Source organism: Erwinia sp. INIA01, assembly GCF_025947915.1.
GTDB lineage: Bacteria > Pseudomonadota > Gammaproteobacteria > Enterobacterales > Enterobacteriaceae > Erwinia > Erwinia coffeiphila.
In genome coordinates this window covers 115343-173013 of record NZ_JAPDNC010000003.1, presented here as the reverse complement: position 1 = coordinate 173013, position 57671 = coordinate 115343, and the positions used below count along the sequence as shown (strand labels likewise).

The following is a 57671-nucleotide window of genomic DNA, read 5'->3' as shown; positions in this document are numbered from 1 at the left end:
TGTTGCCACCGGGCATACCCTCGGTACGCAGGCGGAAAATACGGCTGTGATTGCTAAAATGCTGCGGGTGATGATGCTGGCTCCCTTCCTGGTGCTCCTCAGCTGGCAGATCCGACGTCTGCGTCCCGCCTCTGACCACGGTATTCAGAAGCCAAAGGTGAGCTTTCCGTGGTTTGCCCTGTTGTTTATCGCTGTTGCCCTGTTCAATTCTTTGCATCTGCTACCGCAAGAGATGATCGGCACCATTAATCAGTTGGATAACGTGATGCTGGCGATGGCAATGGCTGCACTGGGCGTCACCACCCGCTTTGACCATTTGAAACGTGCCGGGCTGCGGCCGCTGCTGCTGGGCCTGCTGCTGTTTATCTGGCTGATTGTGGGCGGCGGTGCGATTAACCTGCTTGCCGACCATTTGATGGCATAATCTGGCCGCGTTTCCGGTTATCATAGCCGGGAATGACCCAGGCCATTAACAGGAGAACGGCATGAAATTTATCGGTGCTCACGTCAGCGCAGCGGGCGGCGTGGATCAGGCAGTTAAACGCGCCTTTGAACTGGAAGCAACTGCCTTTGCGCTGTTCACCAAAAATCAGCGCCAGTGGCGCGCGGCACCGCTGACGGACGAGGGGATTGCCGCCTTTCGCAGCGCCTGTGAGCAATACAACTACGGCCCCGGCCAGATCCTGCCACACGACAGCTATCTGATTAACCTTGGGCATCCGGTTGAGGAAGCCCTTGAAAAATCACGCGCAGCCTTCCTTGATGAAGTCACCCGCTGCCAGCAGCTGGGTCTGACGCTGCTGAACTTCCATCCCGGCAGCCATCTTCAACAGATTAGTGAAGACGAGTGCCTGAAGCGTATCGCAGAGTCGATCAATATCGTACTCGACCAGACCGAGGGCGTTACGGCGGTGATCGAAAACACCGCTGGCCAGGGCAGTAATCTTGGCTTCCGCTTTGAGCACCTGGCGGCGATTATCGATGGCGTGGAGGATAAGTCCCGCGTCGGCGTCTGCATCGATACCTGCCACGCTTTTGCCGGCGGTTACGATCTGCGTACCGAAGAAGAGTGCGTGAAAACCTTCGAGGAGTTTGAGCGGATTGTCGGCTTCCGCTACCTGCGAGGGATGCACCTGAACGATGCGAAGAGCGAGTTTAACAGCCGCGTTGACCGCCATCACAGCCTCGGCGAGGGTAATATCGGTAAGACGGTATTTAGCTGGCTGATGAAAGATGCGCGATTTGACGGTATTCCAATGATTCTGGAAACCATCGATCCGGAAATCTGGAAGGATGAAATTGCCTGGCTGAAGTCAGAGCAGAAGTAAAAACGCAGACGTAGAAGTCAGACGTAAAAAAACGGCCCCGCAGTAGCGAGGCCGTTTTGCTATCGGGGCCAGGCGTATTACCCGGCCCGACTGGAGATTACGCTTTCGCCGTTTCCACTTCCGGGCGCTTCAGCACCGCGTAAGCCAGACCTGCCACCAGCGTACCGACGATAATCGCCATCAGGTAACCCAGTACCGGAGTGATTGCACCCGGGATCAGCAGAACAAACAGGCCGCCGTGCGGTGCCATCAGTTTGGCACCAATCGCCATGGAGATAGCGCCGGTTACCGCACCACCCACGATACAGCATGGCAGTACGCGCATTGGATCGCGGGCCGCAAACGGAATCGCACCTTCAGAGATAAAGCACAGACCCAGAACCAGCGCAGCTTTACCGCCTTCCTGCTGACCTTTGTTGAACTTTTTACGTGCAACAATCGTCGCCAGACCCATTGCCAGCGGTGGCACCATACCGGCCGCCATAATCGCCGCCATCGGTCCGTAGGTTGATGAGCTGAGCAGACCCACACCGAACGCGTAAGCCACTTTGTTCACCGGGCCACCCATATCAGTACACATCATGCCACCCAGAACCGCACCCAGCAGTACCGCGTTCGCCGTACCCATGTTAGCCAGCCAGGAAGTCAGGCCGGACATGATACCGGCAACCGGTTTGCCCACCACGTAGATCATCAGCAGACCGGTGATCAGACTGGCGACCAGCGGAATAATCAGAATCGGCTTCAGTGCTTCCATACTGGTTGGCAGCTTCACCTTCTGACTGAGGAACTTCGCCGCATAACCGGCAATGAAACCAGCAATAATACCGCCGAGGAAGCCTGCGTTGATGCTGGTGGCGATCATACCGCCAATCAGACCCGGAGTCAGACCCGGACGGTCAGCAATGGAGAAGGCGATAAAGCCTGCCAGTACCGGCACCATCAGCGCAAATGCGCTGCCGCCACCAATCTGCATCAGTGCCGCAGCCAGCGTGCCCTGCTCTTTAAACGCGGTGATACCGAACGCGAACGACAGCGCGATGCTCAGACCACCGGCAACCACCATCGGCAGCATGTAAGACACGCCGGTCAGCAGGTGACGGTAAGCCCCGGTTTTCTCTTTCTTGTCTTCACTCTGGGATGAAGCCTGACCGCCCTGCGGCTGATAAGGCTTGGCTTCCGCCACGGCTTTATCCAGCTCCTGCGCGGTTTTCTTCAGCGCCAGACCAGTAGAGGTACGATACATTGGCTTGCCGGCAAACTTGGCCAGGTCCACTTCGATGTCCGCCGCAACGATAACCAGATCGGCCGCCGCGACCTCTTCCGGAGTGATGGCATTGCCTGCACCAACGGAACCACGGGTTTCAACCTTCACCCACCAGCCGCGTTTTTTCGCTTCGGTGTCGATGGCTTCCGCCGCCATAAAGGTGTGTGCTACGCCGGTCGGGCAGGCGGTCACCGCTACAATACGTTTCGGGCCAGCGGCAGGCGCAGCCGCTTTCGCTACGGAAACCGGTGCCTGGTACGGCTGGGCATCGGTCTGCGCTTTCGCCAGCACGTCGGCAGGCTGGCGCAGCAGCTGTTCGATATCCGCCAGATAAATAGCTTTACCGTTCAGCGTGCTGTCGGCCGGAATATTTTTACCGGCAACAATGACCTGGTCTGCTTCTGCCGGGTTATCGGTCAGCGTCAGTCCGGCACTTGCCGCAGCGGCGGTAGTGATGTTTTTTGCCAGATAGCCCGTTGCCAGCCCCAGCGAAGAATCTATGATCAGCAGCGTTTTCATTATGCGTCTCCTGCTGTTAATTATGGAAAGGTTGTAGGTCGACACGCGCCATCATTGCGGCCAACTGGGTACGATCGGTAACGCCCACATTGCTCTGGCTGACGGCCATTGCCGCCACGGCGGTTGCAAGACGCAGAGTGTGCTCGCTGGATTCGCGCATCAGCAGGCCGTAGATCAGCCCGCCAACCATTGAATCACCGGCACCCACGGTGCTGACAACTTCACAGGCAGGTGGTTTTGCAATCCATTCGCCTGAAGCATTCACCCACAGCGCCCCTTCGGCACCGAGTGAGATCACCACGTGAGCGATGCCCTGCTCACGCAGCAAATGTGCTGCTTCAATCACATCTTGTAATGTCGGTAACTTACGGCCAGCCCAGATTTCCAGCTCGCGGCGGTTAGGTTTCACCAGCCACGGCGCGGCTTTCAGACCGGCAACCAGCGCCTCGCGGCTGCTGTCGAAGATGATGCACGGGCAGTGAGTGCGTAACGTGGTCATCCACTCGGTAAAGGCTTCAGGATCGACGCCCGCAGGCAGGCTGCCGCTGACGCAGACCATGTCGAACTGGCCCAGCCAGGTCAGAGAATCCGCGGTGAAGCGATCCCAGTCCTGTCCGGTGACTTCAAAACCGGAGAAGTTCAGGTCGGTAACATCGCCGCCTTTCTCGGTCAGCTTAACGTTAATGCGGGTACGGCCTTCAACCACCTGGAAGCGGTTGGCAATGCCGAGGTCGCTGAACAGATGCTGGAAGCCGTCCTGGTTTTCTTTGCCGAGGAAGCCGCCGACGGTCACGTCGATGCCCAGATCTTTCAGCACCTTAGCAACGTTAATCCCTTTACCGGCCGCGTGCAGCCCGGTGGTTTTCACCAGGTTTACTTCACCGCGTTCGATTTCTGGGGTGTAACCCACCAGATCGTAAGCCGGGTTCAGGGTAATAGTGGCAACGCGTCTGCTCATGCTGCCCCCTCGCCCAGACCGGCGGCGATGGCTTCACCAATCGCGTCCAGCGCGGCGCGCGCATCTTCACCGCTGGCGGTAAAGCGCAGGCGATGGCCTTTTTTCACGCCCAGCGCCACAACCTTCATCAGGCTGCGGCCGTTAGCCGGTTTGCCGCTGCCGTCGAGGTTGGTGACGGTTACGTCGCAGTTGAACTGCTTGATTACGCTGACCAGCGCGGTGCCCGGACGGGCATGCAGGCCATGTTCGTTACGAATGGTGAACTCTTCGGTCAGTACGTCAGCCTGTTCGGACACTTCGCTGGTCAGCAGCGCGAGGATACCCGCCGCATCGGCCTTCAGCAGACGTTCAGCTTTCTGGGCAATCAGCAGATCGCTCAGGTAGTTCAGCACGGTCAGCGGCTGGTCGTCGGCGACGGCCACGGTGATCAGCAGCGAAGCGCTTTCATCATTGACGTCGATCGGTGCAGCGGCACGGCTGACGGCCACGCCGCTACCCAGGTTACCGGTGGTGCTGTCGCTGAGCCAGATGCCCTGCCCCAGATTCAGCGGCTTCGCGCCGATGACGCTGCTCACGAAGGACGCATCAACCGCGCCAGCCTGCTGCAGACGACCGGCGTTCAGCGCCTGAAGGGTCATCAGATCGCTGGCGGCCACGTCGGTGGCAATCAGCGAGGTATCGAATTTGAACTCAGCGCCCTGCTTTTCGCCCATCAGCAGGCTGCGCAGCGTTTCCGCTGAATCGGTGGTTTTCAGCTGTTCAGCCACGCTGTCATCACTCAGGACGTGAGTCAGCTGACGCAGCAGCGCAAGGTGCTCATCTGATTTGGCGGCGATACCGATGACCACGTAGGCAGTCTGATCGTCGCCCCAGGCAATGCCCTGCGGGAACTGGAACACCTGCACGCCGGTTTTCAGGACCAGATCGCGTGTATCGGTGGTGCCGTGCGGGATGGCAATACCGTTACCCAGGTAAGTAGAGGTCTGCTGCTCACGGGCCAGCATACCGTTAACGTAGCCTTCGCCCACGTTACCGGCAGCGGTCAGCGCTGCGGCAACCTGACGAATGGCATCTTGTTTGTCGGACGCCTGCGCACCGGGCTTAATGGCGTTGAGTTCTAACTGGAACATGGTTCTCCTCGCTGCTGAATTTGAATCGTTTCAGCTAATTTGAGAAAAAAAGCGCTATCCCTGAGCAAACAACCTGCGGAGACAACGCTGAAACGTTTCAAGGATTGTGGTCGTTATTGATGTGTTGTGGCAAGTTTTACTGCAAACGGCATAGCAGATTTTTGACGGTCCGCACATTTTGTTGAGATTTGTCACAGAAAACCCCCGGCGCTATGGCTTTAGCTGAAGGGGTGCTGAAAGCAGGGGGATTTATCGGGAAAAGTGCTGAAGAGAGGTTAAGCAGAGGTTTGATGGCCTGAAGAATCCATTAGAGAACACGGGGTAAACGTCATAGTTTTGTCGAAAAGAGCCGGTAAGAAAGCCGGCTAATATCTTAGAACGGTGCGGAGTTGAGATAGATAGGAACCGAAAAGATCGAATCCCGCACCACATAAGAAGCTGGGCTCTGAAAATTATAAATGGTGCCTTTTATCGACAGATAGATCGCATCGTTCTCAACCTTCTTTAATGCGTCTTTATCCGTAGTTATCATGAAAGGCTGAATATCGCCTTCCAGGCTTGTTGCAAACTCTTTATCACTTTTCGCTGCATCATAGAGATAGAAACGGTATGAAAAGCCGGTCGTGGCACCTGCACTCGCCTCTGTGATATATAAATTAGCCAGGCTATTAATGTGTACTTTGTTGATAACCCGCTGATCGAGCGGTGAGACGTGCAGCGTTTGGTAAATCCCGACGATGACAAATATCATCAGAATAAATAGCAGATATGGTTTCTTAAAAACCCGAGCGTTTTGCATAGTCTATTCCCATTCTAATCCACGCCTGATCGTCTGGATCATCCCCATACGGTGAAGTAAGATACCAATCACCAAACGCGGGTTTACTCGTTCCTGCGCGGCTTTGCGCCCATCCAGCCGCCCTTAGCAGCACTTCTTCCGAAATTCCTGCTGCCTGACCTACTGCGCCATAGTGGAAATTACCAAAGTTAGCATACTGCCTGCCGCACTGGTTTTTGTAATCCCAAGGGCCATGCCCTCTTACCTGCTTGTAGAACCAGGCATAAGTCAGTGCTGAGGGACCGCGATGGAATCGAGCCATCATCATGTTTTTTATGATGCTGACGCCGGGCGGAGAAAACGAAGACACATCGAATGGCGGGTGAGGTGAGGCTGCTAATGTTGGGTATCTCATGCCTGAGCCCTCTCATTCCAGGCATCAGAAAAAATAATATTGCCGTCACAATGTTTCCAGGTAATTTTTTCATAACGAAGCTCTACGCACTCAAGGTGATTATGCTTCTCTTTAGCAGCGTCTTTGGTATCGTGCATCACCGGCGAAACACCAACAACCTTCACTCCTTCAAGTAAAATGTTGAAATATTCTGCTTCCTGACCAGAGTAATCGATACGATACCATTTGAACTCTGCTGATTTCAGTGTCTGGCCAGTAGCGACAGCTTTGTAGAGGTAAGGCGATGAGGAATCAAATTCCTTTTGGATGAGAACAGCAGAATGTCTTCGGGTGCCAGTGATCTTACCTGTCATTCCATCAGTGGGTATACTGAGATTATGGGAAAACCCTGTGATTTCAATGCTTCCCTCACGCCCTTGAACGTCAACAGATCCTTTTATTGCTGCACCACCGTCATCTTTAAGCCATAGATAAGCGGGTATAGCCATTTTCTTTCCCTCATGTTGTTATAAATATCCACAGGGAAAGTGTACCTGGTCGAACTTTGCAGAGTAAATTATCAAAATCAGTAAAGTTAGCGTTACTGAAACATCAGATTGCTAACGCTCCAACTCAAATTGGAAGGCTCAATTTTATCGAATGTAGATGCTAAAAAATGTTTGAAATCTGGCATTGTGCGATCACACATTCGCCTTACGAGCGGACGTGTTAAGTTCCAATTTATTGTTAAGCAAAGTGGCTCTGCCAATCTCAAAGTTGAACCTAAGGTGCCGTTGCGGCTTCCAGATTCACCAGATAGGTCATCGCGTCAAGGCTGCTGGTGCCGCACATATCCCGCGAAGGCTGTAATCCACCGCACACCTTCGGTCGCAGCGGCGAGCCAAAAATATTGCACAAATTGCGATCGTTAAGCTGAATACAGCGGGTGTTGGCCGGCTTGCCGTTGGGCATGCCCGGGATCGGACTGGAGATGGAAGGCGCAATACAGCAGGCTCCACAATCAATACGGCATTCCATCAGATAATCTCTACGCTAAGTTACAGGGCGCCACATTAGCAGAAGCCCTTTCGTTACGATACAGAATGTCGCGAATGTCAGATTATATCGTGAAGTGTGGCCTTATCCGCTGTAAACCACCGACGCTCGGGATATCCTCATGATTACAATTCCCGCTTTTTTCCGCTTAGCCATGCAGGCAGATCTTGCCTGAAAGCCCGGGCGCGAGTACCTTGTCGCGATAAATTTTCCTCTCTTCCACGTGAGATCCGTTTTATGCCAAGAGCGAATGAAATCAAAAAAGGTATGGCCATCAGCTACAACGGCAAACTGCTGTTGGTAAAAGACATTGATGTGCAAAGCCCAAGCGCACGCGGTGCGTCCACGCTGTACAAAATGCGCTTCACGGATGTACGCACCGGGCTGAAGGTTGAAGAGCGCTTCAAAGGCGATGACATCCTCGACACGATTTCCCTCAGCCGCCGCCAGGTCACCTTCTCTTATATAGACGGTGACGAATACGTCTTTATGGATGACGAAGATTACACCCCGTACAACTTCAAGCAGGATCAGATCGAAGACGAACTGCTGTTCCTGCCGGAAGGCGGCATTCCAGGTATCCAGGTGCTGACGATGGATGGCCAGATCCTGGCGCTTGAGCTGCCGCAGACCGTGGATATGGAAATTGTTGAAACCACGCCGGGTATTAAAGGTGCCTCTGCCAGCGCCCGTACTAAGCCAGCAACGATGAGCACCGGTCTGGTTATCCAGGTACCGGAATACCTCAGCAACGGTGACAAGATCCGCATTCATATTCCCGAGCGTCGTTATATGAGCCGCGCAGACTAGTTCTGCCGGACAAGGGCGATGTGCAATGACATCGCCCTTTTTGTTATGTTATAACAAAAAGAAAACGCATTAACTGGAGCAATGATGACCCGGGTAAATTTGATCACCGGCTTTCTTGGCAGCGGAAAAACCACCACGCTGCGGCATTTACTGGCGAATAAACCCGACGGTGAAAAGTGGGCGGTACTGGTCAACGAATTTGGCGAAGTAGGTATTGATGGTGCGCTGCTGGCAGAAACCGGTGCCGTGCTGAAAGAGATCCCCGGCGGCTGTATGTGCTGTGTAAACGGGCTGCCCATGCAGGTCGGACTGAATATGCTGCTGAAGCAGTCAAAACCGGATCGGCTGCTGATTGAACCTACCGGTCTGGGTCATCCGAAACAGATCCTCGATATGCTATCGGCCAGCGTGTACGAACCCTGGATCGATCTGCGCGCCACGCTCTGCCTGCTCGATCCGCGCCAGCTGCTGGATGAACGGGTGGTGGATAATGAAAACTTCCGTGACCAGCTGGCCGCTGCCGACATCATTATTGCTAATAAACAGGATCGCTGGGACGACGCCAGCCGCCAGGCGCTGCTGAACTTCCAGCAGCAGTCAGCCTCCGGCCGCACGCTGGTTACCACCCAGCACGGCGAGATTGATGCGGCGCTGCTGGACACCCCACGCCGCAATCTGCGCGAATTACCCCATCCCGCCCATCATCATCACAGCACCGCACCATCGCGGCTGTCGGCACTCAAGCCTGACGACAACATGCCGTGGCGGCGAGCGCTGAATGAGGGCCAGGGATACTATGCCTGCGGCTGGGTTTTCAACGGCGATACGGTGTTTGATACCATCGGCCTGCTGGAGTGGGCAAGGCTGGCACCGGTTTCCCGGGTGAAAGGCGTCATGCGGATTGCGGAAGGTATGGTCAGCATTAATCGTCAGGGTGCAGACTTCCATATTGAGACCCGCAGCACCGAGCCCCCGGACAGTCGCATCGAACTTATCGACGATGCGCGCGCGGATTGGAACAGTTTGCAAACTTCTTTGTTGAAACTTCGTTTACACTATCAGGGATAATCTACGCCGCGACTTAGCTAATGACACTCTGGTATTTATGACGACTAAACGCTTACTGACCATCCTTTTACTCAATGCGCTGGGGTTAATCCTCTTTTTCTCCTGGTATCTTCCCGCAGGCCACGGCCAGTGGTTTGCCATCGATAAAGGGATTTTCTACTGGTTCAACGACCGCATGGTGACCAGTAAACCCCTGCTGTGGCTGGTAGCCATCACCAACTTCCGCGCATTTGACGGTGTCTCTCTGTTGGCGATGGGTGGTCTGTATCTGCACTTCTGGCGTCGTGAAACGCCGCAGGGCCGCCGCCGAATGCTGGCCATCGGCATCACCATGCTGATTACCGCCGTGGGCCTGAACCAGCTCGGCCATCTGATCCCGGTTTCACATGCCAGCCCGACGAAATACTTCCCGGACGTGCATCATGTCTCGCAGCTGACCGGTATTCCGACTAAAGACTCGTCAGCGGACAGTTTCCCCGGCGACCACGGCATGATGCTGATTATTTTCGCCTGCTTTATGCTGCGCTATTTCAGCCACCGCGCGTTTGCCGTGGCGGTGCTGATCGTACTGGTGTTTGCAATGCCGCGCGTGATGATTGGCGCCCACTGGTTTACCGACATTGCCGTCGGCTCCCTTTCCGTGGTGCTGGTGGGAATGAGCTGGTGGCTAATGACGCCGGCCAGCGACTATCTGGTGAACTGGCTCTACCGTCATTTACCGGGTAAATATAAACCGGCCAGGTAATTCCCCTTATAAACCTGCAGTACATTCCGCATTAAGGATAAATATTTTTCTTATCTTTAATGCGGATTAGAAATCAATTAGCACGCTAACGTAGTAAATCACTCAGAACATTTCATTATGTCCAGGCAGGTGAGATCGACAAGGTAACCAACTGTCATTCTTTGAGATTATTCCTAATCTCGCAGCCGCTATGCCTTCTGTCACAAAGCTGTGCTGTCTGGCACGCTAAAACCTCCATTATTGTCCGTTCTCTAACCAAATGCGTATCTGGTTATTTCACATCAAAAAAACCTATAAAAAAGTACTTAAAACCCCTCGCCATGGGCGTTGTAATGGGGTAACCTCGTTTCCGGTTAGGCAAAATGGGTAAAATATTTCGGTCTGTTACATTTTAAAACGTGCTCGCTAACACATTTTAAAGATTCCGAAATTGTCATCTTGTGATGCGCTAATTAATCTCGTTTCGTTTCGCATTTTAACTAACGACTCTGTCGTTAAGGACTTCAAGGGATTACAAACATAATGGTCAAGTCTCAACCTATTCTGAGATATATCCTGCGGGCAATCCCCGCCGTCGCATTTGCGGCACTTTTGTCAGCATGTAGTTCGAACAGCGGGCACAATGTACAAACTGATACTCATGCAGTTAAAGACCAGAATGGTTTTTTACTTCAAGCGTCTCAGGATGAATTCGAACAGATGGTTCAGAACGTGGATATTAAATCCCGTTTAATGGATCAATACGCAGACTGGAAAGGCGTGCGTTATCGTTTAGGCGGTACCAGCAAACGTGGCATTGATTGCTCAGCCTTTGTTCAGACTACGTTTCGTGAACAGTTTGGTTTAGATCTTCCTCGTTCCACTTATGAACAGGAAGACAGCGGAAAGAGTATCCAGCGCGCGAAACTGCGCCCGGGTGATTTAGTTCTGTTCCGCGCAGGCTCTACGGGGCGTCATGTTGGTATTTATATCGGTAATGACAACTTCGTACATGCATCGACCAGCAACGGCGTGATGATTTCTAATCTCAACGAATCGTACTGGAAAAATCGCTACCGCGATGCACGACGGGTTCTGAGCCGAACTCAAAGCTGATTTCATCGTTTGAAGTCTGCGAAACACGAGAGAAAAAACGCTGCCCCGGCAGCGTTTTTTTTCGCCTGTTTTCCAGCAAAAAAACTATTGATAATCAAAAGAATATGAAGACAGAAACCCGCCGCCGTTATATCCTGCATTGCTTACACCAGAGAAGCTGTTTGTTACTAATAAATAATAAAAAACCGGCTATAACGGGAGATATCACCCCATGCCACTGCCAACAAACGTCACGCGACTGGTTCCCCAGCAGCGCAAGATAGTCTGTCTGAGTGCCGCCATTGGTTTTATTTTTTTTCTGTTGTTTATTGTTATTACCCTGAGTATCACCTGGAACCGCCATTCCGAAAGTCACAGCCGGCTGGCTGGCTACACGCAAAGCTACGTCATTAATCTGTTCGGTGAACTTCAGCAAACGCTTCAGCCTTTACAGGCCGCCGCCAGTATTGCCAGCTGCGACCAGATCCGTAATGACCTGATCCAGCGCGCCGCATTCGCACCCAATATTCGTGCCATTTTGCTGGTCAAAAACGGCGTTGCCTTTTGCTCGTCTGCCACCGGACCGATGTCACTGGCGGTAAAAAGCATTTCTCCCTTAACCGACATAGCTAAACCACTGGATGTTCGCCTGATCCCCGACACGCCAATGGTTCCGGGCAAACCCGCAATCGCCATTTGGCTGTCCGATGCCAATCACCCGTCCTACGGCGTGTTTGTCACTTTGAACGTTAACCTGACCCCTTACCTGCTGCTGACCTCCCGTCATCTGGAGATCGCCGGAATGGCGATAGCCACAAAAGATAACGCGTTAACCACCTGGAATGACGGAGTGGTTAAGCTTGCAGATTTGCCGCAGCATCCGCTGCGCACGATTTCCATTCCCGGTTACCCCATGACGCTCTATTTCTATGGGGAGACGCTTCCTGCGCGCGATGTTCATGTCATCCTTCTCGCCGGACTGTTACTCAGCATCATCGCCGCCTTTGCCTGTTTCCTTGCGCTTTTGCTGCGTCAGCGCCAGGGAAAGGAGATCCAGCTGGGTATGAAGCGTGGCGAATTTCACGTCGAGTACCAGCCGGTAATAGAAGCCAGCACCGGGCGAACTTACGGGCTTGAAGCCCTGTTGCGCTGGACACATCCGACCGAAGGCCGAATACCGCCCGACTCGTTTATCAGCTATGCCGAAGGCCAAAATCTGATCGTTCCGCTTACCCGGCATTTATTCCAGCTTGTGGCACGCGATGCGCATCAGCTGTGCCAGATTATCCCTGCCGGAACGCGTCTGGGTATTAATCTTTCCCCACTGCATTTAAGTTACCCGACTTTTCGTCAGGACGTGCTCGATTGGCTGGAAGCCATGCCGCAAAATCATTTCGAATATATTTTCGAAATTACCGAACGCGCTATGGTGGATGACAACAGCGCGGATGAAATCTTCCATTGGATCCGCCAGCAAAATATTAAAATTGCGATTGATGATTTTGGCACCGGCCACAGTGCGTTAATCTATCTGGAAAAGTTTAAATTTGATTACCTGAAGATCGATCGGGGTTTTGTTCTCAGCATTGGCACTGAAACCGTTAACTCTCCGGTACTGGACGCCGTGCTGAATCTGGCGCAGAAACTGAATCTGAATACGGTAGCCGAAGGCGTGGAAACCGCCGAGCAGGCGCTGTGGCTGATCAATGGCGGTATTACCCATATGCAGGGTTATTTATTCAGTCGGCCGCGAACAGTACCCCAGCTGGTGGATTATTTTATCGACCAGTCCGTGTCAAACGATCGCACGGTACTGGTTGGTTAGCATCAACTGTCAAAACGGGTAAAAAGGCTTAACTATCATTGCGCCCGGTTAGCTTTACTGTCAGTCTGACTTGCCTGTCTTTTTCAATAACCTTCGGGAGCCTGTTAAACCATGATTGTGCGCGTTGTTGCCCTTGCTTTATTCAGCCTGACCGCAGCCTGCGCGCAGGCTGAAAAGATTAATGAGAGCTACAGTTTTGCCCAGCTTGGTACTGCAAAATACGCCACAGGCTTCACGCATTTTGATTACACCAATCCCGCTGCGCCAAAAGGCGGCAGTATTACCCTCTCGGCAATTGGCACCTACGATAACTTTAACCGCTATGCCATGCGCGGCAGTCCCGGCGCGCGTACAGAAGCACTGTATGACAGCCTGTTCACCTCTTCCGATGATGAAGTGGGCAGTCTCTATCCGCTGATTGCCGAATACGCACGCTATCCCGACAATTATCGCTGGGTGGAAGTGAACATTAACCCGCTGGCGCGCTTCCAGGACGGCTCCGCCATTACCGCCGCCGATGTCGCCTTTAGCTTTAATATGTTTATGACTCAGGGCGTGCCGCAGTATCGGGTGTTCTACAAAGGGGTGACGGCTAAAGCGATTTCCCGACTGACGGTGCGCTTTGAACTGCCTCAGTCCGACCGCGACAAAATGCTGTCGCTGTTGTCATCACCGGTATTCCCGGAGAAATTCTGGAAAAATCGTAATCTGGGTGAGCCACTCCCCTACCCACCGCCATCGAGCGGACCCTATCGCATTACTGCCTATAAAGTCGGCCAGTCAATCACCTACTCGCGGGTAAAAGATTACTGGGCAGCAAACCTGCCGGTGAATAAGGGTCGTTTTAACTTCGACAAAATCCGCTACGACTATTATCTCGATGATAACGTGGCATTCGAGGCATTTAAGGCTGGCGCGTTTGATTTCCGGGCGGAAGGTTCGGCAAAAAAATGGGCCACGCAGTACAACGGCAATAACTTTGAACGCGGCTATATCATCAAAGATCCGGTGCCGAATACCGTCGCTACCGACACCAACTGGCTGGCCTTTAATATTCAGCGTCCGCAGTTTAGCGATCCGAAAGTGCGTGAAGCGCTGTCGCTGGTGTTTGATTTCGACTGGATGAACAAGGCGCTGTTTTATAATGCCTATAAGCGAGTCGACAGCTATTTCCAGAATACAGAGTACGCTGCACGCAACTACCCTGACGCCAGCGAACTGGAAATACTTGCCCCGCTAAAGGGGCAGTATCCACCTGAAGTCATTGATAAAATTTATCAACCGCCGACAACTGACGGCAGTGGATACGACCGGAGCAAACTGCTGCAGGCGCTCGATCTGTTAAAACAGGCCGGTTGGGAATTAAAGAACAGACAGCTGGTCAACGTTAAAACCGGCAAAGCAATGCGCTTCGAACTGCTGCTGCGTAGCGGCGGCAGCGACCAGTGGGTGCTACCGTTCCAACATAATCTGTCGCGTATCGGTATTACCATGGATGTACGCCAGGTGGACAGCTCGCAGTATCTTTCCCGCCTGCGCAGCCGTGATTTCGATATGCTGCCCTCGCCCTATGCCGCTTTTGCCACCCCCGATACCGGCCTGCAGTTTTACTGGGCCAGCAGCTATATCAATTCCAGCTACAACAGGCCGGGCGTCAATAGTCCGCTGGTCGATAATCTGATTGAACAGATTAACCAGCATCAGGGCGATAAACCGGCGCTGATCGCTCTGGGACGAGTGCTGGACCGGGTGCTGCTGTGGAACTACTACATGATCCCCATGTGGTACAGCGCCAGCGATCGTTATGCTTACTGGAATAAATTCTCGATGCCGACCACTCGCCCAACCTATTCGCTGGGCTTTGACAGCTGGTGGTACGATGTCAACAAAGCCGCACAGCTGCCGGCGCAGCGTCGTTAAGGAGCCTGACTGTGGGTGCGTATATTCTTCGTCGCTTACTGCTGATTATTCCCACCCTGTGGGCGATTATCACCATTAACTTTTTTATCGTGCAGATTGCACCAGGTGGCCCGGTCGATCAGGCCATTGCCAATATTGAGTTTGGACAGACCACCGGCCTGCCGGGTGCTGCCGGCGAAAACGCGGCCCACTCGCGAAGTTCGCTGAATGCCTCCCCCGCTGACGGTCAGTATCGCGGTTCCCGCGGTCTGGATCCTGAGGTGATTGCCGAGATCACCAAGCGCTACGGCTTTGATAAACCGCTGCACGAGCGTTACTTCACCATGCTGTGGAACTATATCCGCTTTGATTTCGGCGACAGCCTGTTCCGCAGCAGCTCTGTTATCCAGTTGATCAAAGAAAGCCTGCCGGTGTCGGTAACGCTGGGGCTATGGAGCACGCTGATTATTTATCTGGTTTCGATTCCGCTGGGCATCAAGAAGGCGGTACGCAACGGCAGCGCGTTTGATATCTGGAGCAGCACGGCGATAATCATCGGCTACGCCATTCCCTCTTTCCTGTTCGGTATCATGCTGATTGTGCTGTTTGCCGGAGGCAGCTACCTCGACTGGTTCCCACTGCGCGGACTGGTCTCACCGCAGTTCGACAGCCTGCCGTGGTATGGCAAAATCACCGACTATCTCTGGCATATCACCCTGCCGGTGCTGGCGACGGTAATCGGTGGCTTTGCGACGCTGACCATGCTGACTAAAAACTCGTTTCTTGATGAAATCCGCAAACAGTACGTCGTTACCGCCCGGGCCAAAGGGCTGGATGAGGAGAAAATTCTTTACCGCCACGTGTTCCGAAACGCCATGCTGTTAGTGATCGCCGGTTTCCCCGCCACCTTTATCAGCATGTTCTTTACCGGCTCGCTGCTGATTGAGGTGATGTTCTCGCTTAACGGCCTGGGTCTGCTGGGCTACGACGCGACCATTCAACGCGATTATCCGGTGATGTTTGGCACGCTGTACATTTTCACGCTGATCGGGTTACTGCTGAACATTATCAGCGATATCACCTACACGCTGGTCGATCCGCGTATTGATTTCGAGGGGCGCTGATGAGCCATTTAAATCCGATTAATCAGGCCCGCTGGGCGCGGTTTAAGCATAACCGCCGCGGATACTGGTCGCTGTGGATCTTCCTGGTGTTTTTCGTGCTTTGCCTCGGCTCCGAACTGCTGGCGAACGATAAGCCGCTGGTGGTGCACTATCAAGATCGGACCTATTTCCCGCTGGTGGTGAACTATACCGAAAGTGATTTTGGCGGGCCGCTGGACACCCCGGCAGATTATCAGGACCCATGGCTGAAGCAGCGGCTGGACAGCGCGGGTTGGGCTATCTGGGCTCCAATCCGCTTCGGCGATAATACAATTAACTTTGCCAGCACCCGCCCCTTCCCTTCCCCGCCCTCGCTGGAAAACTGGCTGGGCACCGATGCTAACGGTGGAGACGTGCTGGCACGCATTCTCTACGGCACGCGGATTTCCCTGATGTTTGGCCTGATGCTGACGCTGTTTTCCAGCGTGATTGGCATTATCGTCGGCGCAACCCAGGGCTATTTTGGCGGTAAAGTCGATCTGTGGGGACAGCGTATTATTGAGGTCTGGTCGGGCATGCCGACGTTATTCCTGATTATCCTGCTCTCCAGCGTGGTGCAGCCCGGCTTCTGGTGGCTGCTGGCGATTACCGTGATTTTCGGCTGGATGAGCCTGGTCGGCGTGGTTCGCGCGGAATTTCTCCGCACGCGTAACTTCGACTACATCCGCGCCGCACAGGCGATGGGGGTCAGCGACTGGCGCATTATGTCGCGGCATATGTTGCCGAATGCGATGGTCGCCACGCTGACCTTCCTGCCGTTTATTCTTTGCGGATCGATCACCACGCTGACCTCGCTGGATTTTCTTGGCTTCGGGCTGCCAATGGGTTCGCCGTCGCTGGGGGAGCTCCTGCTACAGGGTAAAAATAATCTACAGGCTCCGTGGCTGGGGCTGACCGCCTTCTTCTCGCTCGCGATCCTGCTGTCACTGTTAATTTTTATTGGTGAAGCCGTGCGCGACGCCTTTGACCCGAGCAAGGTACACTGATATGGCGCTACTTTCGATTCAGGATCTGAGCATTGCTTTTCGCCAGGGCGGCGTTGAACGGCGCGTGGTGGACGGGCTTTCGCTTTCGGTGGATGCCGGTGAAACCGTGGCGCTGGTCGGCGAGTCAGGCTCAGGTAAAAGCGTGACGGCGCTGTCGGTGATGCGGCTACTGCCTTCACCGCCGGTGGTTTACCCGCAGGGTGATATCCAGTTTGCCGGTCAGAGCGTGCTGCATGCCGATGAACGCACGCTGCGCGGCCTGCGCGGTAACCGTATAGCGATGATTTTTCAGGAACCGATGGTTTCGCTAAACCCACTGCACAACATAGAAAAGCAGCTTTATGAAGTGCTGTCACTGCATCGCGGGATGCGCCGGGAAGCCGCACGGGCCGAAATGCTCAGCTGCCTGGAACGTGTGGGCATCCGCAATGCAACCAGGCGATTAAATGATTTTCCCCACCAGCTTTCCGGCGGCGAGCGCCAGCGCGTAATGATTGCTATGGCGCTGCTGACTCAGCCCGAACTGTTAATTGCCGACGAACCCACGACCGCACTGGATGTGACGGTACAGGCGCAGATCCTCACCCTGCTGAAGGAGCTGAAGCAGGAGCTGAATATGGGCCTGCTGTTTATCACCCATAACCTGAATATTGTGCGCCAGCTTGCGGATAGCGTAACCGTGATGCGCAACGGCCAGGCTGTGGAACATAACAGCACACAGCAGCTCTTTGCCGCACCGCAGCATCCTTATACTCGCCAGCTGCTGGATGCTGAGCCAGAAGGCCGGCCGGAACCCGCGGATACTCAACAGGCACCGTTGCTGAAAGTGGATAACTTACAGGTAGCGTTCCCGATTAAAAAGGGGCTGATGCGCCGCACGGTGGGCTATCATCATGCATTAAAATCGCTGAGTTTTAGCCTGCATCCGGGTGAAACGCTCGGTCTGGTTGGGGAATCCGGCTCCGGTAAAAGCACCACCGGACTGGCGCTGCTGCGGCTGATTGCTTCCGGTGGCGATATCTGGTTTAACAACCAGCCGCTGCACCAGTGGAACCGCAAGCAGATGCTGCCGGTGCGCCGTCAGATCCAGGTGGTGTTTCAGGACCCTAACTCGGCGCTGAATCCGCGGCTTAACGTGCTGCAAATCATTGCAGAAGGGCTACAGGTTCACCACCCCGAGCTGGATGCCGGGCAGCGGGAAGCAAAGGTGATTACCGCAATGGAAGAGGTCGGCCTGGACCCCGAAACGCGCCAGCGCTATCCGGCAGAGTTTTCCGGCGGTCAGCGCCAGCGTATCGCCATCGCCCGCGCGCTAATCCTGCAACCGCAGCTGATCATTCTGGATGAACCAACCTCGTCACTGGACCGTTCGGTGCAGAAACAGATCCTCGCCCTGCTGAAACAGCTTCAGCAACAGCACCGGCTGGCCTACATCTTTATCAGCCACGATTTGCAGGTGGTGCGTTCGCTTTGTCATCAGGTCGTGGTGCTACAGCAGGGAGAAGTAGTCGAACAGGGAGAATGTGAGAAGATTTTTAATACGCCACAGCAGGAATACACTCGCCAGCTGCTGATGCTGGCCTGATCGCGAGATCGACGTGCTGCTACGGGTTTAGTTATGACGTTCTGCGGCCGGGTCAGGCTTAATCAAAACGTCTGGCGGTGGGGACAAGCTTGTTCAAATGTGGTGAGACTCAGCCTGACCTAATCGCGGCGCTCACCGGCAAAGGTTTCAGCTATACCGACGCCGAAATTCTTCAGGCGGCAGGTGGTGGTGCATTCATCCTGCCGATGAACAAACAGGCAGGGCTCGCCTTCCAGCTCCAGCACGGAACACTCCAGCTGCATATCAGCCAGTGCCAGTTTGATGTTCTGCATAATTTCCCATGCAGAATCACCGTTGTGGCTCAGCAGGCGCAGCCCGATCAAGTCGTCATCGCTGTTTAACACATTGGCAGCTTGCGGTTCTACGGTGAAGCCGACAGGCCCACCGCAGCGTCGATAACTGGCTGGCAAACGATGTACCACTGAATGTTGTAATGTATTCAACATAGTCCCCCCCAGAGTGACCTTTAAACAATTTTTTCACAATTATTTTACAAGGTAAATCATCAATTGTGGAAATAACTTTAACGTGCTGATAAACAGCATTATTTATCTCAGGCAGTTTTAATTACCTGACTTATCCACATTTTTTATAGTCTTTTTTTGAGAGGTAACTCTCATTTATTCGCTATATTTACCGCGTTACCCTCGGGATCACAACCGTTTTCGTAGCAATATTGTTACTTTTTCAGGGTTAGCATTTCACAAATAATCAACAGAACGGTGAAAATGTCCGGTACTTGATCAAATGCATCGCTGCCCGGCTACAGTCAGGCGTGCCCGGGTACGGAAGAGAAACAGCACGCAAACAGGCTGGATGAACGATTCGAAGATTGATGTCTGAAGCGGATTAACGGATGGCAGCAAAGACCCTGTACCTGAGCACCGGGGATTGGGGATTCGGTATACTACCGGGCCAAAAGCGGCCCGGCAGCAGAATCAGGCGGACTGAGCGTGACGCGGGCGCGCCGCATAAAGGAACAGAACAACCGATAGCGTAGCGCAGATAAAGATCGCTGTGACCATCGGCCACGCACTGTTAAAGGTCATGGTAGACAACAGCGCCCCGGCCAGCGCGCCCACACCAAAACGCAGCGTGCCCGCCAGGGAAGAAGCGGTTCCCGCCATATGAGGGAATTCATCCAGGATCACCGCCATCGCATTCGATGACACCATCGCTACACAGCCGATAAACATCGCCACGCCAAACACCAGCGGCAGGAAGCCGAGATCCAGCGCGCTAACCAGCAGCAGCCAAACCGCCATAGTGAACTGGACCAGCAGACCAAAGCGGAACATCGCCAGCGGACCAAAACGCCGAACACAGCGGCTGTTCAGCAGCGTCATCAGGAACAGGAACACCACGTTCAGTGCAAAGTAGTAGCCAAAATGCTGCGGCGAAATATGGTTCAGCTCGATGTAAACGAATGGCCCGGCGTTGAGAAAGGAGAACAGCCCGGCAAACGAACAGCCGCTGGCCAGCATATAGCTGAACACCCGCTTATGGCGAAACAGCGAAAGGAAATTACCCAGCGTGGTACGCAAATTAAACCGCTGTCGCTTCTCCTTCGGCAACGTCTCCTTTATCTGGGTTACCACCAGCAGCGTGGTAATAATCGCCGCCACGGAAATCGTCCAGAAAATAGCGTGCCAGCTCCAGATCAGCAGTAGCCAGCCACCGACGATCGGCGCCAGCAGCGGTGCCACGGTGGTCACCAGCATCACGAACGACATCATGCGCGAGAATTCCTCTTTCGAGTAGCTGTCGCGCATCAGGGCGCTGATCACCACGCTGCCCGCCGCCGCCGACAGGCCGTGCAGGAAACGCATATTGATCAGCTGCTCAATACTCTGCGAAAGCGCACAGGCGGCGGCAGCCACCGCAAAGATCAGCGTGCCCACCGCAATCACCGGCTTGCGGCCAAAGCTGTCCGCCAGCGGCCCATAGATAAGCTGACCAAGTGCAAAGCCAAGAATGTAGGCGTTGAGCGTCATCTGCACGCTGCCCGCCGACACGCCAAACTCGCGAGCAATCTGCGGCAGCGCAGGCAGATACATATCGATCGAAAGCGGCATCAGCATCGCCAACAGACCGAGGATCACCACCAATCCTGCGGAAGAATTCTTATCCTTTGACACTCACTGCCCCTTTGAAATTATTGTGCGCTAGCGCGCCAGCCCAACGCTGGCGACTTCTTCCTCAGTCAGCGCGCGGTACTCTCCCGGCTCCAGATCGGCATCCAGACTGATATCACCAATACGTTCGCGATGCAGCTCCACCACGCGGTTCCCCACCGCGGCGAACATCCGTTTAACCTGATGGTAACGACCTTCACTGATGGTCAGGCGCACGTGATGTTCGTCGAGCGCTTCCAGCACCGCCGGTTTGGTCAGCGTCTTCTCATTGTGCAACTGCACGCCTTCGGCAAACTGCTGCGCCGTGTCGTCGCCCAGCGGATGCTCAAGAGTCACCAGATAGGTTTTCTCGCAGTGGTGGCGAGGAGAAGTAATACGGTGTGACCACTGACCGTCATCGGTCATCAGCACCAGACCGGTGGTATCAATATCCAGCCGTCCGGCGGCATGCAGCTTATAGGCGGTCGGCTCGGCGAGGAAATAAAGCACGGTAGGATGATCGGGATCGTCGGTAGAACACACATAACCCACCGGCTTATTCAGCATGAAATAGCGCGGCCCCAGCTGCTGCTGCAGCGGATTACCGTCAAACTCCACCAGACTTTCAGGGGTCAGTTTAAACGAGCCATCGCGCACGACTTCGCCGTCAACGGTCACTCTTTTTGCTCGCAGCTCACGTGCGGCGATGGCGCGGCTGACTTCCAGCTGCTGGGATAAAAACTTATCAAGTCGCATTAACTCTGCACTGCCTGTATTTTGGAATGAAAACTGACGATTAACGTCTTGTGATGTGGCGCGAAGCGCTCATCCAGAATGGAATGCACAGTATAGCCGCAGAAGTCCCTGCATCACAGAGGGAATAGTCCTCATAACGCCCTTTCGTGGCATAATAGCCAAATATTTTTTCCGCAGTGAGTGTTCATGTCTTTTACCCTACGCCCCTATCAACAGGAAGCGGTGGATGCCACCGTCAGCTACTTTCGCCGCTCCGCCGAGCCGGCGGTCATCGTGCTGCCGACCGGCGCGGGCAAAAGCCTGGTGATTGCCGAACTGGCCCGCGTGGCGCGTGGTCGGGTACTGGTGCTGGCGCATGTCAAAGAACTGGTGGCGCAGAATCACGCGAAATATCAGGCTTATGATCTGGAGGCGGACATCTTTGCCGCCGGACTACAGCGTAAAGAGAGCCAGGCAAAAGTGGTGTTCGGCAGCGTGCAGTCGGTGGCACGAAACCTGGCGCAGTTTGACGACCGTTTTTCACTGCTGATTGTTGATGAGTGCCATCGCATCAGTGATGCCGACGACAGCCAGTATCAGCAAATCATCAACCAACTGCGTCAGCGCAATCCACAACTGCGCCTGCTTGGCCTTACCGCCACGCCTTACCGGCTGGGGAAAGGTTGGATCTATCAGTTCCACTATCACGGCATGGTGCGCGGCAGCGAGCAGGCGATGTTTCGCGACTGCATCTATGAGCTTCCGCTACGCTATATGATTAAGAACGGCTTTCTGGTACCGCCTGAGCGGCTGGACATGCCGGTGGTGCAGTATGATTTCAGCCGTCTACAGGCGCAGGAAAATGGCCTGTTCAGCGAGGCCGATCTCAACCGTGAACTGAAACAGCAGCAGCGCATCACGCCGCATATCATTCAGCAGATCGTCGAATTTGCTCAAGAGCGTCAGGGAGTGATGATCTTTGCCGCTACCGTTGAGCATGCCAGAGAAATTCTCGGCCTGCTGCCGGACAGTAAAGCCTTAATCAGCGCCGGAACGCCCGCCGCCGAACGCGACGCGTTGATTACCGCCTTCAAGGCGCGTGAGCTGCTATATATGGTCAACGTCGCGGTACTGACCACGGGCTTTGATGCGCCCCACGTCGACCTGATTGCCATTCTGCGCCCCACCGAATCGGTCAGCCTTTACCAGCAGATTGTCGGCCGCGGACTGCGCCTCAGTCCGGGGAAAAGCGACTGCCTGATCCTCGACTACGCCGGTAATCCCCACGATTTGTTCACGCCGGAAGTGGGGACGCCAAAAGGGAAAAGTGACAATAAGCCAGTGCAGGTTTTCTGCCCCGGCTGCGGTTTCGCCAACACCTTCTGGGGGAAAACCACCGCCGACGGCACGATTATTGAGCACTTTGGCCGCCGCTGCCAGGGCGTGCTGGAGGATGATGAAGGCAACCGCGAACAGTGTGACTATCGCTTTCGCTTCAAGAACTGCCCGCAGTGCAATGCCGAAAATGATATTGCCGCCCGTCGCTGCCGCGAGTGCGACACGATTCTGGTCGATCCCGACGATATGCTGAAAGCCGCGCTGAAGCTGAAGGATGCGCTGGTACTGCGCTGTGCGGCCATGGTGCTGGAGGCCGGAAGCGACGAGCACGGCGAATGGCTGAAGGTGCGCTACTTCGATGAAGAGGCCAGCGAGGTGAGCGAGCGTTTCCGGTTGAAAAGCCCGGCGCAGCGCACCGCCTTTGAGCAGCTTTTTTTACGCCCGCACCAGCGCGCACCGGGCGTGCCGCTGAACTGGAAAACGGCTGACGATATCATCAGCCTCCAGCCGCTGCTGCGCCATCCCGATTTTGTTGTCGCCCGCAAACAGCGCCATTTCTGGCAGGTGCGGGAAAAAGTCTTTGATTACCAGGGACGTTTTCGCCGGGCTAATGAGCTGCGCTGAGTTTATTACGTTGCCCACAGCGGCAAACGAGGCTATAATGCCGCCCGCTTTTGCTATGCAAAAGCTGAACAATCCGCCTGCTGCTGGGTCGCCTGTAGCAGGGACAAAAACTGAAGAGACTTTAAAATGTTCACTATCAATGCAGAAGTACGTAAAGAGCAGGGTAAGGGTGCGAGCCGCCGCCTGCGTGTAGCTAACAAATTCCCAGCTATCGTTTACGGTGGCAAAGAAGAAGCTATCGCTATCGAACTGGACCACGACTCCGTAATGAACATGCAGGCTAAGCCTGGTTTTTACGAAGAAGTGCTGACTCTGGTTGCAGATGGCAAAGAAATCAAAGTTAAAGTGCAGGCTGTTCAGCGTCACCCGTTCAAGCCAAAACTGCACCACATCGACTTCGTTCGCGCTTAATCGCTCGTTCGTTACAGATGTAAAAGAAACGCCGCATATGCGGCGTTTTTTTTATGCTGAATTCGGGCAGACCTGAAATCAGATCCGCCCTATGCGGCTACTTACCGCTGGTGCGGCGCTGCAATTGATCGCGAAGATTCGGCGGCGTGCCTTTAATGGTCAGCGTATCGGTGGTCGGGTCCCAGAAAATACGCTCGCCCAGCAGCATAGCGTCAAAATTAAGGGTTAAACCACCGCCGCTACCGGCAAACTTGGTCAGCTGACGCAGGGTGCTGCGATCGGCCGGGAAGCTATCTTCCAGCTCGTAGCCCTGCTCGGCGGTAAACGCCTGGAAGGTTTTTTCACCCAGCGGCGCCAGCTCTTCCGACAGCCCCTGAAGTTCGATCTCTTCACCCGCCTGCAGCTGCTCGTTGCAATAGCTGTAAACCTGCTGACGGTAGTTCTGCCGCTCGTTTTTATCGAGGCTGGCTTCCGCGCAATAGTCATCCACCGCCTGCAGCAGCCCACGGTTCTGCGCCTTGGTATCCAGACCCACGCTGGCACCGAGGAAGTCCATAAAGAAGTCGGCGACTTTGCGCCCTACCCGACCGCGCAGGAAGGTCAGATAACGGGTCGATTCAGGGTTAGCTTCCCACTCGGTCAAATCGACGCGCGCCACGATATCGGCATGATTAATATCCAGGAACTGCGTGCTGCTGATATCCAGCTCTTCGTTCACGCGCATACTGTTCTGGCTGCTCAGCACGGCGATCAACAGATAGTTTACCGCCAGGTAGCGGTAGTGACCAAACAGCACCACGCCACTTTCTGCAAAGGGATATTTACCCAGTTCATCGCGCAGGCGGCCGGTGGCGGCACGGCTGAAAGCCAGAAAATCATCCTCGCCTTTGCGGCAGTTGCGCAGCGCCTCGGCCAGCTCGCTCTCTTCGTTGAACAGGCCATAGGCTTTACTTTTGGCGCTGTAAACGCGGTGCAGCTCTTCCATCATGGCGGTAACCGCCGGGGTGGACGGCAGCAGCGAATCACGCAGAACCAGATCCAGCGTCTGTTCATCACGTTTGATCAACTGATGAAGGGCAATCTGGTCGATATCCAGACTCATGGTAAACTCTCCTTTTGGCACAGGCGCGTATTCAATCACCGAGTGCTATTTCGATCAACCAATCAGCAACAACATTAACCCGTTGCTGACGATAAAAATGCAGAAAAAAACGTGCTGTTACGGTAAAATGACGCCTTTTAAATCTCAGTAAAATAGACGCTATGGCACAATCATCCCGTTACAGTAACGAACGCGTGGAAAAAATCCTCGCAGAACTGGTCCAGGTACTGGAAAAAAACCAGACTCCTACCGATCTTTCCCTGATGGTTTTGGGAAATATGGTGACCAACCTGCTCAATACCAGCGTTGCACCTGCGCAGCGCCAGACTATGGCTCGTTCGTTTGCCGAAGCGCTTCAGGCGTCGGTACGCGAAGATAAAGCCCACTGATGAGACGACTCTGATCCCGTTATGGTAACAAATCGGCAGCGCTACCGTGAAAAAGTCTCCCAGATGATAAGCTGGGGGCACTGGTTCGCCCTGTTTAACATCATTTTTGCGTTCATTCTGGGTAGCCGCTACCTGTTTGTTTCCGACTGGCCAACCTCGCTGGCCGGTCGGATTTATGCGTTTAGCAGTTGGATCGGGCACTTCAGCTTTATCGTCTTCGCCGCGTATCTGCTGATCGTTTTCCCGTTGACCTTCGTGGTGATGTCGCAGCGGCTGTTACGCTTCCTGTCGGCGATTATCGCCACTGCGGGACTGACGTTGATTCTGGTCGATGGCGCGGTTTTTGAACGATTCCACCTGCACCTGAATCCCGTTGTCTGGGAACTGGTGATTAACCCCGATCAAAGCGAACTGGCGCGCGACTGGCAGCTGATGTTTATCAGCGTGCCGGTGATTTTCCTTGTGGAGATGCTGTTTGCCACCTGGAGCTGGCAAAAGCTGCGCAGCCTGAACCGCCGCAGCTTCGGCAAACCGCTGGCGGCCCTGTTTATCAGCGCCTTCTTTGCCAGTCATCTGATGTATATCTGGGCGGATGCTAACTTCTATCGCCCGATCACGATGCAGCGTTCGAACCTTCCGCTTTCCTATCCAATGACAGCGCGACGCTTCCTGGAAAAATACGGTCTGCTGGATGCGCAGGAGTATCAGCGCCGCCTGGTGCAGCAGGGGAATCCTGAAGCGCTGTCGGTCGCCTATCCGCTGAGCGATATTACCGTCAGCGATCGCGGTACACGCAACAACCTGCTGGTCATCACCGTGGACGGGCTGAATGAAGCCACCATGCCTAAAATGCTGCCGAATCTGACGCGTTTCGCCGAAAGCAATGTGCGCTTTAGCCAGCACTTCAGCTCCGGCGGCACCGATGACACCGGTCTGTTTGGGCTGTTTTATGGTATTTCCCCGAGCTATATGGACGGCGTACTCTCATCACGCATTGCTTCAACGCTGATTGGCACGCTGGGCCAGCAGGGGTATCAGTTTGGCCTGTTTGCCAGCGACGGCTTCAATTCGCCGCTGTATCGCCAGGCGCTGCTGTCTGATTTCTCTCTGCCGGAAGCACGCGAACAAAGCAACGATCAGACGACCACCCAGTGGCAAAACTGGCTGAACGGGCACAGAAACGATAGCAATCCGTGGTTCTCCTATCTGTCATTAACCACCGCAGATAACAGCGGCGGGGATAGTTCCGATAAGCAACGCCTTCGTCGGTACAGTCGGGCCGCTGCCAATGTCGATCAGCAGATACAAAGCGTGCTGGCTACGCTTGAACAGAAAGGGCTGTTAGACAAGACAGTGGTGGTCATTACCGCTCAGCACGGCGTGGTGCTGGAAGGTGATGACAATCCGGGCAATCGCGCAGCGCTACAGGTGCCGATGATCGTGCACTGGCCACAAACGCCCGCACAAACGGTGAATAAACTCACCGATCATCAGGACATTATGGCAACCCTGATGCAGCGTCTTCTGCATGTGAATACGCCGCTTGCTGACTATTCGCAGGGGGAAGACTTGTTTTCTGCGAAGCGTCGTCATAACTGGGTGGCAAGCAGTATCAGCAACCACCGCCTGGTCATCACCACCGCCGATGAGACACTGCTGCTGGATAACAACGGTAGCTATACGGCGTGGAATTCGCAGGGTGAAGAGCTGAAGAATCACAAGCCACAGCTGGCGCTGCTGCTTCAGGTGCTGACCGACGAAAAACGTTTTATCGCTAACTGACTGTATAAATATAACGCAGTCAAGATGTTAGCTACTTGCATTCGAAGGCCAGTTCAGTAAACTATGCTGCAAATATCGGCACGTAGCGCAGCTTGGTAGCGCACGGTCATGGGGTGTCCGGGGTCGGAGGTTCAAATCCTCTCGTGCCGACCAAATACCTAAAAAAAACCAGCCTCTTACGGCTGGTTTTTTTGTGCCTGAATCATGCCCTGCATCCACAGGCTAAAGACTAAGATAATTTAGCCTGTGTAATCGTTAGGTTTGATTGAAATCCACTCTATTTGTGAATGTAAAAGGCCTCTGTTAAAAGAGGCCCTATATGACACAGACCAGCACAATGACACTGACGCAGTCATCTTCTGGAAAAGAATACAAATATCCCATCGGTGATCTTGACCATACCAAACATGCTCAAAACGGTTATCACCAGATTAGAAAGCTCGCGTGGGGCAGCATAAAAGGTATTTTCAAATACCCCCGCCCCATTCAGCAAGGCCGCCACAATCAGGATGGATAGAAGTAATATTATGCCCCTGAATATTTTGCGTTTCATTTTCAAGCCTTTAAAGGATCATCACCAAGAACAACCACCATTATTATTTCCGCAGTTTGAATTTGAGTTACTCCCGTTATTATTATTTGAGCCGGAACCGCTCTCAAAACACCCGCCAGCAAGCGCACCACCAGCTAATCCTAAAGCCAAACCGCCTAGTCCACCGATGGATCCAGCAATCATTCCACCGATGATTCCATTATTACAATCCGTGACGTAGTTGCTATTCCCGTTCTGATTTCCTCCTCCAGACCCTGATTGGCTACCTCGCTTTCCAGCTCTGCCCGCAGCACTGTAATTATCATTTCTACCACCAGAACCGGTAACAGATTCCATTTTTAAAATATTTAGCTCCATCACATTTATAATCCCTTATAAGAAGTTAGCATTAAATTCAAACTGCAACCAAAGAATACATTCATATGATTTAAAATTACAAGATATTTAATAGGAAACAATCAATGAAATAAATTACTTAAATATCAACAAGATAGATTTATTATGATCTCATTAAAATCAATTACACATAAAAATAAGCTATTTTTTACAAAAATAATTGAACATCATCACAATTACCAAAACCTAATACATTCAACCTTTAAATACAATAACTAACAAATCAATGCGGCATAGGATATTATCGCATCAGGAATTAGAATTTAATATCGCACTCAGGAACATGATAATAGGTCTTTGACGAAAACGATCGGGCTACTTAATCTGTCGCTGCGATAATTGATAAAACCCGCCCGCTAAGGCGGAATGTATCAATTCGATTCACGCCGACGCCCTCTCCACCAGCGCAGGCGGCACGATAATATTCTGCGCTTCCAGATTCTGCCCACCGATGCGCAGCAGCAGACGCCGCGCCGTAGCGTGGCCAATTTCACGCGCGGAGTTGGCAATTGAGGTTAGCGGCGGTTCGGTCAGCTCGGACTCGGGGGCGTCTTCCATGCCAATCAGGGCGATTTTTTGCTGGAAGAAACTGTCAACTGCGCCGCCGCCAACTTCAGCGCCGGTCCGCAGCACGCCAAAATACGCCCCCAGCGCCACGGAAGATTTATGGCAGACGATGGCGCTGATTTTTGGATAGTGGGAGAGCAGCAGTTCCGTCGCATCCGCCGCACACTTTTGCTGATAATCGCATTCGATAATCCATTCCGTGCGGAACGGCAGGCCGTATTGCAGAAGCGTGGCGCAAAAACCGCCGAGCCGTTCGGCGCGGGTCAGTGAATTACTCAGCCCTCCGAGATAGGCGATCTGCTTGTGCCCCTGCCTTATCAGGTATTCCGTGGCCATTTTTGCCGCCAGCATATTGTCGGGGCGGACCACGTCAACGCCGTCAATGCCGCCGGAACGGGTGGCACAAATCAGCGGCACGCCCTGCTCTTCGGCCTTTTCCTTCAGGCCGCTCATTGCCCCTTCACCGCCGGCAATCACAATGCCGTCCACGCCGTGCGTCAGCAGCGTATCGAAGCAGCGCATCAGACCTTTTCCCGACGCTCCGCTTTGCAGCAGGAACAAAACTTTGCCCTGCGCTTCAAACATTTCGCTCAGACCCGCGGTCATTTCGGCGTAAAACGGCTCGCAAATGTCGCGGACAATCAGCCCGACCACGCCGGATTCGCCGCCGCGCAGCGTACTTGCCTGACGATTGCGCACAAAACCCAGCTCATCCACGGCGCGGTTAACCCGCTCTGCCGTCGCCTGAGAGATACGCCCCTTGCCGCCCAGCACCAGTGAAACGGTGGTGACAGACACACCGGCGTGGCGGGCCACGTCGATAATCGTGATCTTTTTATGGTTCATCGGACTTTATCGTTCATACCGGACTCCACGAAACGGCATCGCTCACGGCCGCCATTATACGTACCCGGAAGCAAAAAATTAGCCTGGTCAGAGAGTTATATATGATTAAGCAATTTTAGTAAAACGTTAAACCTTTTTTAAACCCCGTTATGTCTGGAATGATCGGATAGTGTGAGCTTGAACACGCATTGTTTTGGTAAAACGTTTTATCTTAGCCACCAGCAACACAAAGCCTAACAACACCATTGGGGAGCGGGTATGCCTGCACATAAAAAACAACGTTTCACACTCTGGGAGTTCTTCCAGAGTCTGGGTAAAACTTTCATGCTGCCGGTCGCGCTGCTGTCGTTTTGCGGCATTATGCTCGGCATTGGCAGTTCACTGAGCAGCCGCGATGTCATCACCCTGCTACCGGTGCTGGGCAATCCCGTTCTTCAGCTGATTTTCGTCTGGATGAGCAAGGTTGGCTCTTTCGCCTTCAGCTTCCTGCCAGTGATGTTCGCTATTGCGATTCCGCTGGGGATGGCGCGTGAAAATAAAGGCGTTGCCGCTTTCTCCGGCTTCGTCGGTTTCACCGTGCTGAATCTGGCCGTTAATTTCTATCTGACCGCCAACGGTACGCTGCCCACTACCGATCCGGCGGTGCTGAAAGCCAATAATATCCAGAGGATTTTTGGGCATTCAGTCTATCGATACCGGCATTCTGGGTGCGGTGATCGTTGGCATCATCGTCTACCGGCTGCACGAGCGCTTTAACACCATACGCCTGCCGGACGCGCTGGCGTTCTTCGGCGGTACCCGCTTCGTGCCGATTGTCACTACCGTAGTGCTGGGTCTGGTCGGTTTACTGATCCCGCTGATCTGGCCGTTCTTCGCTGCCGGGATTACCGGCCTTGGCCGCCTGATCCAGGGCGCGGGCGTATTTGGCCCGATGATTTTCGGCTCCGGCGAGCGTTTCCTGCTGCCGTTCGGCCTGCAGCACATTCTGGTGGCGCTAATCCGCTTCACCGAAGCAGGCGGAACGTTAGATGTCTGCGGCCGCGAGGTCAGCGGCGCGCTGACCATCTTCCAGGCACAGCTCTCCTGCCCGACCACCCACGGTTTTTCTGAAAGCGCAACGCAGTTCCTGTCGCAGGGTAAGATGCCGGCCTTCCTCGGCGGTCTGCCGGGTGCCGCGCTGGCCATGTACCACTGCGCCAAACCTGAAAACCGTCATAAAATTAAAGGGCTGCTGATTTCCGGCGTGGTTGCCTGCGTGGTCGGTGGCACCACCGAACCGATCGAATTCCTGTTCCTGTTCGTGGCTCCTGCGCTGTACGTGATCCACGCATTCCTGACCGGGCTGGGCTTCACCGTGATGTCGGTGCTGGGCGTGACCATCGGTAATACGGACGGCAATATCATTGACTTTGTAGTGTTCGGGATTCTGCACGGCACCGCTACCAAGTGGTATCTGGTGCCGGTTGTGGCGGCCATCTGGTTCGCGGGTTACTACGCTATCTTCCGCTTCTCAATTACCCGCTTTAATATCAAAACCCCGGGCCGCGAATCGGACAGCCTGCCGACCGCCGCCGCCGTACCGTCTTCCAGCAAATCGGGCTACAACGTGCCGGCTATTCTGAGTGCGCTGGGCGGTGCCGGTAACATCGTATCGCTGGACAACTGCATCACCCGCCTGCGCCTGTCGGTAGCGGATATGACGCTGGTGGATGATGCCACGCTGAAGGCTAACCGGGCGATTGGTGTAGTGCATCTTAATGAACACAACCTGCAGGTGGTAATTGGCCCACAGGTGCAGTCGGTGAAAGACGAGCTGGATGCTCTGATCCGTACAGCGGCCAGTCCTGCGGCAGCAGAACCACTTACCGTATAAACCCCAAGTGGGCGGCTCAGGCCGCCCTTTTCAGCTTTGTTCAGGGAGTGAAGCGCATGTCTTTTGATTTCTCCACCGTCACCGACCGTCACGGAACCTGGTGTACCCAGTGGGATTACGTCGCCGATCGCTTCGGTAGCGCCGACCTGCTGCCGTTCACCATCTCAGATATGGATTTCCCTACCGCGCCGTGCATTCTTGAGGCGCTGCAACAGCGGTTGCAGCACGGTGTGCTGGGCTACAGCCGCTGGCAGCATGATGATTTTCTCGGTGCAATTGCCCACTGGTTTCAGCAGCGCTTCAACAGCCGTATTGATAGTGAAACGGTGGTCTACGGTCCTTCTGTGATCTATATGGTGGCGCAGCTGATCCGCCTGTGGAGCCATCCGGGTGACGGCGTAGTCACTTTCACCCCGGCCTACGACGCGTTTTATAAAGTGGTAGACAGCAATCAGCGCCGCCTGCTGCCCTGCCCGCTGATCAAAGAGGGTAACGACTGGAGACTGGACGCAGCGCTGCTGGAAAACCTGCTAAGCCAGCCAGACTGCTCGATACTGCTGCTGTGCAGCCCGCACAATCCGACCGGAAAAGTCTGGACGCGTGCGGAACTTACGCTGATTGCCGGGCTGTGCGAGCGGCACGGCGTACGAACGATCAGCGATGAAATCCACATGGATATGGTCTGGGGTGACAATCGGCACACGCCGTGGAATGAAGTGGCACGAAGCGAATGGGCGCTGCTGACCTCCGGCTCCAAGAGCTTTAATATTCCTGCACTGACCGGCGCTTACGGGCTGATCGGCAGTAAAAACCATCGCGATGCCTACCTGCATCAGCTGAAGGCCTGCGATGGCCTGTCTTCTCCGGCGGTAATGGCCGTTCATGCCCACGTGGCGGCCTATCGCGCCGGTGAACCCTGGCTGGATGCACTGCGCGACTATCTGCAGGGCAATCTTCGCTACGTGGCCGACCGGCTGAATCACGCCTTCCCACAGCTGAACTGGCAGCCGCCGCAGTCGACCTACCTGGCCTGGATCGATCTACGCCCGTCAGGGATTGACGATCGTCTGCTGCAAACAGAGCTGATCGAACGGCAGAAAGTCGCGATTATGCCAGGTTATACCTACGGTGAAGAGGGCAACGGCTTCCTGCGGTTAAATGTCGGCTGCCCGAGGTCGAAAGTCGAAGCGGGAATGGATAAATTAATCGCTGGCATTGAGGCACTAATCCAGCACCGTTCGGGTTAACCGCTCAGACAGAACGGCGCGTCTGAGAGTTGAGGTGAAAGGGTAATGCCGGACATCATCAGCCGCGCCCTTCTGCTGAATTACAACACGTTGCAAAATTTTGCGGGTTATATCGCATATTGTCAGCAACCCGTTCTGGTGAAACAAAACTGTCACACAAATATCATACGCTGTGGATACACTTTTCATCGCACTGTGTAAAACAGGATGACTAACATGCCGACAGTAAAAGCGACAAACTTCAAAGATGCAGAAGAACTTCTTCACTCGGGTATCCATAAAGTAGAACTGGCCTACGACATCGGTAGCGACGATTTTTTCCGTCTCGCCAGCCACTGGTGTGACCGTGGTGCCAAAATTTCCAAGGGCAATGAACATTTCGTGGTATCGATTAAGAATCTCGCGATCCCGCCTAACCACTGATCCCGCCTGCCCGGCTTTGATCTCTGGCCACTAACCTGTTTAAATTACGCATCATCTTTCAACCGGTTAGTGGCTATGCTTTTGGTAAACCTGCCCGTTCTGCCTCCGTTTATTGTCAGTGCGATAGTTAGCCCGCTCGCCGCTTATCCCGATGTGTTACTGCTCGACGTGCAGTTTAACGAAGCGCATTTTACCCCTAAACTGTTTGATTTGCTGAATATCCCCTTCCCTGCCAGGCTGCAAAAAGCGGTGAACAAACGCCGCGCGGAGTATCTTGCCAGCCGCTACTGCCTGCAGCAGGCGTTGACCAGGATGGACGTTACGCAGTTCATTCTGCACAACGATGAAGACCGTGCTCCGCTGTGGCCGGAAGGCATACGTGGTTCGCTTTCGCACACCCATCGGCGCATCTGCGCGCTGCTGACCCGCCACAATGACGTCCTGCCGGGCATCGACTGCGAACAGATAATGACGGAAGAACACGCGTCAGAAATGGCGCATATGATCGTTAATCCTGCGGAGAAGGCACTGTTAGAACGGCTTGAACTGCCTTTTGCCTGTGCGGTGACAATCGTTTTTTCGGCGAAAGAGAGCTTATATAAGGCGATATGGCCCGAACTGCGGCGTTTTATGGATTTCAGTGCGGCAGAGGTGGTTGACTGGGATGCGCAAAACACGCGGCTCACGCTAAGGATTATCGATACGTTATCCGTTGAGTTTTATGCCGGAAGGGAGTTTACGGTAGAGGTCGAGTTACAGCCCGATACGGTATTAACCTGGGTTATCGGGCTGCAGAAAGAGTCTGCATAGCTTATTTACCGTCGCGCGGGCTGCGGTCGTTCAGCTGCGGCAAGTCGTGCAGATCCACACCATACAGTTCCACCATCGGAATCATCGCTTCAACAACCCGACAGCTATCCAGCGTTGCCATACCGGCAGGCACCTGGAAAAAGCGGGTAAAATGCAGCCATAAACCTTTCATACGTTGCTCCTCTGTGTTGTGAAAGGTTAGTAAACCTTATTTTATCGCCTCCACAAAATATCCATTTCGCACAGCCTTTGCCAGCCGCTGGTAATAGCCGCTTATCCCATTTGATGAATGATATATGCCAGATTTGTTGTTTTACTCCCCCCGCAGCTCCCTTCAATAATTGCCAGCAACTGAAGCACATTAAGGATTAATTATGGCTTATCAATTGAGCCTGCTGGATAAAAGTCCGGTAGCAGAAGGTGAAACGCCTGCCCAGGCACTGGCAAGGACATTACTGCTGGCACAAAAAGCCGAAGAGTGGGGCTTTCACCGCTTCTGGCTGGCTGAACACCACAATACGCAGGCTCTGGCCAGCCCGTCACCGGAAGTGCTGATCGCCTGGATTCTGGCCCATACCCGCCATCTGCGCGTCGGTTCCGGCGGCGTAATGCTGCAGCACTACAGCCCTTATAAAGTGGCGGAAAACTTTAACCTGCTGGCCTCTCTGGCTCCGGGCCGCGTCGATCTTGGCGTGGGCAAAGCGCCAGGCGGCCTGCCGCTGTCCACCCGCGCATTGCAGCACGGCATTAACGCCGAAGCGAAAGGCGATTTCTCCATCCAGCTGCGGGCGCTGGAAGGCTGGCTGAACGCCACCGCCAGCGACAGCCAAACCGAAGACCAGCTGCTGGCGACCCCGGTCCCGGCTCGCCCGGCTCAGCGTTTTCTGCTGGGTGCCAGCGAAGGCAGCGCGCAGCTGGCCGCCGAGCTGAACTGGCAGTTTGTTTTTGCCGCGCATCTTAACGGTAACCGCCAGGAGCTGGAGCAGACGCTGGCAACCTATCGTCGCCTGAGCGGCGGACAGTCGGCGCTGGTAGCGGTGCAGGTGATTGTGGCGGAGTCAGCGGCAGATGCCGACCTGCTTGCCGCCGATCTGCAGCACTACCGTGTTCATGTAGAAAATGGCCAGAGCGTCACCGTTGGTACGATTGCCCAGGCGGAAGCCTTTATTCGTCAGGCGAATGCTACGAATTACCGCATCGAACCGCGCGAAGCCGCGGTCATTAAAGGCACAGCCGAACAGGTTCATAACGAGCTGGAAGCGCTGCATCAGCAGTACGGCATTGAAGAGTTTGTTATTGATACGCCGGTCAGCAGCGGCGCGGCACGGGTGAAATCGCTGGAACTACTGGCCAGCCATCGCCTGGTCGCCGCCTGAGGAGCACAGCACAATGAGTCAGAATCTTGGACAACAGTTAATCGCATGGCGACGTGAACTGCATCAGTTCCCCGAGCTGTCCAATCAGGAATTTGCTACCACTGAACGCATTCAGGGCTGGCTGCGCAGCGCTGGCATCGAGCCGCAGCCTTACGGGCTGAACACCGGTGTCGTGGCCGAGATCGGTCAGGGTGACGCACTGATTGCGCTGCGTGCCGACATCGATGCACTGCCGATCGAAGAGGTGGTCCCGGTTGAATTTCGCTCACAGAATCCCGGTGTGATGCACGCCTGCGGTCACGATGTACATACCTCGGTGATCCTTGGTGCTGCACTGCTGCTGAAAGCGCGTGAGAAAACGCTGCCAGGCCGGGTACGTCTGCTGTTTCAGCCAGCGGAAGAACGCTTTGGCGGAGCGAAAACGCTGATCAAAGCCGGTGCGCTGGAAGGCGTAAGCGCGATTTTCGGCATGCATAACGCGCCGGAACTGCCGGTTGGCACTTTCGCCACGCGCGGCGGGCCGTTTTATGCCAACGTCGATCGCTTTGACTTCGAAGTCACCGGTAAAGGTGCCCACGCCGCCCGTCCGCAGGAAGGGATTGACGCGATTGTCATTGCCAGCCAGATCGTCACCGCGCTGCAAACGCTGGTCAGCCGCAGCTACAGCCCGCTGGAATCGGTGGTGGTGAGTGTGACCCGCATTGAGGGCGGCAATACCTGGAACGTGCTGCCGCAGACCGTGGTATTGGAAGGGACGGTGCGTACCCACAACGACGCCATTCGCGAATCATTACCGCAACGCTTCCAGCAGCTGATTAGCAGCATCGCCGAAGGCTTCGGTGCAACAGCGAAGCTCAACTGGCATCCGGGGCCTCCGGCGCTGGTCAATACCGAGCGCTGGGCAGAATTCAGTAAAGGGGTCGCGGCGGAAGCCGGTTACACCGTGCAACACGCCGATCTGCAAATGGGCGGGGAGGATTTCGCCTTCTACCTGCACAACACTCCTGGCACCTTCGTCAGTATCGGCAGCGCCAGCGAATTCGGCCTGCATCATCCCGGATTTAAACCGGATGAAAGCCTGATCGAACCGGCCGCCCGTTATTTCAGCCAGCTGGCGGAAGCCGCGCTGCGTGAAATTAGTTAGCCACAGCAAACTGCGTTTCCACCTGCACATTCAAATAATAAGAGTAAACATTATGCTTAAAACCTCATTACTGTCAGGACTGTTCGTTGCTACCGCCCTGTTGACCAGCGGAGCCTGGGCCGAAACCGTCACCGTGAACGGCACGGGGATCAGCGTGGAAGCCAATGCCGCGCCGATCCATGCGCCGGTAAACCCTGAAGCCGTGGCGCAGATCCCTAAGGATCACCGCTTCGCCGTGCCGGGTAAATTTACCGTGGCGGTAGCCGCGCTGAACTCCCCCCCGCTGACGTTGTTCTCCGACGACAACAAAACCCTGCAGGGTAGCGAAGTGGATATCGCCCGCCTGGTGGCTGATAGCCTGGGTCTTGAGCTTAACGTGGTGCCAACCTCCTGGGAAGACTGGCCGCTGGGCGTCAGCTCCGGCAAATACGACGCAGCGATCACCAACGTGACGGTCACCAAAGAGCGTAAGGAGAAGTTCGACTTCGCCACCTACCGTCAGGATTCACTGGGCTTTTACGTCAAGTCCACCAGCAAAATTACCTCGCTGAAAAAAGCGGAAGATATTGCCGGTCTGCGCATTATCGTTGGCTCCGGCACCAACCAGGAAGCGATCCTGCTGGCCTGGGATGAAGCCAACCAGAAAAAAGGCCTGAAGCCGTTTACCCCAATCTACGTAAAAGATGATGCCGCGCAGACGCTGGCATTGCAGTCGGGTCGCGCGGACGCCTTCTTCGGTCCAAACGTGATCGGCGCATGGAAAGCGGCGCTGACCGGCCAGACCAAACTGGTTGGCAGCGTTGACGGCGGCTGGCCGAAGGCGGCACACATCGCGGTGACGCTGAAGAAAGGTAATGGCCTGGTAACACCGGTGAATACCGCGCTGAACGGCGTGATTAAAAGCGGCGAGTACGACAAGGTACTGAACCGCTGGGGCGAAGGCATTGAACGCCTGGATCGCTCCGAGATCAACCCGCCGGGTCTGGGCGACTAAGGAGTTCGTGATGAGTCAAGCACAGTTCCGCCAGCTGTCACCGGAAGCCCCGGAGCTGGCACCGATTATCGAAGGTCTGTTTGGCGAATACAGCGCCCGCTACGGTGATTTTTTCGCCCGCGACGCGGAAGTCGAACTGACCGAATGGTATTTGCCGCCACGGGGTACGTTTGTGGTGCTGGAGCGCGATGGTGAGATTATTGCAATGGGCGCCTACAAGGCGCTCGACGCGGAAACCGCCGAGCTGAAACGCATCTGGACGCGCAGCGATCTGCGCCGCCAGGGGCTGGCACTGCAGGTGCTGGTTGAACTGGAGCGACGCGCCGAGCTGGCAGGTTACACAGGGGTGTTCCTCACCACCGGTTTCCGCCAGCCGGAAGCCGTCAGGCTCTATCTTTCCCACGGCTATCAGCCGCAGTTCGATATCACCCGTAACCCGGAAGAGTACAGCCTGCCGCCCCATGATGGCCGACTGCGCTTCCGAAAGCTGCTGAATCAGCATGTTACCGCAGGAGCCGCTCATGAAACACAATGAAACGGAAACCCTGCGCGTGGTCCCTGCCCGCTATCCGCTCAGAGTGCTGGGCGGGTTTATTGCCCTGTTTGTGCTGGCGGTCGTGATTCAGTCGGTGGCCTTTAATCCTCGCTGGGAGTGGAAGGTCTTCGCCCACTGGTTCTTCCACCCGGCGATCCTCAGCGGCCTGGGCCAGACCCTGCTGCTGACGCTGATCGCCACGGTACTCAGTATTTTCTTTGGCGGCCTGCTGGCGCTGGCCCGCCTTTCACCTTCGTGGCTGCTTTCGGGACTGGCTTTCGGCTACATCTGGCTGTTCCGCTCGCTGCCGCTGATTGTGGTGCTGATTATTCTCTACAACTTCTCTTACCTCTACGACACGCTGTCGATTGGTATTCCGTTTACTCCGCTGACCTTTGCCGAATACCAGACCATTGACGTACTTGGCCAGTTCAGCACCGCCGTAATCGGCCTGACGCTGGTGCAGTCGGCCTATACCGCTGAGATTATTCGCGGTGGCATACTCGGCGTCGATCAGGGTCAGTTTGAAGCCGCTGCCGCGCTGGGCCTGCCGGGCTCGCGCCGCACGCTGCGCATTATCCTGCCGCAGGCGCTGCGCTCGATTATCCCGACCGGCTTTAACGAAATTATCAGCCTCGCCAAAGGCACCGCGATGGTGTACGTACTGGCGATGCCGGAACTGTTCTACACCATTCAGATGGTCTACAACCGTACGCAGCAGGTTATCCCGCTGCTGATGGTGGCCGCCGTCTGGTATCTGCTGATCACCACCGTACTGTCGATTCTGCAGCATTATGTCGAGCGCTGGCTGGCCCGCAGTGCAACCCGTGAATCTTCTACTCCGCGTCCACGCTGGCGCTTACGCCGCCAGACTGCAGCGATCACCCCGCTAAGGAGCTAACGATGTCAGAAGCCCTCGATCTGCACAGCCACGCGGTGCGCGGCCATATTTCGATTACCCACGTCAGCAAAAGCTTTGGCCGCTTCAAGGCGCTGGATAACGTTTCGCTGGAGCTGCCGCCGGGTTCGGTGACGGTGATCCTCGGCCCTTCCGGCTCCGGTAAATCCACGCTGCTGCGGGCGATTAATCATCTGGAACGCGTCGACGAAGGCTTTATCCGCATTGACGGTGACTACATTGGCTATCGTCGTAAAGGTGACAAGCTGTACGAACTGAAGGAAAAAGCGATTCTCAAGCAGCGTACCGAAGTGGGTTACGTATTCCAGAACTTCAATCTGTTCCCGCATCTGACGGTGCTGGAAAACATTATTGAAGCGCCCATTGTGCATAAAAGATTAACGCGGCAGCAGGCGATAGAACGCGCCGGAGAGCTGCTGGATGCGGTGGGATTACGTCATAAGGCCGACGCCTGGCCGCGCCATCTTTCCGGTGGTCAGCAGCAGCGCATCGCGATTGCTCGTGCACTGGCGCTCGATCCACGAGTTATTCTGTTTGATGAGCCGACCTCCGCGCTGGACCCGGAGCTGGTTGGTGAAGTACTGGATACCATTAAAAAGCTCGCCCGCTCCGGCACCACGCTGGTGGTGGTCACCCATGAAATCGGCTTTGCGCGCGAGGTGGCCGATAATGTGGTGTTTATGGTTGACGGTAAAATCGTTGAACAGGGCAGCGCACAGCAGGTGCTGAACAACCCGCAGCATCCGCGCACCAGCCGCTTCCTCGCCAAAGTTCTCTAATTTCTCCCCCTCTCTGATGCATAAAAAAACGGCTTATCATAATGATAAGCCGTTGCAACCATTTGGTAAGACGACGAGAAAGTTCAGGGAAGTTAACGGCGGTACTCAACCGTTGCAATCAGCTTACCCCTGTACTAACCCGTTGACTAATAACAATAGTAGCTGAACTTATGCAAAGGTCAGCCTGCGGTATCCGTACGCTTTACCGCGTCCAGCGTGGCCATATCCCGCTCGGCCCCGGTCAGCTCAGTGAGATGCCCATGGCGCATTTCCAGCAGGCGATCGGCATGCAGGAAATAGTGATCGTCATGGCTGATAGCAAAGACGGTTTTACCCATCCCCTGTAGCCACGGCAGCAGCTCGCGATAGAAGATACGACGGAAGTGCGGGTCCTGATCCGCCGCCCACTCGTCAAGCAGCAGAATGTCGCGCTGTTCGGCGGTGGCCAGCAGCAGCGCCAGGCGCTTGCTCTGCCCTTTCGACAGTTTCAGATTCAGTATGCGGTTGCCGTCAAGCTGGATCTTATCCTGCATCTGTAGCCGCTCCAGCCACGCCTGGACCCGCTCGGGATCGGCCGGCTGGCCGCTGTCATCGATGAGTCGGTCGAACAGATGCACATCGGTAAATACCGCTGAGAACAGCTGCCGGTAATCGTCCATCGATTCGGGCTGAATCACTTTGCCGTCGAGCAGGATCTCGCCGGAAACCGGCTGATATAGCCCGGTCAGCAGCATCGCCAGCGTGGATTTTCCGCTGCCGTTACCGCCAATCAGAAACACCAGCTCGCCACGGTTGAGAACCATATTGATCGGTCCCACGCTGAATCCGCTATCGCCGTAGTGGAACACCAGGTTGCGCAGCTCCAGCGTCTGCCACGCTTTTTTACCGCGCTGCGCCGGGAATTCAGCCTGGTAGTCGGCCAGCTTAAAGGTATTGAGCTTGTTGAACGCCACCTGCGCGGTCAGCAGCGTCGGCAGCGCGCCAACGGCAGACAGCATCGGCGTACGCAGGAACAGCAGCGTCAGCGAATAGGTGGCGGCCACAGCGGTATCGGCCCAGCCCAGGCTATTGGCCAGATAGAATGCCAGCCCGATCGCGCCGAGCATCATAATATTCGACCAGTTCACGGCGCTGAGATGGTAGGTATCCGCGCGCACGATATGATGGCGATAGGTGCGGGCATCCTCACCGTAGACATCGTCAAAAATCTGCTGCGCGCGCTGGCGGTTCAGCGCCAGTTCTTTGCGGCCTTCGATAATGGTCTGGAAATCGGCATACAGGCGCTCTTCGGTGTTACGCAGCACTTCCAGATGGCGGTAAACGCGCGATACCAGCAGCCAGCCGCCGAAAATCGTGATGGCAACCCAGATGGCGGTGACCACCAGCATTTTCGGTGACAGCCAGCCCAGATAGGCCGCCGATCCCACGGTTAAAATAATCCCCTGGATCAGTTCCGGCAGGCGCACGAAGGCGATAGTGATATTGCGCACGTCGCTGGTCAGCGCCGCCAGCAGTTGGGCGTTACCAATCTGCTCGATGCGCTCGACGCGAGTATCCAGAATCCGGCGGATAAATTCACCGCGCAGGCGATAGACAAAGTGGTGACCCAACAGGGTCAGCGCCAGCTGGGACCCCAGCGTTACTGCCATCAGCAACAGCAGCAGGCCAAGGAACTGTGGCAGCACCATCAGTGAAGAGTTGAGAGTAACGATCAGTTCGCGGTTGATAAAGGCGATAAGACCAATACCCAGCGCGGCGCTGAGCAGGCTAAGCAGGATCACGCCGATAAACGGCCAGCGATACTGCTTATAAACAACGTGGAGCAACTCCATGAAAACATCCCGGCAGGTAAAAAAGCAGCTAGCAGTTTAATGAGATAGTGGGCTATATCAATACTAATTCTCATTATCACCGCATTGGCTGCGTGTTAAGCCGGGGTTAGTGCGCGCGGCGGAAGGTCAGATTAAAACGGAACGCACCGGCCTGAGGGTGAATACCGGGTTTCAGCGGCAGAATCCCGTGGTAGCGCAGCCGTGAAGGCCCGCCCCATACCACCACATCACCGTGCTCCAGCAGCACCCGCGTGGTGCCGTCACTCCGCTCAAAACCGCCAAACTGGAAGACCGCAGGCAGCCCGAGCGAAACCGAGACGATCGGCTGGCGCAGGTCGCGCTCGTCCTTATCCTGATGCAGGGTCAGCTTTGCTCCAGGCTCATAGCGGTTAAGCAGGCAGGCATCGGGATTAAAGTTAGCGAAACCGGCTTCGGCGGCACAGCTGACGGCAAGCTGGCGAAACAGCGTCGGCATAGGCGGCCAGCGGGTTCCCCCGGCGTTATCCTGCTCGCTGTACTGATAGCCGCGCGAGTCGGTGCTCCAGCCCAGATCTCCGCAGTTGGTCATCGCCACCGACATGCGGTGGCCGCCGGGCGTGATGCGATGGTGAAAGGGGTTCTGTGCCGCAATCTGCGCCACCTGTTCAAGTAGTGCATCGGCATCGCTCAGTGCTCGTCGGCGCAGGATCACCGCGCCGTCAGCCAGCGGTTCGCTCCAGGGTTCCTCTTCGGCAAACAGATCGAGCATAACGACTCCTCAGGGTTTATCACTGCCGGTATCAGACTGTATAAAGGCCTTAAACTGCGGCGACATCCAGCTGACAAAGCCGTCGCCCTGTTTATAGATCAGATAGACCGCCAGCTTATCACGCAGCGCCAGCGCTTTGGCTTTCTCCTCGCCCAGTACCATCAGCCCGGTATCCCAGCCGTCGGCCTCCAGCGCCGTGGTAGCAATCACCGTGGCGGACACCAGGCGATGCTGGATCGGCTGGCCGGTGACCGGATCGATCACGTGAGAAATACGCTTGCCGTCCAGTTCATAGTAGTTGCGATAGCTGCCGGAGGTGCTGATGCCGTGTCCCTGCAGATCGACGATGGCCTGTACCGCATTTTCACGATCGGTCGGTTTCTGAATCGCCACCTGCCAGGCTTTGCCCTGCGCATTTTGCCCACGCGTCAGCACCGCCCCGCCTACCGAAACCAGATAGTTGTTGATGCCCTCTTTTTCCATCAGCCGCGCCAGGTGGTCGGTGGCGAAACCTTCACCCACGGTTGAGAGGTCCACGTACAGTCCCGGAAGATCTTTTTGCAGATATGCCTGCCCGGCACGGTTGATCACCTGCAGGTGCTGCAATCCGGTCAGCGCGCGGGCGGCATCGATCTGCTGAATGTTCGGGGTGCTGACGGGCTGTTTGTCCGGGCCGAAGCCCCACAGATTAACCAGGGGTCCAATCGTGATATCCATCGCACCGCCGGTTTGATGACCAATTCGCAGCGCCAGGGTGACGATATCGGCCATATTGTCGCTGACCGGCTGCGGGTCGCTGCCGCGGTACTGGTTGAATCGGGAAAGGACGGAATCATTTTTCCAGGTTGAAAGCTCATGGTCATCGTTATTCAGCTGCTGTTGGATGGCGTTTTGCAACGCTTCACGGCGCGAGTTATCCACGCCCGCCAGGCTGACGCGCCAGTAGGTTCCCATCGTTTTCCCTTCCAGCACCATGGCATCCTGCTGCGCGGTGGTTTGCGGGTTGTCGCAGGCCACCAGCAAAAATGCGGCCGCCAGGCTGATAAAGTGTCGCCAGTTCGCTTTCATTTTCTTTCTAACCTTTTTGCTGCCGTTACGACGTAAGCCTGAGCTACGAGGGCTGCGCCATTTTTAAATACTGTATAAAATTTGTGGCGATGATTATCTTTGCCACAGGCGGGAATGACAAGGGAAGCCGGTGTGGTGATTCAGGGGCGGTTTAGAAATAGGGTGAGTTAACGAGGGAATGCCACACAGGTGGATTGTACCCCAGGTTGTTTGTAAGGTCAGAGGCTGGCGCTGGCGGGTTATGCCTCCGGGCGGATGGTCCTCGCGCCGCTTTGCGGTACCTTCACTTCGCTTGTCAGCCGGACGGACCAGCACAGACGCGCGTCCTGCGCGGCTGTGCCTTTCGCCTGCGTCCATGCAGGCGAATCCTGGCTTCCTCTCTGCGTTCAGCGCTGTGGATTGTCCGCCCGGAGGCATAACTCGCCTGCTTTCTGGCTTCCGCGTCGCCTGAAAATGAATCCAGGATTCCTCTCTGCGTTCAGCGCTGTGAAATGTCCGCCCGGATGCACAACTCGCCTGCTTTCTGGCTTCTGCGTTGCCTGAAAGTGAATCCAGAATTCCGCTCTGCGTTCAGCACTGTGAAATGTACGCCCGGAGACATAACTCGCCTGCTTTCTGACTTCTGCGTTGCCTGAAAAATGAATCCAGTATTCCTCTTCGCGTTCAGTGCTGCGAGTTGTCTGCCCGGAGGCACAACTCGCCTGCTTTCTGGCTTCTGCGTTGCCTGAAAAATGAATCCGGATCTCTTCTCTGAATGATGAAAGCGATGCAAAACGTTCAGAAGGCCCGACCTCTGCGGCGACCGGGCAATCCGCAGCGCTGAGGTGCAGGATTCTGGGCCGGAGAGACCCGCATGGACGCGGGTCTCAGGCGCGGCGTGGGCAGGACGCCCACTCCGGGTCGGTCCGCAAGACCAGAAGCCGGAACCGAAGGCATCATGCGCAGCATGACGCGAGGACCGCCCGGCCGCCGCAGAGGTCGGGCCTGGCTTGCTCAAGCCACAGCCACAGCCACAGCCACAGCCACAAACGATTAGCTGCTGATAACAAAAGCACAAGTGCACTTTATTGCGGAAAGGATGACGTTAAGAGAGGGTTATGCGGCTACCGATGATAAAAAAGCCGCCATCTTGAAAAGATAGCGGCTCCGTTACTTTCAACTTACAGGCATCAGGGGATATCCTTCAGCCCATCTGTAGTAGCAAGACTTAGAACTGGTAAACCAGACCAACTGCCACTACATCGTCGGTATTGATACCGGCTGCGTTGGTGAAGGCGCTGTCGTCCAGCAGATTGATCTGGTAATCAACGTAGGTGGACATGTTTTTATTGAAGTAGTAGGTGGTACCCACATCAATGTAGCGTTTCAGGTTCTGAGAACCGTAACCTTCGATCTGTTTGCCACGTGAGCTAACAAATGCCAGAGATGGGCGCAGGCCGAAATCAAACTGGTACTGTGCAACCAGTTCCCAGTTATCTGCCTGGTTTGCGTAACCGTAAGCGCTGGAGTCAATGCTGCCAAAACGGGTCGCGTTATACGCGCGAGTATACATGGCGGCCAGGTAAATGTTGTTAGCGTCATATTTCAGACCGCCTGAGTATGCGGTCGCGTGGTCGCCGTGACCCAGCGCTGCGCTGTTGTTCTGCTCGTCAGTACGGTCAGAAGAGAACATAGCGGCACCGATACCAAAGCCTTCACCGATGTCATAGGTGGTTGACAGACCCCAGCCATCACCGTTCTGGCCGAGCACGTCACGACCGTTGTTGCTTTCTTCCGGGCTGCCGTTTTTACCCTGATACTGGATAGCAAAGTTCAGGCCGTCAACCAGACCAAAGAAGTCATTGTTACGATAGGTCGCAAGGCCGCTTGAACGCTGGAAGAGGAAGTTATCCGCACCGTAGGTATCGCCACCGAACTCAGGCAGAACGTCGGTCCATGCGCCAATGTCGTACATAACACCGTAGTTACGACCGTAGTCCAGAGACCCCGCATCGCCAAATTTCAGACCCGCGAAACCGACACGCGTGTAGTTGTCAGCAGTCCCCTGAGACTCGGTGTTGTTCAGCGCAACCTGATATTCCCACTCACCATAACCGGTCAGTTGATCGGTCACCTGAGTTTCGCCCTTGAAGCCAAAGCGGAGGTAAGACTGGTCACCGTCGGTACCATTGTCATCGGAGAAGTAGTGCAGACCGTCAACTTTACCGAACAGATCCAGTTTGTTGCCGTCTTTATTGTAGATTTCAGCTGCGCCAGCAGTACCAGCTACCAGCAGAGCTGGAATCATCAGCGAAAGAACGCGAAGTTTCATGTAATTACCCTCTCATTTTATTTATCTTATTTGCCACTGCGTACTGAATGTATTAATTCAGCGTTGAAGGTCATATTAAGGAACCACAGGCAATAATCCATGAGGAAAATGATACCAAACACAATAATATGTTTCAGAACATATTACATATATTTCAAAAAGTAAATTCAAGGGAACTTTTAAACGGCATTTATTGATAAATAATATAGCATCAATAATCAAAAAATAATTAAATCTATTGAAAACAATAATTTAAAACAGTTATTTTACGCACTGAATGATAAATATCGCCATCCAGCAAAAGCTATAATAATTACGCTATCATCATTTAATTTCATTATTACCTTCATTCACCCCGAATGATTTGTGTCACCCCAAATATTTCCGCCGGGCCTTGTTGCCCGGTTTTTTTTGCTTTTAATTCCTGCGCGAACCTCCGTAAAGTTAATTTCCCCCGTAAAGTAAACGTTCTCTCTCCGTCACTCCGTCTGAAGGAAACAAATAGCCGCTACAGTTCTGCTTCTGAAAAGCGCCAGATAGCGCAGATTGGCGCATTACCGATTTAAACCACGGCCCAGGACTCCTCTGGAAAATCGCCGCTACCCGACGATTCCGATTCACAGGTGTGACCTTTCAGGTTATTAAGATTGGCTGAATGATCAGATAGCCCGGCTATCCGCTTGAACAGCGCCCCCCATGCAGCGTTGCGCTTCTTTACTCATGGCAATTGTGGTAAAAAACGGGGTTAACTTTGCACGGGCTGAATGGATAAAATGACAACACTGGAAACGCAGATCTCAGCGAATGTAGCGCGGTTAAATCAACGAGCCACTCGCGTCGTTTTTTTAATCGCCGGGATTGGTATGGCAGCCTGGGCACCGCTGGTCCCTTATGCTAAAGATCGTGCTGCGCTAAGCGATGCTTCCTTCGGTACGCTGCTGCTGTTTCTCGGGCTGGGATCGCTGATTGCCATGCCGGTAACCGGCGTTCTGGTGGGACGTTATGGCTGTAAGCGTATTATTACCTGCGGCAGTGCTTTTTTACTGGTGTTGCTGCCCCTTCTGGCCCTGTTCTCTTCCCCTTTTTCTCTGGCGCTGGCGCTGATGGCCTTCGGTGCATCGATTGGATTAATTGACGTCGCCATGAATATCCAGGCGGTAGAAGTCGAAAAAAGTTCGGGCAAAGCGATGATGTCCGGCTTTCACGGTTTCTTCAGTATGGGCGGTATCGTCGGAGCCGGACTGATGAGCCTGATTTTGGCTCTGGGCATGACCCCGGTGCATGCGGTACTGGTGATTAATCTGCTGCTGATCGCACTGTATCTTTATTGCCAGCGCCATATCCTGAACGAACGCCTGCATCAGCCCGATACCCCCATGTTTGTTCTGCCGCGCGGTTGGGTGCTGTTCCTTGGTGTATTGTGCTTTATTCTGTTTCTTGCCGAAGGTGCCATTCTCGACTGGGGCGCACTGTTTCTGACTCATAGCCGCGATGTGCCCGCCGCGCAGGCCGGGATGGGCTATGCGGTGTTTTCCGTCGCCATGACCATCGGCAGATTATGCGGCGACTGGGTTGTGTTAAAAGCGGGCCGCACGGCAACACTGTTCTTTGGTTCGCTTTGCGCCGCAGCAGGGCTGGTGCTGGCGGTAACCATCAACGACTCAACGATGACGCTCGTGGGCTTTTTACTGGTCGGTTTTGGTGCATCGAACACCGTGCCGATTATGTTCAGCGCCGCCGGAAACCAAAAAACCATGCCGGTGAACCTGGCTATCTCCGCGATGACAACGATTGGCTATGCAGGCATTCTTGCCGGCCCGGCACTGATCGGTTTTATTGCTCAGTGGTCAAGTCTTTCGGTCGCCTTCAGCGCCGTTGCTGCACTGCTGTTAGTCGTTGCTGCCAGCGCGAGATTGATCACCCGATGAGCGGTGCCAACGTATGACGACCTATAAATTCCCGCTGACATCCGCTAACGTCACGCGATTTTTCGTGCTGTTTATTCTGCTATTGCTGCTGGCATCCGGCTTTATGATTCAGAATGCGGTGAGTGCCTGGCTTACGGCCAGGCACTACGTGATGAATGATATTACTCACGCCATGCAGAAACGCATTGATACTTATCGTTTTGCTACCTGGCAGATTTATGAAAATCTGGCGGCGACCGCAGCGGGTACAACGCCTTCCGAAAGCCTACAGGAAACCCGACTGCGTCCCGATGTCTACGCGCTGGAAAAGAACCGGCGCAAAACGGAGGCGCTGATTTTCGGCTCGCACGACAGCAGCACGCTGGATATGTCGCAGCGCATGTCCAACTATCTGGATACCCTCTGGGGTGCTGAAAACAGTACCTGGTCAATGTATTTCCTGAATGGTCAGGACAACAGCCTGATTCTGGTTTCAACTCTGCCACTGAAGGATATGGCAACGCGCTACAAAGATAACGCCATCAGCAATATCGTTGAGGCGCGCCGGGCGGAAATGCTCCAGCAGGCGAATGCACTGGATGAGCGCGAAAGTTTCTCTCCGCTACGGCGGTTAAGCTGGCAAAACGACCACTACTTTACTATGCGCACCACCTTCAATCAGCCCGGTCATCTGGCAACGGTAGTGGCCTTCGATCTGCCGGTGAACGACATCATTCCTGAAGCCATGCCGCTGGAAAACTTCCAGCTGCGGCAGGATACTGCGCCGGTGGCTGAAGGTAGCGACAGTGAGGATAACAGCAGTAAAGCGCGCATTAACTGGGTGAATCCCAATATTGAAATTGCGACATCGCTCTCCGGAACCCCTTTGCAGCTGGTGTACCGCGTGCCGGTAACCGAGCTGGCGCTGGATACGCTGCACAATTTACTCTGGCCGCTGCTGGCGAATCTCAGCCTGCTGCTGCTGTCGCTTGCTGGCTTGTTCCTGCTCCGCCAGCAGTCGCTGCGGCCGAGTGAAAATCAAAGTGCCGAACTGGAATCACTGCGTCAGCTTAACGAGGAAATTGTCGCCACGCTGCCGGTCGGCCTGTTGGTTTACGATTTTGCGAACAACCGAACGCTGCTCTGTAACAAGATTGCGGAACACCTGTTGCCGCACCTGAACCTGCAAAAAATTATCAATATGTCCGATCAGCATCAGGGCGTTTTGCAGGCGACGGTCAACAATGAAGTCTATGAAATTCGCCACGCGCGCAGTGCAATCTCTCCGCATACGCAGCTGTTTATGATGCGCGATCAGGACCGTGAACTGCTGGTTAATAAAAAACTGCAGAAGGCGCAACAGGTTCTGGATAAAAATCATCAGTCGCGGCAGCAGCTGTTACAAAATCTGGGTCATGCCCTCCAGCGTCCGCTCAGCGATGTGATTCAGCGCCTGCTGACCCTGGGCAGCGATTACGATGTGGAATCGCTTAATCACTCCCTGGAATCGGCACAGTCTCTGGAGCGTCTGATCGACGATATCGTACTGCTGAACCAGCTTGAAACGCTGGACTGGGCGCCGGAAGTGGGCCTGTTTAACGTACAAACGCTGCTGGATGAACTGGCCCAGGACGTTCTGCCGATGATGCGGCGTAAAGGCTTAACGCTGATGATCGCTAATCATCTGAGCAGCGATGAACTGCGGCTGGGCGATCGTCGCGCCATGGCAAAAATCCTCTCCACGCTGATGTACTATGCTATTACCACCACGACGTGGGGGCGAGTCAGTCTGACGGTCAATACCGCCACGGATAATCGGGATCGGCTGGTGATTGATATTGTCGATACCGGTTCCGGCCTGTCGGCTGACGAAATGGCCAACACCGATTTCCCGTTCCTCGGTGAAACGCATAAAGATCGCTTTGGTCAGGCATCCGGTATGGCCTTCTTCCTTTGTAAACAGCTTTGCAAACAGCTTGGCGGCCAGCTCGATATTCATGCGACGGCGGAAATTGGCTCCCGATACAGCATTCAGCTGCCGCTGCCATCCGAGCCGCAGCAGGAACAGGAAGAGAAACTGCTGGAAGGTGTGAATGCCCTGATTGATATCACTGTTGATGATGTGCGTAAAATTGTGGTGCATCAACTTGAAGACTGGGGTGCCAACTGCATTACGCCAGATGAGCGCTTCTCCGGCCAGCAGCATGATGTGCTGGTTACTGACGATCCGTCACGACTGACGCCGTGGTCATTGCTGCTTGCAGACGACGAGCCCGGCTTTACGCTGCTGGCTCACGGCCAGTATCGGGTTAATTTCAATATCAGTAGCGCAATGCAGGATGCACTGTTGCAGCTGATCGAACAACAGCTGGCACAGGAAGAGTCGGTTGAAGAAAGCACGGAACCGCAGGATTTGGCACAGCTATTTGCCAGCGGTTATTTCCAGCTATTTGTGGACACAGTTCCGGATGATGTCAGGAGGTTGTATAATGAGGCAGCAAACAGGGAATACAGTGCGCTTGCTCAGACAGCACACCGGCTTAAAGGTGTGTTTGCCATGCTCAACCTGCTCCCCGGCAAGCAGCTCTGCGAAACGTTAGAGCAGCACATCCGCGAATGTAGCGATTCAAACATTAAAAATACCACCAGTGAAATTGACCATTACGTCAACGAGCTGCTGCTGCAAGGTAACCCATAAAATGAATAACCTGAATGTAATCATTGCCGACGACCATCCCATTGTCCTGTTTGGTATTCGTAAATCCCTCGAACAAATTGAATGGGTCAACGTTGTAGGGGAATTTGAAGACTCCACAAGTTTGATCAACAGCCTGTCTAAGCTTGAGGCCAACGTACTGATCACCGACCTGTCTATGCCAGGAGATAAATACGGCGACGGTATTACGCTGATCAAATACATCAAACGCCACTATCCTGACCTGTCGATTATCGTTCTGACCATGAACAATAACCCGGCAATACTGAGCGCCGTGCTGGATCTGGACATCGAAGGAATTGTGCTGAAACAGGGCGCGCCAACCGATCTGCCTAAAGCCCTTGCCGCACTACAGAAAGGCAAAAAATATACGCCAGAGAGCGTGGCAAAGCTGCTGGAGAAAATCAGCGCTGGCGGTTACGGTGATAAACGCCTGTCGCCAAAAGAGAGCGAAGTACTGCGCCTGTTCGCAGAAGGCTTCCTGGTCACTGAAATCGCCAAGAAACTGAATCGCAGTATCAAAACCATCAGTAGCCAGAAGAAGTCAGCGATGATGAAACTGGGCGTGGAAAACGACATTGCCCTGCTGAACTACCTGTCATCCGTCAGCATGTCCTCGGTTGATAAAGAGTAAATCCTCGATGGGGCGACAGATTCAGGTCGCCCCACGTACTTTACCCCGCCCTGCCCTTTCTCACCCGCTCGGCATAAAAAGCCAGCGCCTGCTGTAAAACATCCATCGTCACCGGCTTCGACAGGCAGTTATCCATTCCCGCTTCCATACAGCGCTGTTTCTCTTCTGCCAGTGCATTGGCGGTAACGCCGACCACCGGGAAGGTTTGACCCAGCTGGCGTAAACGCTGAGTCAGGCGATAGCCATCCATATTCGGCATATTAACGTCGGTCAGCACGATGTCGATTTCGCTGCGGCTGATAACGTTTAGCGCGTCGACGCCATCCTGCGCGGTTTTCACCCGATACCCCAGCGATCCCAGCTGATCCGACAGCAACATGCGGTTAATGGGGTGATCGTCCACCACCAGAATCAGAATATCGTCATTGCTCACCGCCTGCTGATCGGCTGCAACCGCCTGCGGCAGTTCAGCGGGGAGCTCCACCTCAACACGGTAAATGCGCCCCAGCAGGGACACCAGCTCGTGAGGCGCGATGGTGCTGTAGATCCATCGACCGGCAATCAGCTCCTGCGGTGCTCCGTTGTGACTGGCATCAAAGCGGATCACTGCGCGAACGTCGCTGTCCGGCTGGAAATCATGGTCGGTGATAACGACATCATCCGCTGCGTATTCGCCTTCATAGCGATGCACCTGAATACCCTGCTGCGGCAGCGAGCGGCAGAGGAAATCCGCCAGCGTGTCGTTACGTATCGCCAGCCAGCAGTGTTTATCATGCAGTCCGTCATGCAGGACCGGCGCAGCAACGTTGCTGTTATAAAGAGGGATACGAATAGTAAACTGGCTTCCCATACCCGGTTCGGAATCCACCTCAATATCGCCATCCATCATATTGATTAGCTTTTCACAGATCGCCAGCCCAAGCCCGGTTCCCTGGAAATTACGCTGCACGCCGCTGCCGACCTGGAAGAACGGATCGAACAGCTTGATGACTTCTTTACCCGGTATTCCCACGCCGGTATCACGCACGCGGAATGCCAGATAGCCATCGCGCACGTATACATGCAGGATGATGCCACCGGTATGAGTGAACTTAATGGCATTATTTAGCAGGTTTGAAAGCACCTGTTGCAGACGCATCGGATCGCCGTTCAGCGTTACCGGAACGTCATTGTCGATAAAACACCAGAGCGTCAGGCGCTTCTTAATCACCATCGCCAGATAGTTAGAGGTGATATGGGTGACCACTTCGCGCGGGGAAAACTCACGCGGTTCAATTTTCAACTGTTCCGATTCAATTTTGGAGAAGTCCAGGATGTCGCTGATGATCTTCAGCAGCAGACTGGAAGAGTTGTTCATCGCGGTGACCAGCGACTCCACCCCCTGCGGCAGACTTTTGGTTTGCAGCAGATCGAGGTTGCCGATAATGCCATAAAGCGGCGTACGCAGTTCGTGACTCACGGTGGCCAGGAACATGGACTTGGACTGGCTGGCCTGCTCCGCCGCCTGCGCCATCTCCTGCAGCGACTCTTCCATTTTCACGCGGGCGCTGACATCCACCAGCACGCAGATGGCGACGTTCTCGTTACGGTAGCGAGAGTGAACGAAGCTAATTTGCAGGTTGGTATTGCTGCCGGTCAGTACATCCACCAGATTGGCCTGCTGGCCGCAGATAATTTCAGTCAGCCGCTGGCGATCTTCCTGCGTCAGGATAGTGAGATAATTATGCGCCAGCTCGTTACTGAGGATGTTGGTGCCGTCGCTGGTCCGCAGGATACAGATCCCTACCGGGGCGGAAGCCACAATTTTACGGTTAAACTGCTCGTGTTCTTCCAGCCGATGGGCGTTATCTTCCGCCGGTAAAAACATCCGCCGCTCCAGCAGCCAGGCCAGAGTAAACAGCAGCAGTGCGCTAATCAGATTCAGCAGCACGGCATTCACGATCAGGATTTTAAGCTGTTCCACCATCACATCGGTGGGAACGGAGTACACGACGCTCAGCGACGAAGGCGGCAGGCTTTTTTTCATGATCAGCTGCTTATAGCCCTGAACATAGCCGAACCAGGCATCCTCGTCCGGTAAATCGTCGGATGAAAACGACGGGCCGCCACGAGCGGAAGAGAGCACCCGTTGATTATCTTCATCAACCAGAGTGACCGTCACCGGCAGGCTTCCCGGTGTGATAAAATCTTCCATGCGAATAGACTGCTCAATGCCAAGCAGCGCAGCAACTTTGTTCGCGACGTAAACCGGGGTAATCATGTAGTAATAACCCACGCCGGGCTGAGCTGTCGGAGCTACCCAGAAGACGCTGCTTTTACGTTCATCTTCATTACCATTGCGGTACTTAAGAATACGTTCATTCAGCAGCTTTAATGCTCTTTCACGGTCTACCGAGGCGTTACCGACACCAAAGTCCGCCAGACACTGGCTTTCGCCCCCCACGAAGAACACCCGGTTCAGATCGTATGCCGTCGCAAAATTATCCTTCCAGTAGTGCAGGAAGTAGCTGAGGGATTCAAGCGAACTGCGCCACGTGTTACTCATCGCACTGCAGTCCGAGTCGGCATACAGCGGATAAAATTGTGGCGTGGCGGTTTTACCGGGAAACACACCGCTTAACACATCAAGCCCGTTATTGGCGGCATTAAGCCGGTTCTCAGCAATAAACTTCAGCTCGCGGGTCACATCTGCGGAGTGCCGGACATACCACTGCGTTTGATCGTAGCTGGTATTAAACTCCTGACGGACCTGCGATTCTCTTTCATGCAATACGTTGATAATGTAAAACGCGGTCAGCAGCGCGCCGAGCGTCCACAGCATCAACGCCAGCGCGCGGAACAGATAGCGGGAAATGCGTAACGTGGTGCGGAAAGAGACGAGATATTTCAAATGGAACCCACTGACGTCCAAAACAGGCTGATGATAGCAAACGTGCCGATACAGTAGCGCCAGCCTGCTAAAAAAGCCAGTTTGCACCGCAGGCTCAGCGCGTTAATTCAGTCTGTTCCGAGGCGGATTTACGCCACTCCGATGGCGTTGTGCCACAAACGCGGCGAAACTCACGATTAAAGTTGGATTTTGTCAGAAATCCGACCTCTTCCATAATCTCAATCACGGTTCCGTCTTCCCGGCGCAGGCGCTCGCAGGCCTCCCTAATCCGCCAACCGTTGACATATTGCGACACGCTTTGCTGGCGTAGCGCATTAATCGCCGCCGAAACGCGCCGCGCCGGGATGCCGGCTTTACGCGCCAGCAGCGCCAGATTCAAATCTGTCCGCCGGTAAAGGCCTTCCTGCATCAGCCGCTCAATGCCGATAAAAATATCATGGTCACCGGTATCGGGCTGCCTCGGCAAACCGGGTTCTGGCTGCACGGGGTTTGCCGGGGCCAGCACCAGCGACAACGATAAAACAGCACAAACCAGCAGATTACCGCAGAACAGCAACAGCTGGACCCCTGCCCCACTGGCAAAGTTAACCAATAGTGAAACGGCCACATCCAACAGCGCCACCGCGATAAGCACGATCGCCAGCCAACGCCAGGTTTTAACAGTGGGAACACTGCGCTCCAGCGCCACCGTTGGCAGCACGTCGCTGCCCGCTTTGAGGGAAGTTAACATCAAACCAGCACAGGCGAACCAGATAACCGGCATCAGTACATCAATCGCCTGCGGGAAACCGGTGACGGCGGCTGCCATCAGCAGTACCGGCAGCAGGCTCAGCCCGTATCTCAGCGGTTTACCCTGCTGCTCCCGGAGCGCCAGCAGGCAGGCAAGCGGCAGCATGGCACCGGTAACCGGTTGAGGCTTATGCCAGATAGCACTATCCAGGAGCGTACTGATTCCGGCGTTCAGACTGTGGATCAGACACAGCAGCAACAATCCACGCCACACCCATCCGGCCTGCCAGCGTTTAACCAACAACAACAGACAAATCAGACTCAGCAAAAAATTAATCGGTATCAACATAGGACTCTATCGCGATCGAGGACGCCAGGCGCCGCTAACAAGCTGATAATCAGACCTTTATACACAAGGAGAGAAATTAATGCGCCTGTTTATTTACCTGGTACTTTTACTTATTCCCGTTAGCGGCTGGAGCTACAGCGTGGGAAACCGGCTGGAAACGCTGGAAAACGTCTCCCCGGGGCGGGATCTGAAAGTACGAATATTTTATCCCACCACTAGCAACAGCGAGCCACAGCTGCTGGGCAGCAATAGGGTTTTTACCGGCTATAAAGCGATCCCCGATGCCCCGATAGCCAGCGGCCATTTCCCGCTGGTTTTATTAAGTCACGGCAGCGGGGGAAATAATGCCAGCCTTGCCTGGCTTGCTACGGCGCTGGCAGAACGCGGCGCTATCGTCGTGGCGGCCAGTCACCCCGGAAGCACCACCGGGGATTCGCGGCCTGAAACGGATTTGACGCTGCAAACCCGCGATTTGTCGTTGATGCTTGACCACTACCTTGCAACTGGCGTCTGGAAGAACAGCATTGATGTAAGCAAAATCGGCGCGATAGGCCACTCCAAAGGCGGTTACAGCGTGTTGGCACTGGCGGGCGGATTGATTAACCGCCAGCGCTTAACGCATTACTGCGAGGATATGCCGCAGATGCCGGACTGTCGTTTTTACAAGCAAAACGGAATACAGCTGGAGAAAACTGAGGATGCCCGCCTCGCGGCCAGCTATCGCGATCCGCGAATCACCTTCGCTATCGCGCTCGATCCGGGGATGAGCTATGTCTTAACCCCAGAAAGCCTGAAGGCCATTTCCATTCCGGTACTGACCCTTGCCGCAGGCTATTACAGTCGGCCAACGGGAAAAATGACGCTGGGGACAGAGGAAATACACACGCCACGCCAGATCATGCCACAGGCCGGGCACTTTGATTTCCTGCCGGTCTGCCAGCCGACGGCGGAGAAGATTCTGGCCGAAGAGGGAGAAGCGTTTATCTGCGATACTCCCGCCGCAGAGCGGGAACGGATTCACCAGCAGACGATAACCGCAGTCACGGAATTTATGCAGCAGGCGGGGATTGAAACTAACGCAACACAGCCTTAACGGCTAAATGCAGAGGGGGTATTTCTGCGTAATGTCTTCCAGTCTTAAATTTTTGGCAATAAAAAAGCCGGTTCATCTGAACCGGCTTCTCGGATAACTACAGCATCAACGATTACTCGTCATCTGCCTCAGTCGCATCATCGTCAGTATCCACTTCCGGGGCGATCTCATCATCCCCTTCCGCAACGCTGCCGTCGATGGCATCCAGCTCTTCTTCCGCAACCGGCTCGGCTACACGCTGCAGCCCCACCACGTTTTCTTCTTCCGCAGTACGGATCAGAATAACGCCCTGAGTGTTACGGCCAACCACGCTGACTTCCGAAACGCGCGTACGCACCAGCGTACCGGCATCGGTAATCATCATGATCTGATCGCTGTCGACAACCTGCACTGCACCGATCACCGGTCCGTTACGTTCGGTCACTTTGATCGAAATAACACCCTGCGTTGCGCGCGACTTGGTTGGATATTCGGTGTTCGCTGTACGCTTACCGTAACCGTTCTGGGTCACCGTCAGAATCGCACCGTCATCGCGAGGAACGATCAGAGACACCACGCGATCGCCTTCGGCCAGCTTGATGCCGCGCACGCCGGAAGCGGTACGACCCATGGCACGCACGGCGCTTTCCGCGAAGCGCACCACTTTACCCGCTGCGGAGAACAGCATCGCTTCATCGCTACCGTTGGTCAGCGATACACCGATCAGTTCGTCATCATCACGCAGGTTGACGGCAATGATACCGGCACTGCGCGGACGGCTGAATTCGGTCAGGGCAGTTTTCTTCACGGTACCGCTGGCGGTAGCCATAAAGATATTCCAGCCTTCGGCGTATTCACGCACCGGCAGAATCGCGGTGATACGCTCATTGGCCTCAAGCGGCAGCAGGTTGACGATCGGACGCCCACGCGCGCCACGGCTGGCTTCCGGCAGCTGGTAAACCTTCATCCAGTAGAGACGGCCACGGCTGGAGAAGCACAGAATGGTATCGTGCGTGTTGGCCACCAGCAGGCGGTCAATAAAGTCTTCTTCTTTGATACGCGCGGCCGATTTACCTTTACCACCACGGCGCTGAGCTTCGTAGTCGCTCAGCGGCTGATACTTGACGTAGCCCTGATGCGACAGGGTGACCACAACATCTTCCTGAGTGATCAGGTCTTCGATGTTGATGTCAGCGCTGTTAGCGGTAATTTCGGTGCGGCGCTTATCGCCGAACTGATCGCGGATCAGCTCCAGCTCTTCGCGGATCACTTCCATCAGGCGCTCGGCGCTTTCCAGAATGCGCAGCAGTTCAGCGATCTGCATCAGCAGCTCTTTGTACTCGTCCAGCAGTTTTTCATGCTCAAGGCCGGTCAGTTTCTGCAGACGCAGATCCAGAATCGCCTGAGCCTGCTGCTCGGTGAGGTAGTACTGACCGTCGCGAATACCGTACTGCTCTTCCAGCCATTCCGGACGCGCTGCGTTGTCGCCTGCGCGTTCAAGCATGGCGGACACATTGCCCAGCTCCCATGAACGAGCAACCAGGCCTGCTTTCGCTTCAGCCGGCGTTGGCGCACGACGGATCAGTTCAATGATCGGGTCGATGTTGGCCAGCGCCACGGCCAGCGCTTCAAGGATGTGCGCACGATCGCGAGCCTTGCGCAGCTCGAAGATGGTGCGGCGGGTAATCACTTCACGGCGGTGACGCACGAAGGCTTCGAGAATATCCTTCAGCGGCATAATTTTTGGCTGGCCCTGATGCAGTGCCACCATGTTAATGCCGAAGGAAGTTTGCAGCTGGGTCAGCGAGTAGAGGTTGTTCAGAACCACTTCACCGACCGCATCGCGTTTCAC

Annotated in this window: 50 protein-coding genes, 1 tRNA gene and 1 pseudogene (2 of these 52 running past the window's edge); 30 read left to right on the top strand and 22 right to left on the bottom strand. The window is 54.7% G+C overall.

All coding sequences use genetic code 11. From position 1 onward, the window contains the following. Positions 1-424, top strand: the 3' portion of a protein-coding gene (locus OMR58_RS06420) for a YeiH family putative sulfate export transporter (RefSeq protein WP_264545485.1). The gene continues 641 nt to the left of window position 1, outside the view; the window shows 424 of its 1065 coding nt (coding positions 642-1065); the start codon falls outside the window, past its left edge; it ends in the stop codon at positions 422-424. A gap of 61 nt (positions 425-485) precedes the next feature. Beyond that, a complete protein-coding gene (gene nfo, locus OMR58_RS06415; protein ID WP_200561302.1) occupies positions 486-1328 on the top strand; it encodes a deoxyribonuclease IV in 843 nt (280 codons plus the stop codon). 97 nt (positions 1329-1425) lie between these two features. On the opposite strand, the gene fruA is transcribed toward nfo, so the two are convergent. The 7 genes from fruA to OMR58_RS06380 all read right to left on the bottom strand — a co-directional run bounded on the left by fruA (position 1426) and on the right by OMR58_RS06380 (position 7412). Then, entirely contained in the window at positions 1426-3114 is a 1689-nt protein-coding gene (fruA, locus tag OMR58_RS06410; RefSeq protein WP_264545484.1) for a PTS fructose transporter subunit IIBC, read from the bottom strand. 16 nt (positions 3115-3130) lie between these two features. Beyond that, positions 3131-4072, bottom strand: coding sequence for a 1-phosphofructokinase (gene fruK / locus OMR58_RS06405; protein WP_105591336.1), 942 nt, complete (start codon positions 4070-4072; stop codon positions 3131-3133). After that, entirely contained in the window at positions 4069-5202 is a 1134-nt protein-coding gene (gene fruB / locus OMR58_RS06400; RefSeq protein ID WP_264545483.1) for a fused PTS fructose transporter subunit IIA/HPr protein, read from the bottom strand. The genes fruK and fruB overlap by 4 nt, the downstream gene beginning before the upstream one ends. A gap of 373 nt (positions 5203-5575) precedes the next feature. After that, positions 5576-6001 (bottom strand): hypothetical protein, encoded by a 426-nt coding sequence (locus OMR58_RS06395; RefSeq protein WP_264545482.1) that lies wholly within the window; start codon positions 5999-6001, stop codon positions 5576-5578. After that, positions 5979-6395, bottom strand: coding sequence for a polymorphic toxin type 44 domain-containing protein (locus OMR58_RS06390; protein WP_200561293.1), 417 nt, complete (start codon positions 6393-6395; stop codon positions 5979-5981). Before OMR58_RS06390 ends, OMR58_RS06395 begins: the two co-directional genes overlap by 23 nt. After that, on the bottom strand, positions 6392-6883 hold the full coding sequence (locus OMR58_RS06385) for an Hcp family type VI secretion system effector (protein ID WP_264545481.1): 492 nt from the start codon (positions 6881-6883) through the stop codon (positions 6392-6394). Before OMR58_RS06385 ends, OMR58_RS06390 begins: the two co-directional genes overlap by 4 nt. A gap of 274 nt (positions 6884-7157) precedes the next feature. Further along, positions 7158-7412 (bottom strand): YkgJ family cysteine cluster protein, encoded by a 255-nt coding sequence (locus OMR58_RS06380; protein WP_105591334.1) that lies wholly within the window; start codon positions 7410-7412, stop codon positions 7158-7160. A gap of 255 nt (positions 7413-7667) precedes the next feature. Between OMR58_RS06380 and yeiP the strand changes: the two genes are divergently transcribed. The 9 genes from yeiP to yejF all read left to right on the top strand — a co-directional run bounded on the left by yeiP (position 7668) and on the right by yejF (position 18585). Next, a complete protein-coding gene (yeiP, locus tag OMR58_RS06375) occupies positions 7668-8240 on the top strand; it encodes an elongation factor P-like protein YeiP (protein ID WP_105591333.1) in 573 nt (190 codons plus the stop codon). 84 nt (positions 8241-8324) lie between these two features. After that, entirely contained in the window at positions 8325-9308 is a 984-nt protein-coding gene (locus OMR58_RS06370) for a CobW family GTP-binding protein (RefSeq protein WP_200561353.1), read from the top strand. 37 nt (positions 9309-9345) lie between these two features. Further along, positions 9346-10053, top strand: a complete 708-nt coding sequence (locus tag OMR58_RS06365; protein ID WP_264545480.1) for a phosphatase PAP2 family protein — start codon at positions 9346-9348, stop codon at positions 10051-10053. A gap of 522 nt (positions 10054-10575) precedes the next feature. Then, positions 10576-11148 (top strand): bifunctional murein DD-endopeptidase/murein LD-carboxypeptidase, encoded by a 573-nt coding sequence (mepS, locus tag OMR58_RS06360; RefSeq protein ID WP_105591330.1) that lies wholly within the window; start codon positions 10576-10578, stop codon positions 11146-11148. Between the two features lie 211 nt (positions 11149-11359). Beyond that, entirely contained in the window at positions 11360-12952 is a 1593-nt protein-coding gene (locus tag OMR58_RS06355) for a cyclic di-GMP phosphodiesterase (RefSeq protein WP_200561287.1), read from the top strand. Between the two features lie 111 nt (positions 12953-13063). Further along, positions 13064-14872, top strand: a complete 1809-nt coding sequence (locus OMR58_RS06350; protein WP_200561285.1) for an extracellular solute-binding protein — start codon at positions 13064-13066, stop codon at positions 14870-14872. 11 nt (positions 14873-14883) lie between these two features. After that, complete coding sequence (locus OMR58_RS06345) at positions 14884-15975, top strand: microcin C ABC transporter permease YejB (protein ID WP_105591327.1); 1092 nt, start codon at positions 14884-14886, stop codon at positions 15973-15975. Next, positions 15975-17000 carry a microcin C ABC transporter permease gene (locus tag OMR58_RS06340; protein ID WP_200561283.1) on the top strand — a complete coding sequence of 342 codons (1026 nt, stop codon included), beginning with the start codon at positions 15975-15977 and terminating at the stop codon, positions 16998-17000. Before OMR58_RS06345 ends, OMR58_RS06340 begins: the two co-directional genes overlap by 1 nt. Position 17001: 1 nt before the next feature. Further along, complete coding sequence (yejF, locus tag OMR58_RS06335) at positions 17002-18585, top strand: microcin C ABC transporter ATP-binding protein YejF (protein ID WP_200561281.1); 1584 nt, start codon at positions 17002-17004, stop codon at positions 18583-18585. A 119-nt stretch (positions 18586-18704) separates the two neighbouring features. Here the strand turns inward: yejF and OMR58_RS06330 are convergent, their stop codons facing one another. The 3 genes from OMR58_RS06330 to rsuA all read right to left on the bottom strand — a co-directional run bounded on the left by OMR58_RS06330 (position 18705) and on the right by rsuA (position 21476). Then, on the bottom strand, positions 18705-19052 hold the full coding sequence (locus tag OMR58_RS06330; RefSeq protein ID WP_105591324.1) for a YejG family protein: 348 nt from the start codon (positions 19050-19052) through the stop codon (positions 18705-18707). Positions 19053-19544: 492 nt separating this feature from the next. After that, the gene (locus OMR58_RS06325; RefSeq protein ID WP_105591323.1) at positions 19545-20744 is read right to left on the bottom strand and encodes a Bcr/CflA family multidrug efflux MFS transporter; all 1200 of its coding nucleotides are present in this window, start codon (positions 20742-20744) and stop codon (positions 19545-19547) included. Positions 20745-20771: 27 nt separating this feature from the next. Next, complete coding sequence (rsuA, locus tag OMR58_RS06320) at positions 20772-21476, bottom strand: 16S rRNA pseudouridine(516) synthase RsuA (RefSeq protein ID WP_200561277.1); 705 nt, start codon at positions 21474-21476, stop codon at positions 20772-20774. A gap of 186 nt (positions 21477-21662) precedes the next feature. Between rsuA and OMR58_RS06315 the strand changes: the two genes are divergently transcribed. Both OMR58_RS06315 and rplY read left to right on the top strand, forming a co-directional pair. Beyond that, positions 21663-23417 carry a DEAD/DEAH box helicase gene (locus tag OMR58_RS06315; RefSeq protein ID WP_264545479.1) on the top strand — a complete coding sequence of 585 codons (1755 nt, stop codon included), beginning with the start codon at positions 21663-21665 and terminating at the stop codon, positions 23415-23417. Between the two features lie 126 nt (positions 23418-23543). Next, complete coding sequence (gene rplY, locus OMR58_RS06310) at positions 23544-23828, top strand: 50S ribosomal protein L25 (protein ID WP_105591320.1); 285 nt, start codon at positions 23544-23546, stop codon at positions 23826-23828. Between the two features lie 97 nt (positions 23829-23925). Here the strand turns inward: rplY and yejK are convergent, their stop codons facing one another. Next, a complete protein-coding gene (gene yejK, locus OMR58_RS06305; RefSeq protein ID WP_200561273.1) occupies positions 23926-24930 on the bottom strand; it encodes a nucleoid-associated protein YejK in 1005 nt (334 codons plus the stop codon). A gap of 161 nt (positions 24931-25091) precedes the next feature. Here yejK and OMR58_RS06300 point away from each other — a divergent pair, with 161 nt between their 5' ends. The 3 genes from OMR58_RS06300 to OMR58_RS06290 all read left to right on the top strand — a co-directional run bounded on the left by OMR58_RS06300 (position 25092) and on the right by OMR58_RS06290 (position 27254). Then, a complete protein-coding gene (locus OMR58_RS06300) occupies positions 25092-25319 on the top strand; it encodes a YejL family protein (RefSeq protein ID WP_200561271.1) in 228 nt (75 codons plus the stop codon). Positions 25320-25340: 21 nt separating this feature from the next. Beyond that, entirely contained in the window at positions 25341-27101 is a 1761-nt protein-coding gene (gene yejM / locus OMR58_RS06295) for an LPS biosynthesis-modulating metalloenzyme YejM (protein WP_200561269.1), read from the top strand. A gap of 76 nt (positions 27102-27177) precedes the next feature. Further along, positions 27178-27254, top strand: a tRNA-Pro gene (locus tag OMR58_RS06290). Positions 27255-27453: 199 nt separating this feature from the next. Here the strand turns inward: OMR58_RS06290 and OMR58_RS06285 are convergent. From OMR58_RS06285 to malI, 3 genes are all read right to left on the bottom strand, one after another. Then, positions 27454-27654, bottom strand: a complete 201-nt coding sequence (locus tag OMR58_RS06285; protein WP_200561267.1) for a hypothetical protein — start codon at positions 27652-27654, stop codon at positions 27454-27456. Between the two features lie 21 nt (positions 27655-27675). Further along, the gene (locus tag OMR58_RS06280) at positions 27676-28014 is read right to left on the bottom strand and encodes a hypothetical protein (protein ID WP_200561265.1); all 339 of its coding nucleotides are present in this window, start codon (positions 28012-28014) and stop codon (positions 27676-27678) included. A gap of 417 nt (positions 28015-28431) precedes the next feature. Continuing rightward, positions 28432-29463 carry a Mal regulon transcriptional regulator MalI gene (gene malI, locus OMR58_RS06275; RefSeq protein ID WP_205066240.1) on the bottom strand — a complete coding sequence of 344 codons (1032 nt, stop codon included), beginning with the start codon at positions 29461-29463 and terminating at the stop codon, positions 28432-28434. 258 nt (positions 29464-29721) lie between these two features. Between malI and malX the strand changes: the two are divergent. The 4 genes and pseudogenes from malX (at position 29722) to OMR58_RS06255 (ending at position 33816) form a co-directional block, all read left to right on the top strand. Beyond that, positions 29722-31336: pseudogene (gene malX, locus OMR58_RS06270) on the top strand (maltose/glucose-specific PTS transporter subunit IIBC). Between the two features lie 56 nt (positions 31337-31392). Next, entirely contained in the window at positions 31393-32583 is a 1191-nt protein-coding gene (locus tag OMR58_RS06265; protein ID WP_264545478.1) for a MalY/PatB family protein, read from the top strand. Between the two features lie 216 nt (positions 32584-32799). Beyond that, positions 32800-33006 (top strand): hypothetical protein, encoded by a 207-nt coding sequence (locus OMR58_RS06260; RefSeq protein WP_200546191.1) that lies wholly within the window; start codon positions 32800-32802, stop codon positions 33004-33006. 75 nt (positions 33007-33081) lie between these two features. Next, entirely contained in the window at positions 33082-33816 is a 735-nt protein-coding gene (locus OMR58_RS06255) for a 4'-phosphopantetheinyl transferase family protein (RefSeq protein ID WP_264545477.1), read from the top strand. A 1-nt stretch (position 33817) separates the two neighbouring features. Here the strand turns inward: OMR58_RS06255 and OMR58_RS06250 are convergent, their stop codons facing one another. Further along, complete coding sequence (locus tag OMR58_RS06250) at positions 33818-33988, bottom strand: hypothetical protein (RefSeq protein ID WP_172606541.1); 171 nt, start codon at positions 33986-33988, stop codon at positions 33818-33820. Positions 33989-34190: 202 nt separating this feature from the next. Here OMR58_RS06250 and OMR58_RS06245 point away from each other — a divergent pair, with 202 nt between their 5' ends. Genes OMR58_RS06245 through OMR58_RS06220 form a run of 6 tightly spaced genes read left to right on the top strand, consistent with a single transcriptional unit; the run spans position 34191 to position 39563 of the window. After that, on the top strand, positions 34191-35192 hold the full coding sequence (locus tag OMR58_RS06245; RefSeq protein WP_264545476.1) for an MsnO8 family LLM class oxidoreductase: 1002 nt from the start codon (positions 34191-34193) through the stop codon (positions 35190-35192). 13 nt (positions 35193-35205) lie between these two features. After that, the gene (locus OMR58_RS06240; protein WP_200546188.1) at positions 35206-36336 is read left to right on the top strand and encodes a M20 peptidase aminoacylase family protein; all 1131 of its coding nucleotides are present in this window, start codon (positions 35206-35208) and stop codon (positions 36334-36336) included. 52 nt (positions 36337-36388) lie between these two features. Then, positions 36389-37330 (top strand): ABC transporter substrate-binding protein, encoded by a 942-nt coding sequence (locus OMR58_RS06235; protein WP_105591308.1) that lies wholly within the window; start codon positions 36389-36391, stop codon positions 37328-37330. Positions 37331-37340: 10 nt separating this feature from the next. After that, positions 37341-37865, top strand: a complete 525-nt coding sequence (locus OMR58_RS06230) for a GNAT family N-acetyltransferase (protein WP_105591307.1) — start codon at positions 37341-37343, stop codon at positions 37863-37865. Beyond that, positions 37852-38766 (top strand): amino acid ABC transporter permease, encoded by a 915-nt coding sequence (locus OMR58_RS06225; protein ID WP_200546187.1) that lies wholly within the window; start codon positions 37852-37854, stop codon positions 38764-38766. The genes OMR58_RS06230 and OMR58_RS06225 overlap by 14 nt, the downstream gene beginning before the upstream one ends. Before the next feature lie 2 nt (positions 38767-38768). Beyond that, positions 38769-39563: an amino acid ABC transporter ATP-binding protein gene (locus OMR58_RS06220; RefSeq protein ID WP_200561247.1), complete on the top strand. Its 795-nt coding sequence runs from the start codon at positions 38769-38771 to the stop codon at positions 39561-39563. A gap of 179 nt (positions 39564-39742) precedes the next feature. On the opposite strand, the gene OMR58_RS06215 is transcribed toward OMR58_RS06220, so the two are convergent. The 4 genes from OMR58_RS06215 to ompC all read right to left on the bottom strand — a co-directional run bounded on the left by OMR58_RS06215 (position 39743) and on the right by ompC (position 45522). Then, a complete protein-coding gene (locus tag OMR58_RS06215) occupies positions 39743-41395 on the bottom strand; it encodes a multidrug ABC transporter permease/ATP-binding protein (RefSeq protein WP_200561245.1) in 1653 nt (550 codons plus the stop codon). Between the two features lie 106 nt (positions 41396-41501). Continuing rightward, positions 41502-42143: a DNA oxidative demethylase AlkB gene (gene alkB, locus OMR58_RS06210; RefSeq protein WP_264545475.1), complete on the bottom strand. Its 642-nt coding sequence runs from the start codon at positions 42141-42143 to the stop codon at positions 41502-41504. Positions 42144-42152: 9 nt separating this feature from the next. Then, entirely contained in the window at positions 42153-43211 is a 1059-nt protein-coding gene (apbE, locus tag OMR58_RS06205; RefSeq protein ID WP_200561241.1) for an FAD:protein FMN transferase ApbE, read from the bottom strand. Positions 43212-44418: 1207 nt separating this feature from the next. Further along, positions 44419-45522 (bottom strand): porin OmpC, encoded by a 1104-nt coding sequence (gene ompC, locus OMR58_RS06200; RefSeq protein ID WP_200546182.1) that lies wholly within the window; start codon positions 45520-45522, stop codon positions 44419-44421. 773 nt (positions 45523-46295) lie between these two features. Between ompC and OMR58_RS06195 the strand changes: the two genes are divergently transcribed. From OMR58_RS06195 to rcsB, 3 genes are read left to right on the top strand one after another with little or no spacing between them, the layout of a single operon-like run. Beyond that, positions 46296-47450, top strand: a complete 1155-nt coding sequence (locus OMR58_RS06195; protein WP_200546181.1) for an MFS transporter — start codon at positions 46296-46298, stop codon at positions 47448-47450. A 13-nt stretch (positions 47451-47463) separates the two neighbouring features. Beyond that, on the top strand, positions 47464-50127 hold the full coding sequence (gene rcsD, locus OMR58_RS06190; protein ID WP_264545474.1) for a phosphotransferase RcsD: 2664 nt from the start codon (positions 47464-47466) through the stop codon (positions 50125-50127). A 1-nt stretch (position 50128) separates the two neighbouring features. Beyond that, positions 50129-50779 carry a response regulator transcription factor RcsB gene (gene rcsB, locus OMR58_RS06185; protein WP_105591299.1) on the top strand — a complete coding sequence of 217 codons (651 nt, stop codon included), beginning with the start codon at positions 50129-50131 and terminating at the stop codon, positions 50777-50779. A gap of 40 nt (positions 50780-50819) precedes the next feature. On the opposite strand, the gene rcsC is transcribed toward rcsB, so the two are convergent. Next, complete coding sequence (gene rcsC, locus OMR58_RS06180) at positions 50820-53669, bottom strand: two-component system sensor histidine kinase RcsC (RefSeq protein ID WP_264545473.1); 2850 nt, start codon at positions 53667-53669, stop codon at positions 50820-50822. Between the two features lie 94 nt (positions 53670-53763). Continuing rightward, the gene (locus OMR58_RS06175; RefSeq protein WP_264545472.1) at positions 53764-54747 is read right to left on the bottom strand and encodes a helix-turn-helix domain-containing protein; all 984 of its coding nucleotides are present in this window, start codon (positions 54745-54747) and stop codon (positions 53764-53766) included. Positions 54748-54826: 79 nt separating this feature from the next. Between OMR58_RS06175 and OMR58_RS06170 the strand changes: the two genes are divergently transcribed. Then, on the top strand, positions 54827-55840 hold the full coding sequence (locus tag OMR58_RS06170; protein WP_264545471.1) for an alpha/beta hydrolase family protein: 1014 nt from the start codon (positions 54827-54829) through the stop codon (positions 55838-55840). Between the two features lie 112 nt (positions 55841-55952). On the opposite strand, the gene gyrA is transcribed toward OMR58_RS06170, so the two are convergent. Continuing rightward, positions 55953-57671: the 3' portion of a DNA topoisomerase (ATP-hydrolyzing) subunit A gene (gyrA, locus tag OMR58_RS06165; RefSeq protein ID WP_200561231.1), read on the bottom strand. 918 nt of this gene lie beyond the right edge of the window; the window shows 1719 of its 2637 coding nt (coding positions 919-2637); its start codon lies off the right edge, out of view — the gene reads right to left on this strand; its stop codon occupies positions 55953-55955.

Excerpts from the sequence above, each read along its gene's own strand:
- nfo (WP_200561302.1), top strand. The coding sequence starts at position 486 with ATGAAATTTATCGGTGCTCACGTCAGCGCAGCGGGCGGCGTGGATCAG.
- fruA (WP_264545484.1), bottom strand. The coding sequence starts at position 3,114 with ATGAAAACGCTGCTGATCATAGATTCTTCGCTGGGGCTGGCAACGGGC.
- fruK (WP_105591336.1), bottom strand. The coding sequence starts at position 4,072 with ATGAGCAGACGCGTTGCCACTATTACCCTGAACCCGGCTTACGATCTG.
- fruB (WP_264545483.1), bottom strand. The coding sequence starts at position 5,202 with ATGTTCCAGTTAGAACTCAACGCCATTAAGCCCGGTGCGCAGGCGTCC.
- OMR58_RS06395 (WP_264545482.1), bottom strand. The coding sequence starts at position 6,001 with ATGCAAAACGCTCGGGTTTTTAAGAAACCATATCTGCTATTTATTCTG.
- OMR58_RS06390 (WP_200561293.1), bottom strand. The coding sequence starts at position 6,395 with ATGAGATACCCAACATTAGCAGCCTCACCTCACCCGCCATTCGATGTG.
- OMR58_RS06385 (WP_264545481.1), bottom strand. The coding sequence starts at position 6,883 with ATGGCTATACCCGCTTATCTATGGCTTAAAGATGACGGTGGTGCAGCA.
- OMR58_RS06380 (WP_105591334.1), bottom strand. The coding sequence starts at position 7,412 with ATGGAATGCCGTATTGATTGTGGAGCCTGCTGTATTGCGCCTTCCATC.
- yeiP (WP_105591333.1), top strand. The coding sequence starts at position 7,668 with ATGCCAAGAGCGAATGAAATCAAAAAAGGTATGGCCATCAGCTACAAC.
- OMR58_RS06370 (WP_200561353.1), top strand. The coding sequence starts at position 8,325 with ATGACCCGGGTAAATTTGATCACCGGCTTTCTTGGCAGCGGAAAAACC.
- OMR58_RS06365 (WP_264545480.1), top strand. The coding sequence starts at position 9,346 with ATGACGACTAAACGCTTACTGACCATCCTTTTACTCAATGCGCTGGGG.
- mepS (WP_105591330.1), top strand. The coding sequence starts at position 10,576 with ATGGTCAAGTCTCAACCTATTCTGAGATATATCCTGCGGGCAATCCCC.
- OMR58_RS06355 (WP_200561287.1), top strand. The coding sequence starts at position 11,360 with ATGCCACTGCCAACAAACGTCACGCGACTGGTTCCCCAGCAGCGCAAG.
- OMR58_RS06350 (WP_200561285.1), top strand. The coding sequence starts at position 13,064 with ATGATTGTGCGCGTTGTTGCCCTTGCTTTATTCAGCCTGACCGCAGCC.
- OMR58_RS06340 (WP_200561283.1), top strand. The coding sequence starts at position 15,975 with ATGAGCCATTTAAATCCGATTAATCAGGCCCGCTGGGCGCGGTTTAAG.
- yejF (WP_200561281.1), top strand. The coding sequence starts at position 17,002 with ATGGCGCTACTTTCGATTCAGGATCTGAGCATTGCTTTTCGCCAGGGC.
- OMR58_RS06330 (WP_105591324.1), bottom strand. The coding sequence starts at position 19,052 with ATGTTGAATACATTACAACATTCAGTGGTACATCGTTTGCCAGCCAGT.
- rsuA (WP_200561277.1), bottom strand. The coding sequence starts at position 21,476 with ATGCGACTTGATAAGTTTTTATCCCAGCAGCTGGAAGTCAGCCGCGCC.
- OMR58_RS06315 (WP_264545479.1), top strand. The coding sequence starts at position 21,663 with ATGTCTTTTACCCTACGCCCCTATCAACAGGAAGCGGTGGATGCCACC.
- rplY (WP_105591320.1), top strand. The coding sequence starts at position 23,544 with ATGTTCACTATCAATGCAGAAGTACGTAAAGAGCAGGGTAAGGGTGCG.
- yejK (WP_200561273.1), bottom strand. The coding sequence starts at position 24,930 with ATGAGTCTGGATATCGACCAGATTGCCCTTCATCAGTTGATCAAACGT.
- OMR58_RS06300 (WP_200561271.1), top strand. The coding sequence starts at position 25,092 with ATGGCACAATCATCCCGTTACAGTAACGAACGCGTGGAAAAAATCCTC.
- yejM (WP_200561269.1), top strand. The coding sequence starts at position 25,341 with ATGGTAACAAATCGGCAGCGCTACCGTGAAAAAGTCTCCCAGATGATA.
- OMR58_RS06285 (WP_200561267.1), bottom strand. The coding sequence starts at position 27,654 with ATGAAACGCAAAATATTCAGGGGCATAATATTACTTCTATCCATCCTG.
- malI (WP_205066240.1), bottom strand. The coding sequence starts at position 29,463 with ATGAACCATAAAAAGATCACGATTATCGACGTGGCCCGCCACGCCGGT.
- OMR58_RS06265 (WP_264545478.1), top strand. The coding sequence starts at position 31,393 with ATGTCTTTTGATTTCTCCACCGTCACCGACCGTCACGGAACCTGGTGT.
- OMR58_RS06260 (WP_200546191.1), top strand. The coding sequence starts at position 32,800 with ATGCCGACAGTAAAAGCGACAAACTTCAAAGATGCAGAAGAACTTCTT.
- OMR58_RS06255 (WP_264545477.1), top strand. The coding sequence starts at position 33,082 with ATGCTTTTGGTAAACCTGCCCGTTCTGCCTCCGTTTATTGTCAGTGCG.
- OMR58_RS06250 (WP_172606541.1), bottom strand. The coding sequence starts at position 33,988 with ATGAAAGGTTTATGGCTGCATTTTACCCGCTTTTTCCAGGTGCCTGCC.
- OMR58_RS06245 (WP_264545476.1), top strand. The coding sequence starts at position 34,191 with ATGGCTTATCAATTGAGCCTGCTGGATAAAAGTCCGGTAGCAGAAGGT.
- OMR58_RS06240 (WP_200546188.1), top strand. The coding sequence starts at position 35,206 with ATGAGTCAGAATCTTGGACAACAGTTAATCGCATGGCGACGTGAACTG.
- OMR58_RS06235 (WP_105591308.1), top strand. The coding sequence starts at position 36,389 with ATGCTTAAAACCTCATTACTGTCAGGACTGTTCGTTGCTACCGCCCTG.
- OMR58_RS06230 (WP_105591307.1), top strand. The coding sequence starts at position 37,341 with ATGAGTCAAGCACAGTTCCGCCAGCTGTCACCGGAAGCCCCGGAGCTG.
- OMR58_RS06225 (WP_200546187.1), top strand. The coding sequence starts at position 37,852 with ATGAAACACAATGAAACGGAAACCCTGCGCGTGGTCCCTGCCCGCTAT.
- OMR58_RS06220 (WP_200561247.1), top strand. The coding sequence starts at position 38,769 with ATGTCAGAAGCCCTCGATCTGCACAGCCACGCGGTGCGCGGCCATATT.
- OMR58_RS06215 (WP_200561245.1), bottom strand. The coding sequence starts at position 41,395 with ATGGAGTTGCTCCACGTTGTTTATAAGCAGTATCGCTGGCCGTTTATC.
- alkB (WP_264545475.1), bottom strand. The coding sequence starts at position 42,143 with ATGCTCGATCTGTTTGCCGAAGAGGAACCCTGGAGCGAACCGCTGGCT.
- apbE (WP_200561241.1), bottom strand. The coding sequence starts at position 43,211 with ATGAAAGCGAACTGGCGACACTTTATCAGCCTGGCGGCCGCATTTTTG.
- ompC (WP_200546182.1), bottom strand. The coding sequence starts at position 45,522 with ATGAAACTTCGCGTTCTTTCGCTGATGATTCCAGCTCTGCTGGTAGCT.
- OMR58_RS06195 (WP_200546181.1), top strand. The coding sequence starts at position 46,296 with ATGACAACACTGGAAACGCAGATCTCAGCGAATGTAGCGCGGTTAAAT.
- rcsD (WP_264545474.1), top strand. The coding sequence starts at position 47,464 with ATGACGACCTATAAATTCCCGCTGACATCCGCTAACGTCACGCGATTT.
- rcsB (WP_105591299.1), top strand. The coding sequence starts at position 50,129 with ATGAATAACCTGAATGTAATCATTGCCGACGACCATCCCATTGTCCTG.
- OMR58_RS06175 (WP_264545472.1), bottom strand. The coding sequence starts at position 54,747 with ATGTTGATACCGATTAATTTTTTGCTGAGTCTGATTTGTCTGTTGTTG.
- OMR58_RS06170 (WP_264545471.1), top strand. The coding sequence starts at position 54,827 with ATGCGCCTGTTTATTTACCTGGTACTTTTACTTATTCCCGTTAGCGGC.